The organism is Stenotrophomonas forensis (assembly GCF_028752115.1).
In the GTDB taxonomy this organism is placed as follows: Bacteria; Pseudomonadota; Gammaproteobacteria; order Xanthomonadales; family Xanthomonadaceae; genus Stenotrophomonas; species Stenotrophomonas forensis.
The window spans coordinates 4,311,776-4,367,565 of record NZ_CP082270.1 but is presented as its reverse complement, the minus strand read 5'-3'; the positions used below and the strand labels follow the sequence as shown (position 1 = coordinate 4,367,565).

Annotated in this window: 51 protein-coding genes and 1 pseudogene (2 of these 52 running past the window's edge); 29 read left to right on the top strand and 23 right to left on the bottom strand. The window is 68.1% G+C overall.

Translation table 11 applies throughout. From position 1 onward, the window contains the following. The 4 genes in view from K5L94_RS20010 to K5L94_RS19995 are tightly spaced (at most 13 nt apart) and all read left to right on the top strand, a layout consistent with a single transcriptional unit that may run on beyond the window. Nucleotides 1-1,313: the 3' portion of a phosphatase PAP2/dual specificity phosphatase family protein gene (locus tag K5L94_RS20010; RefSeq protein WP_274511229.1), read on the top strand. Its footprint begins 31 nt before the window's first position; the window shows 1,313 of its 1,344 coding nt (coding positions 32-1,344); the start codon falls outside the window, past its left edge; the stop codon is at nt 1,311-1,313. Then, nucleotides 1,310-1,747 carry a hypothetical protein gene (locus tag K5L94_RS20005; RefSeq protein WP_274511228.1) on the top strand — a complete coding sequence of 146 codons (438 nt, stop codon included), beginning with the start codon at nt 1,310-1,312 and terminating at the stop codon, nt 1,745-1,747. The genes K5L94_RS20010 and K5L94_RS20005 overlap by 4 nt, the downstream gene beginning before the upstream one ends. A gap of 13 nt (nt 1,748-1,760) precedes the next feature. Continuing rightward, a complete protein-coding gene (locus K5L94_RS20000; protein ID WP_164086849.1) occupies nt 1,761-2,390 on the top strand; it encodes a lysophospholipid acyltransferase family protein in 630 nt (209 codons plus the stop codon). Further along, a complete protein-coding gene (locus K5L94_RS19995; RefSeq protein WP_274511227.1) occupies nt 2,387-3,382 on the top strand; it encodes a phosphatidate cytidylyltransferase in 996 nt (331 codons plus the stop codon). The genes K5L94_RS20000 and K5L94_RS19995 overlap by 4 nt, the downstream gene beginning before the upstream one ends. 136 nt (nt 3,383-3,518) lie before the next feature. On the opposite strand, the gene fis is transcribed toward K5L94_RS19995, so the two are convergent. The 3 genes from fis to prmA form a co-directional block, all read right to left on the bottom strand. Further along, nucleotides 3,519-3,794 (bottom strand): DNA-binding transcriptional regulator Fis, encoded by a 276-nt coding sequence (gene fis / locus K5L94_RS19990; RefSeq protein ID WP_005419706.1) that lies wholly within the window; start codon nt 3,792-3,794, stop codon nt 3,519-3,521. Nucleotides 3,795-3,909: 115 nt separating this feature from the next. After that, a complete protein-coding gene (locus tag K5L94_RS19985; protein WP_164086847.1) occupies nt 3,910-4,683 on the bottom strand; it encodes a DUF3426 domain-containing protein in 774 nt (257 codons plus the stop codon). 42 nt (nt 4,684-4,725) lie between these two features. Then, the gene (gene prmA / locus K5L94_RS19980) at nt 4,726-5,646 is read right to left on the bottom strand and encodes a 50S ribosomal protein L11 methyltransferase (protein WP_164086871.1); all 921 of its coding nucleotides are present in this window, start codon (nt 5,644-5,646) and stop codon (nt 4,726-4,728) included. 151 nt (nt 5,647-5,797) lie between these two features. Between prmA and K5L94_RS19975 the strand changes: the two genes are divergently transcribed. Together K5L94_RS19975 and K5L94_RS19970 are read left to right on the top strand one after the other, a co-directional pair. Further along, on the top strand, nt 5,798-6,760 hold the full coding sequence (locus tag K5L94_RS19975; protein WP_274511226.1) for a hypothetical protein: 963 nt from the start codon (nt 5,798-5,800) through the stop codon (nt 6,758-6,760). Further along, a complete protein-coding gene (locus K5L94_RS19970; RefSeq protein ID WP_053450952.1) occupies nt 6,757-7,131 on the top strand; it encodes a hypothetical protein in 375 nt (124 codons plus the stop codon). Before K5L94_RS19975 ends, K5L94_RS19970 begins: the two co-directional genes overlap by 4 nt. A 97-nt stretch (nt 7,132-7,228) precedes the next feature. On the opposite strand, the gene accC is transcribed toward K5L94_RS19970, so the two are convergent. The 5 genes from accC to K5L94_RS19945 form a co-directional block, all read right to left on the bottom strand. Then, entirely contained in the window at nt 7,229-8,596 is a 1,368-nt protein-coding gene (gene accC / locus K5L94_RS19965) for an acetyl-CoA carboxylase biotin carboxylase subunit (RefSeq protein ID WP_006473295.1), read from the bottom strand. A 10-nt stretch (nt 8,597-8,606) separates the two neighbouring features. After that, on the bottom strand, nt 8,607-9,086 hold the full coding sequence (gene accB / locus K5L94_RS19960; RefSeq protein ID WP_008265096.1) for an acetyl-CoA carboxylase biotin carboxyl carrier protein: 480 nt from the start codon (nt 9,084-9,086) through the stop codon (nt 8,607-8,609). Between the two features lie 53 nt (nt 9,087-9,139). Beyond that, nucleotides 9,140-9,562 (bottom strand): lysozyme inhibitor LprI family protein, encoded by a 423-nt coding sequence (locus K5L94_RS19955; RefSeq protein ID WP_180879954.1) that lies wholly within the window; start codon nt 9,560-9,562, stop codon nt 9,140-9,142. Then, nucleotides 9,562-10,011: a type II 3-dehydroquinate dehydratase gene (gene aroQ / locus K5L94_RS19950; RefSeq protein WP_274511225.1), complete on the bottom strand. Its 450-nt coding sequence runs from the start codon at nt 10,009-10,011 to the stop codon at nt 9,562-9,564. Before aroQ ends, K5L94_RS19955 begins: the two co-directional genes overlap by 1 nt. Before the next feature lie 351 nt (nt 10,012-10,362). Further along, nucleotides 10,363-11,103, bottom strand: a complete 741-nt coding sequence (locus tag K5L94_RS19945) for a DOPA 4,5-dioxygenase family protein (protein WP_274511224.1) — start codon at nt 11,101-11,103, stop codon at nt 10,363-10,365. 162 nt (nt 11,104-11,265) lie between these two features. Between K5L94_RS19945 and K5L94_RS19940 the strand changes: the two genes are divergently transcribed. Beyond that, nucleotides 11,266-12,093 carry an isocitrate lyase/PEP mutase family protein gene (locus K5L94_RS19940; RefSeq protein ID WP_274511223.1) on the top strand — a complete coding sequence of 276 codons (828 nt, stop codon included), beginning with the start codon at nt 11,266-11,268 and terminating at the stop codon, nt 12,091-12,093. A gap of 75 nt (nt 12,094-12,168) precedes the next feature. Here the strand turns inward: K5L94_RS19940 and K5L94_RS19935 are convergent, their stop codons facing one another. Beyond that, nucleotides 12,169-12,702, bottom strand: coding sequence for a hypothetical protein (locus K5L94_RS19935; protein WP_053450948.1), 534 nt, complete (start codon nt 12,700-12,702; stop codon nt 12,169-12,171). Nucleotides 12,703-12,828: 126 nt separating this feature from the next. Between K5L94_RS19935 and K5L94_RS19930 the strand changes: the two genes are divergently transcribed. After that, nucleotides 12,829-13,425, top strand: coding sequence for an NAD(P)H-dependent oxidoreductase (locus K5L94_RS19930; protein WP_274511222.1), 597 nt, complete (start codon nt 12,829-12,831; stop codon nt 13,423-13,425). Between the two features lie 16 nt (nt 13,426-13,441). Then, on the top strand, nt 13,442-14,035 hold the full coding sequence (locus K5L94_RS19925) for a TetR/AcrR family transcriptional regulator (RefSeq protein ID WP_053450946.1): 594 nt from the start codon (nt 13,442-13,444) through the stop codon (nt 14,033-14,035). Nucleotides 14,036-14,048: 13 nt separating this feature from the next. On the opposite strand, the gene K5L94_RS19920 is transcribed toward K5L94_RS19925, so the two are convergent. Next, nucleotides 14,049-14,831 carry a D-alanyl-D-alanine carboxypeptidase family protein gene (locus tag K5L94_RS19920; protein WP_053451390.1) on the bottom strand — a complete coding sequence of 261 codons (783 nt, stop codon included), beginning with the start codon at nt 14,829-14,831 and terminating at the stop codon, nt 14,049-14,051. A 120-nt stretch (nt 14,832-14,951) separates the two neighbouring features. Between K5L94_RS19920 and K5L94_RS19915 the strand changes: the two genes are divergently transcribed. The 5 genes from K5L94_RS19915 (at nt 14,952) to K5L94_RS19895 (ending at nt 20,916) form a co-directional block, all read left to right on the top strand. After that, nucleotides 14,952-16,499 (top strand): alkaline phosphatase, encoded by a 1,548-nt coding sequence (locus tag K5L94_RS19915; protein WP_053450945.1) that lies wholly within the window; start codon nt 14,952-14,954, stop codon nt 16,497-16,499. Nucleotides 16,500-16,773: 274 nt separating this feature from the next. Further along, nucleotides 16,774-17,679, top strand: a complete 906-nt coding sequence (locus tag K5L94_RS19910) for a LysR substrate-binding domain-containing protein (protein WP_053450943.1) — start codon at nt 16,774-16,776, stop codon at nt 17,677-17,679. Between the two features lie 89 nt (nt 17,680-17,768). Beyond that, complete coding sequence (locus tag K5L94_RS19905; RefSeq protein WP_274511221.1) at nt 17,769-18,458, top strand: HAD-IA family hydrolase; 690 nt, start codon at nt 17,769-17,771, stop codon at nt 18,456-18,458. Beyond that, nucleotides 18,455-19,750: a DUF5690 family protein gene (locus K5L94_RS19900; RefSeq protein WP_274511220.1), complete on the top strand. Its 1,296-nt coding sequence runs from the start codon at nt 18,455-18,457 to the stop codon at nt 19,748-19,750. The genes K5L94_RS19905 and K5L94_RS19900 overlap by 4 nt, the downstream gene beginning before the upstream one ends. Before the next feature lie 11 nt (nt 19,751-19,761). Next, on the top strand, nt 19,762-20,916 hold the full coding sequence (locus K5L94_RS19895; RefSeq protein WP_274511219.1) for a TIGR03364 family FAD-dependent oxidoreductase: 1,155 nt from the start codon (nt 19,762-19,764) through the stop codon (nt 20,914-20,916). Between the two features lie 39 nt (nt 20,917-20,955). Here the strand turns inward: K5L94_RS19895 and phnF are convergent, their stop codons facing one another. Beyond that, a complete protein-coding gene (gene phnF, locus K5L94_RS19890; RefSeq protein ID WP_274511218.1) occupies nt 20,956-21,702 on the bottom strand; it encodes a phosphonate metabolism transcriptional regulator PhnF in 747 nt (248 codons plus the stop codon). A 100-nt stretch (nt 21,703-21,802) separates the two neighbouring features. Between phnF and K5L94_RS19885 the strand changes: the two genes are divergently transcribed. Both K5L94_RS19885 and K5L94_RS19880 read left to right on the top strand, forming a co-directional pair. Then, nucleotides 21,803-22,945, top strand: a complete 1,143-nt coding sequence (locus K5L94_RS19885; RefSeq protein ID WP_274511217.1) for an alpha-D-ribose 1-methylphosphonate 5-triphosphate diphosphatase — start codon at nt 21,803-21,805, stop codon at nt 22,943-22,945. A 136-nt stretch (nt 22,946-23,081) separates the two neighbouring features. Further along, nucleotides 23,082-25,694: a TonB-dependent receptor gene (locus tag K5L94_RS19880; protein WP_274511216.1), complete on the top strand. Its 2,613-nt coding sequence runs from the start codon at nt 23,082-23,084 to the stop codon at nt 25,692-25,694. A gap of 83 nt (nt 25,695-25,777) precedes the next feature. Here the strand turns inward: K5L94_RS19880 and K5L94_RS19875 are convergent, their stop codons facing one another. The 3 genes from K5L94_RS19875 to K5L94_RS19865 all read right to left on the bottom strand — a co-directional run bounded on the left by K5L94_RS19875 (nt 25,778) and on the right by K5L94_RS19865 (nt 28,528). Then, on the bottom strand, nt 25,778-26,494 hold the full coding sequence (locus K5L94_RS19875; RefSeq protein WP_274511215.1) for an ABC transporter substrate-binding protein: 717 nt from the start codon (nt 26,492-26,494) through the stop codon (nt 25,778-25,780). 61 nt (nt 26,495-26,555) lie between these two features. Next, nucleotides 26,556-28,079 (bottom strand): carotenoid oxygenase family protein, encoded by a 1,524-nt coding sequence (locus K5L94_RS19870; protein WP_180879941.1) that lies wholly within the window; start codon nt 28,077-28,079, stop codon nt 26,556-26,558. A 26-nt stretch (nt 28,080-28,105) separates the two neighbouring features. Next, a complete protein-coding gene (locus K5L94_RS19865; protein WP_274511214.1) occupies nt 28,106-28,528 on the bottom strand; it encodes a DUF2141 domain-containing protein in 423 nt (140 codons plus the stop codon). Nucleotides 28,529-28,689: 161 nt separating this feature from the next. Between K5L94_RS19865 and K5L94_RS19860 the strand changes: the two genes are divergently transcribed. The 3 genes from K5L94_RS19860 to K5L94_RS19850 are packed head-to-tail and all read left to right on the top strand — an operon-like array spanning nt 28,690 to nt 30,819. After that, nucleotides 28,690-29,790, top strand: a complete 1,101-nt coding sequence (locus K5L94_RS19860; protein WP_274511213.1) for a sensor histidine kinase — start codon at nt 28,690-28,692, stop codon at nt 29,788-29,790. Continuing rightward, nucleotides 29,787-30,425 (top strand): response regulator transcription factor, encoded by a 639-nt coding sequence (locus K5L94_RS19855; protein WP_274511212.1) that lies wholly within the window; start codon nt 29,787-29,789, stop codon nt 30,423-30,425. The genes K5L94_RS19860 and K5L94_RS19855 overlap by 4 nt, the downstream gene beginning before the upstream one ends. Before the next feature lie 22 nt (nt 30,426-30,447). After that, nucleotides 30,448-30,819, top strand: coding sequence for a VOC family protein (locus tag K5L94_RS19850; RefSeq protein ID WP_053450932.1), 372 nt, complete (start codon nt 30,448-30,450; stop codon nt 30,817-30,819). A 184-nt stretch (nt 30,820-31,003) separates the two neighbouring features. Here the strand turns inward: K5L94_RS19850 and K5L94_RS19845 are convergent, their stop codons facing one another. Further along, the gene (locus K5L94_RS19845; protein WP_053450931.1) at nt 31,004-31,843 is read right to left on the bottom strand and encodes an arylamine N-acetyltransferase family protein; all 840 of its coding nucleotides are present in this window, start codon (nt 31,841-31,843) and stop codon (nt 31,004-31,006) included. Between the two features lie 203 nt (nt 31,844-32,046). Here K5L94_RS19845 and K5L94_RS19840 point away from each other — a divergent pair, with 203 nt between their 5' ends. Next, on the top strand, nt 32,047-34,614 hold the full coding sequence (locus tag K5L94_RS19840; protein ID WP_274511211.1) for a methyl-accepting chemotaxis protein: 2,568 nt from the start codon (nt 32,047-32,049) through the stop codon (nt 34,612-34,614). Nucleotides 34,615-34,691: 77 nt separating this feature from the next. Here the strand turns inward: K5L94_RS19840 and K5L94_RS19835 are convergent, their stop codons facing one another. The 5 genes from K5L94_RS19835 to K5L94_RS19815 form a co-directional block, all read right to left on the bottom strand. Further along, entirely contained in the window at nt 34,692-37,217 is a 2,526-nt protein-coding gene (locus K5L94_RS19835) for a sulfite reductase flavoprotein subunit alpha (RefSeq protein ID WP_274511210.1), read from the bottom strand. A gap of 659 nt (nt 37,218-37,876) precedes the next feature. After that, nucleotides 37,877-38,428: a TlpA family protein disulfide reductase gene (locus tag K5L94_RS19830; RefSeq protein ID WP_053450928.1), complete on the bottom strand. Its 552-nt coding sequence runs from the start codon at nt 38,426-38,428 to the stop codon at nt 37,877-37,879. After that, nucleotides 38,425-40,809, bottom strand: a complete 2,385-nt coding sequence (locus K5L94_RS19825; RefSeq protein WP_274511209.1) for a protein-disulfide reductase DsbD domain-containing protein — start codon at nt 40,807-40,809, stop codon at nt 38,425-38,427. Before K5L94_RS19825 ends, K5L94_RS19830 begins: the two co-directional genes overlap by 4 nt. Then, nucleotides 40,806-41,144: a divalent-cation tolerance protein CutA gene (gene cutA, locus K5L94_RS19820; protein ID WP_197584133.1), complete on the bottom strand. Its 339-nt coding sequence runs from the start codon at nt 41,142-41,144 to the stop codon at nt 40,806-40,808. Before cutA ends, K5L94_RS19825 begins: the two co-directional genes overlap by 4 nt. A gap of 68 nt (nt 41,145-41,212) precedes the next feature. Further along, a complete protein-coding gene (locus K5L94_RS19815) occupies nt 41,213-43,003 on the bottom strand; it encodes an endonuclease (RefSeq protein WP_274511203.1) in 1,791 nt (596 codons plus the stop codon). 355 nt (nt 43,004-43,358) lie between these two features. On the opposite strand from K5L94_RS19815, the gene K5L94_RS19810 reads away from it, so the two are divergent. Together K5L94_RS19810 and groL are read left to right on the top strand one after the other, a co-directional pair. Then, nucleotides 43,359-43,646 (top strand): co-chaperone GroES, encoded by a 288-nt coding sequence (locus tag K5L94_RS19810; RefSeq protein WP_006396661.1) that lies wholly within the window; start codon nt 43,359-43,361, stop codon nt 43,644-43,646. Nucleotides 43,647-43,728: 82 nt separating this feature from the next. Further along, nucleotides 43,729-45,378 (top strand): chaperonin GroEL, encoded by a 1,650-nt coding sequence (gene groL, locus K5L94_RS19805; protein ID WP_006473018.1) that lies wholly within the window; start codon nt 43,729-43,731, stop codon nt 45,376-45,378. 74 nt (nt 45,379-45,452) lie between these two features. Here the strand turns inward: groL and K5L94_RS19800 are convergent. Further along, nucleotides 45,453-46,615 (bottom strand): annotated as a pseudogene (locus tag K5L94_RS19800) (serine hydrolase domain-containing protein). 67 nt (nt 46,616-46,682) lie between these two features. Next, complete coding sequence (locus tag K5L94_RS19795; RefSeq protein WP_053450924.1) at nt 46,683-47,612, bottom strand: pepsin/retropepsin-like aspartic protease family protein; 930 nt, start codon at nt 47,610-47,612, stop codon at nt 46,683-46,685. A gap of 107 nt (nt 47,613-47,719) precedes the next feature. Here K5L94_RS19795 and K5L94_RS19790 point away from each other — a divergent pair, with 107 nt between their 5' ends. The 7 genes from K5L94_RS19790 (at nt 47,720) to K5L94_RS19760 (ending at nt 53,368) form a co-directional block, all read left to right on the top strand. Next, nucleotides 47,720-48,427 carry a response regulator transcription factor gene (locus K5L94_RS19790; protein WP_274511201.1) on the top strand — a complete coding sequence of 236 codons (708 nt, stop codon included), beginning with the start codon at nt 47,720-47,722 and terminating at the stop codon, nt 48,425-48,427. A gap of 32 nt (nt 48,428-48,459) precedes the next feature. Next, nucleotides 48,460-49,758: a sensor histidine kinase gene (locus K5L94_RS19785; RefSeq protein WP_197613484.1), complete on the top strand. Its 1,299-nt coding sequence runs from the start codon at nt 48,460-48,462 to the stop codon at nt 49,756-49,758. A 71-nt stretch (nt 49,759-49,829) separates the two neighbouring features. Further along, the gene (locus tag K5L94_RS19780; protein WP_274511200.1) at nt 49,830-50,330 is read left to right on the top strand and encodes a MarR family winged helix-turn-helix transcriptional regulator; all 501 of its coding nucleotides are present in this window, start codon (nt 49,830-49,832) and stop codon (nt 50,328-50,330) included. Continuing rightward, nucleotides 50,327-51,064: a DNA alkylation repair protein gene (locus K5L94_RS19775; protein ID WP_274511199.1), complete on the top strand. Its 738-nt coding sequence runs from the start codon at nt 50,327-50,329 to the stop codon at nt 51,062-51,064. The genes K5L94_RS19780 and K5L94_RS19775 overlap by 4 nt, the downstream gene beginning before the upstream one ends. Before the next feature lie 113 nt (nt 51,065-51,177). Next, nucleotides 51,178-51,435: a hypothetical protein gene (locus K5L94_RS19770; protein ID WP_053450920.1), complete on the top strand. Its 258-nt coding sequence runs from the start codon at nt 51,178-51,180 to the stop codon at nt 51,433-51,435. Between the two features lie 295 nt (nt 51,436-51,730). Next, nucleotides 51,731-52,804 carry a 3-deoxy-7-phosphoheptulonate synthase gene (locus tag K5L94_RS19765; RefSeq protein WP_053509967.1) on the top strand — a complete coding sequence of 358 codons (1,074 nt, stop codon included), beginning with the start codon at nt 51,731-51,733 and terminating at the stop codon, nt 52,802-52,804. A gap of 252 nt (nt 52,805-53,056) precedes the next feature. Further along, entirely contained in the window at nt 53,057-53,368 is a 312-nt protein-coding gene (locus tag K5L94_RS19760; RefSeq protein ID WP_164086571.1) for a DUF5076 domain-containing protein, read from the top strand. A gap of 30 nt (nt 53,369-53,398) precedes the next feature. Here K5L94_RS19760 and K5L94_RS19755 read toward each other — a convergent pair whose 3' ends face one another. Then, nucleotides 53,399-55,790 carry the 3' portion of an efflux RND transporter permease subunit gene (locus K5L94_RS19755; protein ID WP_164086570.1) on the bottom strand. 674 nt of this gene lie beyond the right edge of the window, so 2,392 of the gene's 3,066 nt are visible here — the last part of the coding sequence; its start codon lies beyond the right edge, outside the window; its stop codon occupies nt 53,399-53,401.

Here is a 55,790-nt window from a genome sequence, read left to right as displayed (position 1 = left end):
CAGAGGGGCGCCCCTGGCGGCGCGCCCTGTTGTGGCTGGCCCTGTTGGGCCCGTTCTTCTTCGCCAGCTACGGCTTCGCCAACTGGATGGCCAGCCGCCATGCTGCGCTGCCGGTGATGGCGTTCGCCTGGGAGACACGCATCCCGTTCGTGCCGTGGACGATCGTGCCGTACTGGTCGATCGATCTGTTCTATGCGATCTCGTTCTTCCTGTGCCGGCAACGGCTGGAACTGGACCGGCACGCGCTGCGGCTGTTCAGCGCGCAGGTCATCGCGGTGGCGTGTTTCCTGCTGTGGCCGTTGCGTTTCAGCTTCGAACGGCCGGAGATCGGCGGTGTGTTCGGCTGGCTGTTCGATGTGCTGCTGGGCTTCGACAAGCCGTTCAACCAGGCGCCGTCGCTGCACATCGTGCTGCTGATCGTGCTGTGGGTGAAGTTCGCGCAGTACCTGCACGGCGCCTGGCGCTGGGTGCTGCATGGGTGGGCGCTGCTGATCGGCGTTTCGGTACTGACCACGTTCCAGCACCATTTCATCGACATCCCGACCGGCCTGCTGGCGGGATGGCTATGCGTCTGGCTGTGGCCGGAGCAGGGCACGCCACCGCTGCGCGCCTGGCGCACCGCACGCGACCCCAGGCGCTGGCGCATGGCGCTGTTCTATCTGCTGGGGGCGACGGCCCTGCTGGTACCAGTGGTGGTGGTGCGCGATGCAGCGCTGTGGCTGCTGTGGCTGCTGTGGCCGGTGGTGTCGCTGCTGCTGGTGGCACTGGCCTACGCCGGGCTGGGCACGGCGGTGTTCCAGAAGCGCGCCGATGGACGCCTGACGATGGCGGCACGCTGGCTGCTGGCGCCGTATCTGGGTGCGGCCTGGATCAACTCACGAGTGTGGACACGCCGTGCGCCACAGCCGGTGCCGGTGATGGACGGCGTGTGGTTGGGGCGCATTCCCAGCACCGCGTTGCTGCCGCCGCTGCGGGGCGTGGTGGACGTCTGTGCCGAATTGTCCTGCCGTGCGCCGGGCGCGGCGTATGCCCGCGTGCCGATGCTGGACCTGGTGGTACCCACGCCGGCGCAGTTGCGCGAGGCGGCCGAGGCGATCGAGCGGCTGCGTGCGCAGGGGCCGCTGCTCGTGTGCTGTGCGCTGGGCTATTCGCGTAGTGCCGCCAGCGTCGCGACCTGGCTGCTGTGCAGTGGTCGTGCCACCGATGCCGACGCTGCGGTGGCGATCGTGCGCAGCGCACGGCCGTCGATCGTCCTGCATGACAGTCATCTACAGGCCATCGCGGCCGCCGCCGCACCGGAGAGCCCTGCATGAGCAACGCTGTCGATCTGCCGATGATGCACCTGCTGCTGCGCCAGGGCCGCCTGCCAGCCGTGCTGTCACTGGGCCTGCTGCTGGTGGCGCTGCTGTTGCTGGGTAGTGAGCCGGGGCTGGCGATGATTGCCGCCGGCCTGCTGTTGCTGAGCGTGGCGATGGGCGTGGTGCAGGCGTACTACGCGGTGCGCGTGCAGCTTGATGCCAGCCTGCTGAAGCTGCTGCTGCGCGAACACCTGCAGGGGGATGCGGCCGCCGCACGGGTGGATGCCGCCCTCCACGCCGCTGGCCTGCGTCGCCGTGATGCGCAGGCGCCGATGCGTGGCTGGGACGCGCGCTGGATCGGCATGCGGCGCCTGCTGGTGCGCCAGTACGTGGCCACCCTGCTGCAGTTTTCGGTACTGCTGCTGGCGGTGCTGTGGCCGCAGACGTGAACGGGAGGAACCGATGTTCGCCAGACTGATTGCCCGCGCCTGCAGTGGCGCGATCCATGTGGTGACCGGCGCACGCGCGCTGTGGATCGGCTGTGCACCATCCAGCGAGCACCGCGTCTATTACGGCAACCATGCCAGCCACGGTGACTTCGTGCTGATCTGGTCGTCGATGCCACCGGCGCTGCGCCGCCAGGTGCGCCCGGTGGCGGCGGCCGAGTACTGGCAGGGCGATGCCCTGCGCCGCTACCTGATCGATGCGGTGTTCAACGGCGTGCTGGTCGAGCGCGAGGCCGGGCATCGCCAGCAGGATCCGTTGCAGGTGCTGCGCGAAGCGGTTGATGAAGGGTGTTCGTTGATCCTGTTCCCGGAGGGCACGCGCAATGTCGGCGACGAACCGCTGCTGCCGTTCAAGAGCGGCATTTACCACCTGGCGCGGCAGCGCCCGGAACTGGAGTTCGTACCGGTGTGGATCGACAACCTGAAACGGGTGATGCCCAAGGGCCGGTTCCTGCCGTTGCCGCTGCTGTGCACGGCCACCTTCGGTACGCCGCTGCGGCTGCAGGCCGATGAGGACAAGACCGCTTTCCTGGCGCGCAGCCGGCAGGCGCTGCTGGACCTGGCACCCAATGGAGGCCGTTCATGAGTTTCGTGCTGGATGTCTCCGGCGATCTGGCAACGCAGAGCGTAGGCCAGCAGACCGGCCTGCTGTTTGCCGGTGTCGGCGCGGTGCTGGTGCTGGCCACACTGGTGGCCGAGACCCTGCGCTGGCGCCGGCGCGGGCAGCCCAGCGCGGTGATCGCCAACCTGGTCTCGCGCATCCGCGCGTGGTGGGTGATGGCGATCGTGGTCGGGCTGGCGTTGTTCTTCGGCCGTGCCGGGGTGATCGTGCTGTTCACGATCATCTCGCTGTTCGCGCTGCGCGAGTTCATCACCCTGGCGCCGACCCGCTCGGGCGACTACTACGCGCTGCTGGCAGCGTTCTACATCGTGCTGCCCTGGCAGTACTACCTGGTGTGGATCGACTGGTACGGCATGTACACGCTGCTGATTCCGGTCTACGCGTTCCTGTTCCTGCCGATCCTGTCGACCATCGGCGGTGATACCACCCACTATCTGGAGCGCACGGCGAAGGTGCAGTGGGGGTTGATGATCTGCGTGTTCTGCATCTCGCACGTCCCGCTGCTGCTGAACCTGCACGTGCCGGGGCATGACCCGTCGCGCAACGTGCTGTTGTTTGCCTTCCTGGTGATCGTGGTGCAGTCCTCGGACGTGCTGCAGTACATCTGGGGCAAGCTGCTGGGCAGGCACCTGATCGCACCGAAGCTGTCGCCGTCGAAGACGGTGGAGGGCTTCGTGGGGGGCGTGCTGAGTGCCAGCGCGCTGGGCGCGGCGCTGTGGTGGATCACGCCATTCACGCCACTGCAGGCCTTCGGCCTGTCGCTGCTGATCAACCTGATGGGGTTCTGGGGCGGCCTGGTGATGTCGGCGATCAAGCGCGACCGCGGCATCAAGGACTGGGGCCACATGATCGAGGGCCACGGGGGCATGCTCGACCGGCTGGATTCGGTGTGCTTCGCCGCACCGGTGTTCTTCCATGTGGTGCGCTACTACTGGAAGGCGGGCGGCGGCGGTTGATTCCGGGAGGGCGCCATCCACGCATGGCGTGGCGAGCCGCTCTTGTAGAGTCGAGCCATGCTCGACTGCTTTTCACGGGTTGCCTGGCGCAGAAGCAGTCGAGCATGGCTCGACTCTACAAAGGCGGTATCGGCGCTTACGCGCTGATGCCGTATTCCTTCAGCTTCTTGCGCAGGGTGGCACGGTGGATGCCCAGCATCGCTGCGGCGCGGCTCTGGTTGCCTTCGCAGTGGTTGAGCACTTCCACGAACAACGGGATCTCCATCTCGCGCAGCACGATCTCGTAGACATCGTCCGCGTCGCAGCCATCGAGATCACGCAGGTAGCGGCGCACGGACTGGGCGACGTGTTCACGCAGCGGTGGCCGGGGAGCGCCACGACTGTTGTCAGGACGAGAAAGGACAGCGTTCAAGGGGGTTCCCGATTCGGTTGGCCCGTGCGCGCGGAGCGCGCGGCCGGACGAGGTGGTGGCGGTCAGTCTAGCGCGAGCGTGCTCGACCTGCCACGGCTGGGCGTCTTCAGCCTGGTCAGAGGAAGTCGAAGGTGAATGCGACAGTGGATGCGGCGGGCTCCTGTACACGGAACGCAATGCGTGCGCTCTGGCCCGGTTCCAGCTGCGCGGTGCCGGGAGGCTCGCCCAGGTACTGCGCAGGGGGGAACACACCGCTACCGATCACCCGGCCATCGGCATCGGACAGCGACAGGCGGAGGTCCGGCCAGGCCTGCGCCCAGCGCGCATCGTTGCGGATACTGGCCTGTACCTGCAGCACGCCGGCCTGCCCGGGCAGTGGGCGGATCTCGCGGCTGGTCATGGTGAACGCGGCCGGTTCATGCCAGGGCGGCAGGCTGCAATGGAGAACGCCGCACAGGGGGGCCAGCCATGCACGGTTGCCGGCGTCGGCGGCCAGGCGCGCGCGGTCGGCCAGCACGCTCTGCAGTACCAGCAGCAGTGCCAGACCTGCCACCAGCAGCCAGTGCCAGCGCGGTGCCGGCAGCGTGCGCGCTCGCGCGCTGCCGAGGAAACTGGGAGCATCACTGGCAGCAGCCACCGCTGCCGGCACCGCGACCGGCGCCGGTTCGAGGGGCGCGACGTCCTCCACGATGAAAGTGTCATCATCGTGTCGTCTTTCTGCCGCCGGCGGTTGCATTGGCTCGATGGGATCGGCCGCAGGTTCCACCGTGGGCGCTGCGGGTGCGGCGTCGTCCTGCATGCGCGCATCGGTCGCGGGCGCGGCTTCACCCGCCGGCGCAGTGCGCAGGAAGGTAGCCAGGGGGCGGCGCGGCGGGTTCGGCTCGGACATGCTCAGGGCGCGGGCTCGGATCCAGCAGTCATTCAACCACGATCAGGCGCGGCGCACGCCGGTGATGCGCATCCAGTCGCCGTCCTGCGTGGCCTGCAGTTCGTCGAACCACGCCGCGTAGCGTTGCAGCAGCTCACCTTCCTGGCCATGCAGGATGCCGGACAGGGCGATGCGGCCGCCCGTCGCGACGCGCGCGGCCAGCAGTTCGGCCAGCGCATCCAGTGCCGAGGCGAGGATGTTGGCGACTACGATCGGATAGGTCGCAACCGGCTCGTCCTGCGGCAGGTACACCTGCATGCGCGCCTGCTCGCCGTTGCGCTCGGCATTGTCGGCGGTGGCAACCAGTGCCTGCGGATCGTTGTCCACGCCGATGGCCTCAGCGGCGCCCAGCTTCAGCGCGGCCAGGGCGAGGATGCCCGAGCCGCAACCGAAGTCGAGTACGCGCTGGCCTTGCAGCTGGCCATCCACGGCCAGCTGGTCCAGCCAGCGCAGGCACAGCGCGGTGGTCGGGTGGGTGCCCGAGCCGAACGCCAGGCCCGGGTCCAGCCGCACCACGGCGGCGTCGGCGGCCTGTGCGGCGTCCGGCAGCTCATGGTTCCACGGCACGATCCAGGTACGGCTGCCGAAATCCATCGGCTGGAACTGGTCCAGCCAGGCGCGTTCCCAGTCCTGATCCTCGACCGCGCGGAAGCTGCCACTGCTCCAGTCCAGCTCCGGATCGAAGGCCTCCAGCGCAGCCAGCAGCAACAGCGCGTTGCTGTCGGCGGGGAACAGCGCGCTTAGTACCAGCGTGTCCCACAGCGGGGTCTCGCCCACGCCCGGCTCAAGGATGGCCTGCTCGTTGCTGGTATCGGCCTCGGCATCGAGCAGGGTGACAGCCAGTGCGCCCACATCTTCAAGCGCGTTTTCATAGCGGGGCTGTGTGGCTTCGGTGCAACGCAGGGTCAGTTCCAGGAACGGCATGGCGGTGGGGGCAATCGCGGGAAAGGGGGCCATGCTAGACCATCAGGGCGTCTCCGTATGCCTTGAGATGAACGAAGCCGGTTCAGACAGGGCTGCCGGGCCTTGCTAAACTGTGTGCTTTCCTGTGCGTCCTGACGCCTGACTGCCGCCGATGGCCTTCGCTCCGACCCTGAAAACCTGGTTGCTCGTGCTGCCGGCGGTGGCCGTGCTGGGCGTGGTCGGGTATCGGGCCAGCGGCCACGTGTCGGCGGTGCCGGTACCGTCGGAGCTGACGTCGGCGCTGTCGGCGGACACCACGAGCACGCCGATGCCGGTGGTGCCCGAAGCACTGGCACGCCGCCTGTCGGCTGTCGAGCGAGGCAACGCGCTGCCGTCGGGGCTGCCGCTGGATCTGCGCGCCGACTTCGAGGAGGCCACCGATCTGTACGCCTACGCGCAGCGTCTGCGCGTGCAGGCCGATGACGGCAATCATGAAGCGCGTTGGATGCTGAGCCGGGTCTATGACTACTGCGCGCAGTACGCGCTTGATCCGGGTGGCTATCGCCTGGACAACAACGTGCTGGCCGGACTGGGGCTGACCGCTGCGCCGGCGATGGTGCAGGCACGCGAACGTGTCGCGCAGCGCTGCGGTGGTTTCGTGCCGGGCGACAAGCTGGGCGCCGCGCGGGTGCTGGCCGAGCGGCGCAAGGCGGCCGCACAGGGCAACCTGGCGGCAGAGGCATCGTTGTTCGCCGAAGGGGAGCCGCTGCATGACAGCCCCGAATACCGCCGTGATCTGGTCGAGCGGGTGCGTGCGTCGCGCGACCCGGAAGCCTTCATGGCCATTGCGCCGGGAATGGGCGCACGGGCAGCGGGCGATCGTGCGCTGACCGGGCAGGTGGCCGGTGAGCCGCTCAGCGAACTTGCATGGCGGGTTGCGGCCTGTGAACTCGGTCTACCTTGTGGTGCGGACAGCGTACTGGTGAACGGTTTTTGTGCGAACGGAGGGATCTGTTCGCAGGATGGAGCACAGGATTTCCGGGATTTCGTGTATGACGCTGCGGTTTCGCGGCAAGGTTCGGGGAAGATGAAGCAGTGGATCAAGCGATTGGTTGGCAAGAGAGGCGGGCAATGAACTACCGTCGATTCCTGCATGGGGCCAAATTCTGGTTCTGGGTGGCGTTGTTCGTGGCTTACTCGGCGGGTGCGGTCGGTCTGTTGATGATCGATACCTACGAGGATCGCTACCGGCATCTGTCAAAAGTGGAACTGACCACGGTGAAGGCGCAGGAAGATGTCCGCCGCGCCGGTGCCAGCCAGGTTGCGGCGGTCTATCGCGCGCAGAGCGGCATGCCGTTCGCCTCACTGCCGGCCGGCAGCACCTTCCAGGTGGTCTGGCCCGATGGTTCCACCGAAACCATGGTGATCGTCGACCCGAGTTCACCCAATGGCGTTCGCCCACTGGCGAATTCGCAGATTCCGGCCGAAGTGGCGGACAAGCGCTGAACCTGTTTGCGTAGCGCCGAGCCCATGCTCGGCGCTACAGACAACGAAAAAGGGCGGGGAAATCCCCGCCCTTTCCGTATCCAGCCTGTGGCACCGATCAGGTCAACGCGATCGGCTTGTTCTTGCGCTCGGCCAGGCGCTTTTCCAGGTAGTGGATGTTCTGGCCACCGGCCTGGAAGCCCTTGTCACGCATGATCCGCTGCTGCAGCGCGATGTTGGTCTTGATGCCGTCGACCACCATCTCGCTCAGCGCCACGCGCATGCGGGCGATGGCGGTTTCGCGGTCCGGGCCGTGCACGATCAGCTTGCCGATCATCGAGTCGTAGTTCGACGGCACGCGGTAGCCACTGTAGATGTGGGTGTCCACGCGCACGCCAGGGCCGCCCGGCGGATGGAAGCCGGTGATGGTGCCCGGGCTCGGCACGAATGTTTCGGCGTCTTCGGCATTGATGCGGCACTCGATGGCGTGGCCGGTGAGCACCACGTCGCTCTGCTTGATCGACAGCTTCTGGCCGGCGGCGATCTTCAGCTGCTCGGCCACCAGGTCGATGCCGGTGACCATTTCGGTGACCGGATGCTCCACCTGGATGCGGGTGTTCATTTCGATGAAGTAGAAGCGGCCGTCCTCGTACAGGAACTCGAACGTGCCGGCGCCGCGGTAGCCGATGCGCACGCAGGCTTCGGTACACACCTTGCCGATCTGCTCGCGCTGTTCGGCGCTGATGCCCGGTGCCGGTGCTTCTTCCACCACCTTCTGGTGGCGGCGCTGCATCGAGCAGTCGCGCTCACCCAGGTGGATGGCGTTGCCCTGGCCGTCGGCCAGCACCTGGATCTCCACGTGGCGCGGGTTCTCCAGGAACTTCTCCATGTAGACCTCGCCATTGCCGAACGCGGCCTTGGCCTCGCTCTTGGTGGTTTCGATGGAGGTCTTCAGCGAGGCTTCGGCGTGCACCACGCGCATGCCGCGGCCACCGCCGCCACCGGCCGCCTTGATGATGACCGGATAGCCGATCTCACGGGCGATCTTGGTGTTGGCGACGATGTCTTCGCCCAGCGGGCCGCCCGAGCCGGGCACGCACGGCACGCCGGCCGACTTCATCGCGCGGATGGCTTCAACCTTATCGCCCATCATGCGGATGGTGTCGGCCTTGGGGCCGATGAAGATGAAGCCGGACTCCTCCACGCGCTCGGCGAAGTCGGCGTTCTCCGACAGGAAGCCGTAGCCCGGGTGGATGGCCTGGGCGTCGGTGACTTCAGCGGCGGCGATCAGCGCCGGGATGTTGAGGTAGCTCTGCGGCGACGGCGCCGGGCCGATGCAGACCGACTCGTCGGCCATGGCCACGTGCTTGAGGTTGCGGTCGACCGTGGAATGCACGGCCACCGTGCGGATGCCCAGGGTATGGCACGCGCGCAGGATGCGCAGCGCGATCTCCCCTCGGTTGGCAATGACGACTTTGTCGAGCATGGCGTGCCCCTCAGCCGATCACGAACAGCGGCTGGTCGAACTCCACCGGCTGGCCGTTTTCGCCGAGGATGGCGACGATGGTGCCGGACTTGTCGGCTTCGATCGGGTTGAACATCTTCATCGCTTCGATGATGGCCAGGGTCTCGCCTTCCTTGACCTGCTGGCCGACGCTGACGAAGGCCGGCTTGTCCGGGGCGGACGAGGCGTAGAAGGTGCCGACCATCGGCGAGCGCAGCACGTGGCCTTCCGGCAGCGCCGGGCCCGGCTTGGCAGTGCCGCCGGTGGACGCTTCGGTCGGCGACTGCATCGGCATCGCCTGCGCGGCCGGGGCAGCCGGGGCGGCATACACCGGTGCCGGCATCGGCGCGGCGTAGCCGGCCACCGGGGCGCGCGACAGGCGCACCGACTCTTCGCCTTCCTTGATTTCGATTTCAGCCAGGTTCGACTCTTCCAGCAGGTCGATCAGCTTCTTGATTTTGCGGAGATCCATGGTGGCCTCTTTGCTCTTGATGTCAGTGTGGTGGGGAGCGCGTCGCGCTCGGGTCAAAGCAATTCGTAGAACTCGCGCAGCTGCCGCGTACGGTCGCGCGCGAGGGTGATCAGGCAGCGCATCTGTGCGCCGTTGCGTGCCGTGCCATCGGAATTGAGGGCATAGACCGCGTTGCAGTCATGGTCGCGCAGCTGCATCCAGGCGCGTTGGGCCAGCACCAGCTGCTGCTCGGCATCGCCGCAGTAGCTGCAACTACCGCCTTTGGCCGGTGTGCGCAGCTGTTGGCGCGCCAGGGCATAGGCGGAATTGAGTTCGGCGTCGGCAGCAGCGGCCACGTCCGAAGCGCACAGGTCGCTCTCCATCGTGGTGGCGGGATGCGCGCAGTCGATGCCTTCGGCGCTGCGGTCGCCCGCATGGGCAACGCCGCACAGGCTGGCGCACAGCGCGAGGCTGGCAAGCACGCGCGGCAGCATCATCACGCGCCCGCCGCCTGCACGCGCAGCAGCGCCGCGTCCATCGCGTAGCGGTAGCTGTCGGCACCGAAGCCGCACACCACGCCCACCGCCTTGTCACTGAAGTAGCTGTGCTGGCGGAACGGTTCGCGGGTATGCGGGTTGGACAGGTGGATCTCGATGAACGGCACGGCCACCGCCGCCAGCGCATCGCGCAGGGCAACCGAGGTGTGGGTGAAGGCGGCCGGGTTGATCAGGATGAAAGCGGTTCCGTCGTTGCGCGCGGCCTGCACGCGGTCCACCAGAACATGCTCGGCATTGGACTGCAGGCTTTCCACGGCGTGCCCGGCGGCGGACGCCTGCGCGGCCAGCGCCTGGTCGATATCGGCCAGCGTGGTGTGGCCGTAGATCTCCGGCTCGCGGGTGCCGAGCAGGTTGAGGTTGGGGCCGTGCAGGACCAGCAGCTTCGCCATGGGATCCGGAAGACGGGAAAGGGCGGCAGTCTGGCGGAAGCGGCGGATGCTGTCCAGTTCGGCGAAGTTTGCCGTGTTTCAATCGATTGTTTGAAATTCGCCGGAGTGCTTGCGGCTGTACGGCGGGAGCCGGATCAAGGCGCGCTGAACGTGGTGCTGGCCGGGGATGCTGGCACGTAGGCCGACGATGCCGGCAAGGCCGGGCGATGACCGACGCCGCAACGGGCCGTGATGCGGTAGAGCCACGCCATGCGTGGATGAAGGAAGTTCGGTGCGCAGCAAGCTACGTACCCACCGAGGGGCAGCCCAAGGTGCGCTGCACGCCACCCACCGCCCCCGCCACGCACCCGCTCAGGTCTCCAGCGGCACCGTCGGCACCACGTTCGGGAAGACTTCCTCCAGCGGCTCCCGTTCGCCGGGCTTCGGTGCCGGCCAGTTGTAGGCATTCACCGGCTGCGCGCGGTTCACCCACAGCGCGTAATGCAGATGGTCGGCGCGGCCGTCGCCGGTATTGGGGTGGATCAGGATGGTCAGGCCCAGGCTGTTGAGCTGCAGCCAGGGCACCAGCACCGGCAGCAGGTCGTTGGTGAAGCCGAAATAGAACGAAGGCGTGACGTGCGGCCCGCGCGGTTCCAGGTTCCAGTTGCCCAGCTCCACCGGGAAGCGTTCGGCGGCCCAGCGCCGCAGCAGGGCCGCCTTGGCGAAGCTGTCCTCATCGAAGTAGATGTGCGCGTGATAGCTCTTGATGTCGGTGTACGCGCGTGGGGTGGCGGGCAGCGTGGCCTCGCCGGGGCGCACGCTGGCCGGGCGCGGGGTGGGTTCGCGGGCGGTGGCCTGGCCCCACGGGCTGCTGCCCTTCGCCGCCGGTGGGACGATGGCGCGGAAGCCGGGCTGCCCCGGCTCGGTGGTGTTCACGGCATGGTCGTCGCGCGTGGCTGCCGCTGCCGTCGACGCGCTGGCCAGGCCGCCGGCGGCCAGCCCGGCCGAAGCGATCAGGCGCCGGCGGGCGGGCGACAGCAGGTCGGCCCACTGCGCGTCATCTTCGCTTGCGTCGATGTAGGTGTCAGCGGGGGAATCCAGGTCCGGGTGCATGAACGGCTCCGTGGCAGCATGAGGGGCAGGCAAGCACGCTCCGGCACTGCCCTCGGCCGCGTCCAATAAGCAGGCGGCATCACCTCATGCGCCTGCGCATGCCGCCATTGAGCGCAGGCGATGGCCGGGCTAGGGTGCCGCTGTACCGTACCGGAGCCCGCCATGACCTCGATCGACGCCGACTTCCCGCGCAGGCGCGCGGCCTTCCGCCAGCTGCATGCGCAGGGCTGCTTCGTGCTGCCCAATCCGTGGGACGTGGGCAGTGCGCGCTACCTGCAGCGGCAGGGATTCCTGGCCCTGGCGACCACCAGTGCCGGCTGCGCCTGGAGCGAGGGGCGGCCGGATGGTGCGGTTTCGCTGCAGGCCACGCTGGAGCATCTGCGCCTGATGGTGGGGGCGACGCCACTGCCGGTGAACGCCGACTTCGGTGATGGCTTCGGTGCCACGCCAACGGCGGTGGGAGAGGCGGTGGCCGCGGCGATCGATACCGGCGTCGCGGCATTGTCGATCGAGGATGCCAGCGGTGTGGCCGATGCACCGCTGCGCCCGATCGAACAGGCGGTCGAGCGCCTGCGCGCGGCCCGTGCGGCGATCGACCATGCCGGCGGCGATGTGCTGCTGGTAGGCCGTGCAGAGAACTTCTTCGTGGGGGTGCCGGACCTGCAGGACACCCTGCAGCGCCTGCGCGCCTATGCCGAGGCCGGTGCCGACGTACTGTACGCGCCGGGCATCAGCACGCCTGAGCAGATCAGCGCGGTGGTGGCCGCGGCAGGAGCGAAGCCGGTGAACCTGCTGGTGGGTGGACCGACGCCCATGCGCCTGCAGGACATCGCCGCACTCGGCGTGCGCCGGGTCAGCCTCGGTGGCGCACTGGCCCGCGCGGCGTGGGGTGGCTTGATGCAGGCGACCCAACCGATCGTGCAGGACGGGTGCTTCGATGGCCTGCAGCAGGCGACCCCGGGCGCGGCGTTGAACGCGCTGTTCCGTTGACGGAAATCCGGTGTGGGCCCGGTTCTGCAGGGCGGTCCGTGGATCCACACCGTGCCTGGAGGGATGCGCCAGCGACTACAGCGCTTCCATCCCGCCCTTCGGCACTACCACCCCCGGTTCCAGGGCCGGCAGCAGCTGCCGCAGCAGCGCGGGGTTGTCCAGCAGCGCGGCACCGTCCAGATAGCTCCACTGCGTCGTGCCCACCCGGCGTACGGCGACCATGAACGAGGTGCTGCGCATCGGCGCGTCGCGCACGCGCAGCAGTGACTGGCGTGGCACGAAGCAGACTTCCTCGTCACCGGCGGCGTAGGTGCGCCCAGGCACGCCCGCCTCGTCGCTGACGATGGTGACGCCCGCCTTGTGCAGTTGCTTCACGGTGTCGCGCGTCATCCGCGCATAGGCCTCATCGCCACCGGCAGCCAGCTTCAGGCTGGGATGGGTGCGCGCGATGATCAGGTCGGTATCGCCGCGGGCGAAGGCGTCCATCATCGCCTGCACCTCCCTGCGCAGGGCGGCGGAATCTTCCGGACCGAGTTCACCGGCCACGGCGGATGGAACGGCCATCGTCATCACCAGGGCCAGCAGCGGGGCAAGCAGGTGTCGGTGCATCGGCGGGCATCTCACGGGCGAGCGCCGCACTATACGGGGGATGCGGAAACAGCATCCCATCGATGGGGCTGGTGCGCCGGATTTCATTACTTACCATTGGTAGTTAGTGAATCCCGGAGCTCTCCCATGCACAGCCTCATCGTCATCGCCCATCCTGATCCTTCCTCGTTGACCCACGCCATCGCCGGGCGCATCGGTGAGGCCATCGGCGCGGCTGGTGCCGGCAACAGCGTGGCCCACGCCGATCTGATGGCCGAGGGCTTCGACCCGCGTTTCAACCTGCAGGACCAGGCGCTGTTCCGCGGCACCGGCGCTGTACCGGCCGATGTCGCCGCCGAGCAGGCGCGGCTGGATGCGGCCGACACGCTGGTGCTGGTCTACCCGCTGTACTGGTGGTCGTTCCCGGCGCTGCTGAAGGGTTGGATCGACCGTGTGTTCACCCAGGGCTGGGCCTACCAGGAGGGCGCCGACGGCAAGGTGCAGAAGAAGCTGCAACGGCTGTGCGTGCACCTGGTCGGGGTGGGCGGGGCCGGCGCGGAGATGATCGAGCGGCGCGGCTATGGGGCGGCGATGAAGACCCAGATCGACATGGGCATCTTCGACTACTGCGGTGCGCGCGTGCTGTCATCCGAACTGCTGCTGGACGCCGATTCCGGCGCCGCCGGGGCACATCTGCAGTCGGCAGCGGAGATCGGCCGTAAAATCGGTACTCCGATGCGCTGACCGCCGTGCCCTGCCGATGCCTGCCACGCCCGCTCCCACACGCCGCCGACTGACCCGCGAGCAACGCGCCCGCCAGTTGCTGGACGTGGCCTGGGCGCTGGTCGGCGAGGAAGGCACCGATGCACTGACGCTGGGACGCCTGGCCGAGGCGGCGGGCGTGACCAAGCCGGTGGCCTACGATCACTTCGTGACCCGCAATGGACTGCTGGCGGCGCTCTACGACGACTATGACGGGCGGCAGACCGTGGTCTTCCACGAGCGCATCGGCCGCGCCAGGGCGCAGCTGGCCGATCGCGCGGCGGCCATCGCCTCCGGCTACATCGACTGCATCCTCAGCCAGGGCAGTGAAGTGCAGGGCATCCTCGCGGCGCTGGTTGGTGCGCCCGAACTGCGCGAGGTGCGGCGGCGCTACCAGCAGGACTTCATCGACAACTGCCAGGTCTGGCTGGGCCCGTTCGCCGCCGAGGGGGCCGTGCCCCTGGCGGGGCGATGGGCCATCCTCGGCGCGGCTGAGACCCTTTCAGAGGGCGTGGTTGCCGGCGCTCTGGACAAGGCCGGGGCCGAGGCAGAACTGCAGCGCGTGATCGTGGCGACGGTCAAGCGGCGCTGAGCCGCATGGCCGGTCAGCTGTTGGCCAGTGCGGCGAATCCTGCCGACAACTGATCGCGCACCAGTGCGTCGCGCGCGTCGCGGCTTTCAGAACCCAGCACCACGGTGATCAGCCGCACCGGCTGCGCCCGGCCGGGCACTGCGCGGCACGCGGTGGCGGCCAGGCAGAAGCCTGCGGCCCGGGTGTAGCCGGTCTTCAATCCATCCACGCCGTGCTCGCCAAGCAGGGCATTCTGGTTGCTGCGGCTGAAGCGGCCATGCGCGAACGCGCGCTGCGCGGTGATTGCCAGTATCTGCGGATGATCGTTCAGCAGGCAGGCGGCCAGCACTGCCATGTCGCGCGCGCTGGACGCATGGTGCGGGGTGGTGATGCCGGAGACGCTGGCAAACCAGGTGCTGCGCAGGCCAAGCTGGCGCGCATGCCGGTTCATGCGATCGAGGAATGCGGTCTGCGATCCGTCCAGGTGGCGCGCGATCGCCAATGCAGCGTCATTGCCGGAGACGATCATCAAGCCTTCCAGCAGGCGTGCCAGAGTAATTGTTTCGCCAGGCACCAGGCCCATGCGCGTTTCATCATCGGCCACCGCATGCACATCGTCGCTGGCAATGGTGACCGTTTCGTCCCATGCGCGCCCGCGCTCCTCGACGCATGCATACGCAGCGTAGGCGGTCATCAACTTGGTCAGCGACGCCGGTTGCCGCGCGGTTTCCGCGTTGTGCTGGTGGATCACCGCGAAGGTGGCCGCATCCAGGGTGATCGACGACAGCGGCGCGCGCTCTGGAACGGGGAGGGACATGGATGATGCGGTGACAATGGAGAGCCGCAGGATAGTGCGCGGCAGCTGCATGAAGCTGCAACATTGAAACGATATAACGTATCGTCATTGTGGGCCGCCTCTGGCCCGATGGGATATCCGATGACTGCACGCGCGCCACGCCGCTGGCTCCATTCCTCGTTGCTGATCGCGCTGGCAGCGCTGGGGGGCTGCCAGCCGAATCTGCGCACCGATGCTGTTCCCACCGCCGAAGCGCGCCCGCACAACGTGATCGTGATGATCAACGACGGGGCCGGTTGGGGCACCTGGGATGCTGCCGCCTACTGGCAATACGGCAGCCGCGAAGGTGCCCCCTATGCGGATTTCCCGCAGCGCCTGGCGGTAACCACCTTCCCGTTGAACGCCAGCAGCCAGCCGACCCGCGACAACGCGCAGACCCTGGGCTACGACGCGGGCAAGGCCTGGGACAGCGAACCGGTGCCGGCGCAGGACCTGCCGTTCGTCGGCTACCAGTACCTGGCTGCAGTCGCGACCGACAGTGCTGCGGCCGGTACGGCGTTGTCCTCGGGCATCAAGACCTACAACAACGCCATCAATTACAACAACGATGGCAATCCGGCCGAGTTCAATACGCTGCGCGCCAAGCGCCTGGGCATGGCGACCGGTGTGGTGACCTCGGTGCCGTTCGCGCACGCCACGCCGGCAGCGTTCGCGGCGCAGAACGAGTCGCGCAACAACTATCACGCCATTGCGCACCAGATGCTGGCGCAGGGCCACATGGACCTGGTGATGGGCACCGGCGGTCCCGGCTACAGCGTTGATGGCCTGGCCTGTGGGCCGACCACGGATGCCGCTAGGGCCGAAGGCTGCGCGACTCCGTGGGAATGGGTGTCGCAGCAGGATTGGCAGCAGCTGGAAGCGGGCCGCACCATTGGCGGGAACCCGTTGGGGCCGTGGCGCCTGATCCGCGGGAAGGAGGAATTCGCCGCGCTGGCGCAGGGCCAGCTGCCGGCCGACCGGCCGCTGATCGGCGTGCCACGCGTGGCCAACACGCTGCAGCAGGCTCGCCAGCTGCAGGTGCTGGGCAAGGATGCGGCCACGCCCTCGGGCGTAAGGAAGATCGACAGCGTGCCGGATCTTGCGACCATGACCCGCGGTGCACTGCGGTTCCTGCAGCAGCGATCTTCGGAGGGCCTGTTCCTGATGGTGGAAGGCGGCGCCACCGACTGGGCCGCGCATACCAGTGCCTGCGGCACCGAATGGCACTACGGCCAGTGCAGCGACCAGCCGCAGTACGGCCGCCTGATCGAGGAGACCGTGGAGTTCAACGATGCGGTGGCGGCGGTGGTGGACTGGATTGAACGCAATGGTGGTTGGGAGCGCAACCTGCTGATCGTCACCACCGACCACGACAACAGCATGCCGATGGGCCCCGATGCACAGAACGTCGCCTTCCAGCCGGTGCGCAACAACGGCCGCGGACGCATGCCGGGGATGAGCTTCCGCCCCACCGGCAACCACTCCAATGCGCTGGTGCCGCTGTGGGCCAAGGGCGCGGGCGCGGAGCTGCTTGCAAAGCGCGTGCGTGGCGTTGATGCCGGCTACCGCCAGCACGTGGGCTGGAACGACGGCCGCTACATCGACAACACCGATGTGGCGGCCGCGGTGCAGGAGGCGCTGCAGCGTTAGGGACGTGCCGGGCAGCGGCCGGCAGCCGCGGGCTGCCCGGTTGGCGAGGTTACCGGCCAGCGGCCAGCACTACCGTGAGTGCTGCTGGGCGGCGGAACCGGGCTGGCCAGTTGCCGGGCCAGCTCGGCGCTGGCCACATGGCCGTGCAGGAACAACAAGCCGCTGAAGATGTTCATGAGCGTGCCTCCACTTGAGTGGATTGCACGATACGGGCAGCATGGACGTGCAAAAAGCGACATTTCCGCAAGCACGCCTTGAGAGGAATTCAAGCCTGATGTCCCGTCCGCCCCTCCATGCCCTGCAGGGTTTCGTGGCTGCCGCCCGGCTCGGCAACCTGTCGCGTGCGGCGGCGTCGATGAACCTGACGGTCAGCGCACTCAGCCATCAGATGCGCCAGCTGGAAGAGCGCCTCGGCCAGCCGCTGCTGATCCGGCAGCCGCGTGGCGTCACCCTTACGCTGGAAGGGCAGCGCCTGCTGGAGCAGGTCGGCCCGCATCTGGACGCGATCAACGAGGCCTTCCAGCCCTATGCGGCGCGCGCCGAGCACGTGCTGACGATCAGCGCGGTGCCATCGATGGCCTCGGCGTGGCTGGTGCCACGCCTGGGCCACTTCGTGGCTGCGCACCCGCAGATCGAGATCAACCTGCAGTCGAGTGAACGGCTGGTCGACTTCGAGCGGCAGCGGCAGTTCGACGCCGCGCTGCGGCTGGGCACCGGGCACTGGCCGGGGCTGGTGGTGGAACCGCTGTTCGACGAGTGGCTGCTGCCGATGGCCAGCCCGGCGCTGATCGAGCGCATGGGCGGCATCGACCGTGTTCCGCTGACCCGGTGGCCGCTGCTCGGTGATCCCGACGGCGCGTGGGGCGCGTGGTTCGCGTTGAGCGGGCAAAGCCCGCCGCCGCGCTTCGTGGCGGTACTGGATGATTCGGAGGCCCACCACCGTGCGGCGCTGGACGGGGTGGGCGTGGCGCTGGGACGGGTGACGCGGGCGCGCCTGTTGCTGGAATCCGGCCAGCTGGTGGCGCTGTCCAGCCAGCGCCTGAAGACGGCGTGGCCGCATTGGCTGGTGTACCCGCAACGCTCGGCCAGCCATCGCGGCTTCCTCGCCTTCCGCGACTGGCTGCACGCGCAGGCCGCCGAACACGTGCGGCACATGGCCACGCAGGGGTCGCCCGGCTAGACAGGTGCATCGGCCTGTCCGGGCGCTGTCATCAGGGCGTGGCCGGCGGCGACGAAGCTGGGCACCTCCGCCCAACGCCGCCTGCCGCCATGCGCTACCGCCTCGCCGTTCTTGATATTGCCGGTACCACCGTTGCCGACCCGGGCCTGGTGGCCCATGCCTTCGCCGAAGCGATGGCCGTCGCCGGCCACGCCATCGAGGTGGAGGATGTGCGCCCGCTGATGGGCTACCCCAAGCCGCAGGCGATCGCACGGCTGCTGGGCGCCACGGTGGACTACCCGCGCGTGGCCCCGATCCATGCCGACTTCGTGGCGCGCATGCTTGAGTTCTATCGCCATGCACCGGGCATTGCACCGCTGCCGGGCGCCGAGGCGCTGTTCGACACATTGCGCGCGCACGGCATCCGTATCGGCCTGGACACCGGCTTCTCGCGCGACATCGCCGAAGTGATCATCGACCGGCTGGGCTGGCACGACCGCATCGACGCGCTGGTAGCCAGCGACGAGGTGCCGGCGGGCCGCCCGGCGCCGTACATGATCCAGGCGCTGATGCAGCGTACCGGGGTGGACGATGCCGCCGCCGTGGTGAAGGTGGGCGACACCGAGGTCGACATCAACGAAGGCCGCAACGCCGGTGTCGGCCTGAATGTTGCGGTCACCACCGGCGCGTTCACCCGCGCCGAACTGCTGCCGCACGGTCCGGACCACATCATCGACCACCTCGACCGCCTGCCGTCGCTGCTGGGCCTGGCACCTTCCGGCACGGTCGCCGCCGCATGAACCGGCCCTCGTTGCGGGAACGGCTGCAGGGGCACCCGCTGGCGCTGACCGTGTTTGCCGGCAGTGCGGCGCTGTCCACCTATGCCTGCATGTATGCCTTCCGCAAGCCCTTCGCCGCTGCATCGTTCGATGGCCAGCACCTGTTTGGCGCCGACTACAAGGTGTGGCTGGTGGTGGCGCAGGTGCTGGGTTACATGTGCAGCAAGTTCATCGGCGTGCGGGTGATCGGCGAGCTGCGCGCCGAGCGCCGCGCCAGCCTGCTGCTGGGCCTGATCGGCATCTCCTGGTTGGCGCTGCTTGGCTTCGCACTGGTGCCGGCGCCCTGGAACATCCCGTTCCTGTTCCTCAATGGCCTGCCGTTGGGCATGGTCTGGGGCCTGGTGTTCAGCTATCTGGAAGGGCGCCGGACCACCGAAGCGATGGGTGCGATCCTGGCCTCCAGCTTCATCATGGCCTCCGGCGTGGTGAAGTCGGTGGGCAAGTGGCTGCTGCTGCAGGGGGTGAGCGAGTTCTGGATGCCGTTCCTGTGCGGGCTGCTGTTCCTGCCGCTGCTGCTGGTGTCGGTGCGCATGCTCGAACGCATTCCCGCACCGGATGCCGACGACCTGCGCGAGCGTTCGCCGCGCCTGCCGATGGATCGCACGCAGCGCCGCGCCTTCGTGCGCCGCTTCCTGCCGGGGCTGGCGCTGATGATCCTGTGCTACGTGTGCCTGACCGTGGTCCGCGATTTCCGCGACAGCTTCGAGGCCGAGCTGTTCCGCGAGCTGGGTTATGGCGGCAGCGCCGGCGTGTTCGCCGCCATCGAAACGCCCGTGGCATTCGCCGTGCTGGCGCTGACCGCCGGGCTGACCTGGTTCCGCAACAACCTCAACGGCCTGATGGCCCTGCACGTGCTGATGTTCATCGGCCTGGCCACCGCCGGCCTGAGCACGCTGGCGTTCCGCGAGGGCATGCTGCATCCGCTGGCGTGGCTGGGCCTGGTGGGCTTCGGCCTGTACCTGGCCTACGTGCCGTTCAACTGCGTGTTCTTCGAACGCCTGATCGCCACCTTCAAGGTCGCCGGCAACGTCGGCTTCGTGATGTACCTGGCCGATGCGTTCGGCTATCTCGGCAGTGTGCTGGTCCTGCTCGGCCATGAGTTCTCCGGCCTGCAGCTGTCGTGGGTGCGCTTCTTCTCCAGCGCCGTGATCCATCTGTCGCTGCTGGGCGGTGCCTGCCTGTTGTTGTCGCTGCTGTACTTCCACCACAAGGCCCTGCGCCTGGCCCGCATGCCGGCGCTCGCCTCCGTCTGAGTCCATCCCCCATGAAGAACACAACCGCCCTCGTGGTCGGTGCCGGCATCGTCGGCCTGGCCGTGGCCCGCGCGCTGGCCGTGCGTGGCTGCAAGGTCACCGTGCTGGAGCGCCATGAACGCGCTGTCGGCGCCTCCATCCGCAACTTCGGCATGGTCTGGCCGATCGGCGTGCCCAATGGACCGCTGTATGAGCGCGCGCTGCGCTCGCGGCAGATCTGGCAGGAGCTGATCGACGTGGCCGGCCTCTGGCATGACCCCAGTGGCTCGATGCACGTTGCCCACGCCGACGACGAATGGGCCGTGCTGCAGCAGTACGCGGCCGCCAATGCGCAGATGCGCCCATGCCGGTTGCTGGACCGGGATGCGGCATTGGCGAAGTCGCCGGCGCTGGTCGCACGCGAACTGCGTGGCGCGCTGTTCAATGCCGATGAGCTGGTGGTCGATCCGCGCCAGGCGATCCGCGCGTTGCCGGATGTGCTGCGCGAGCGCCACGGCGTGCAGTTCCAGTGGCGCACGCCGGTGACGGCGGTGGAAAGCGGCCGGGTGTGGTCCGGCAGCCGCCTGTTCGAGGCCGACAAGGTGTTCGTCTGCAGCGGCCCGGAGTTCGAACAGCTGTATCCGGAGCTGTATGCCGCCGCGCCGCTGACCCGCTGCAAGCTGCAGATGCTGCGCCTGGCCGCGCAGCCGTCCGGATTCCGCCTGGGTGCTGCCCTGTGTGGTGGCCTGTCACTGGTGCACTACGCCGGCTTCCGCGAGGCCGCCGACGTTGCCCCGCTGCAGGCGCGCTACCAGGCCGAGCATGCCGACCTGATCGAGCTGGGCATCCACGTGATGGCGGCACAGAACGGCCTTGGTGAAATCACCATCGGTGATTCGCATGCCTATGCCCATACGCATGACCCGTTCGACGAGCACGCCATCAACCAGAAAGTGCTCGATTACCTGTCCCGTTTCATGCAGGTACCGGACGCGCGCATCGCGCAGACCTGGCACGGCATCTATCCCAAGCTGCTGGACGGCAGCAGCGAGTTCGTCGCCGAGCCCACCCCGGGTGTGACCCTCGTCAACGCCATCGGTGGCGGTGGCCTGGGCATGACGCTCAGCTTCGGCCTGGCCGAGGAACTGGTGGACGGTCGCTACGCGGCATTGCGCTGCGCGGCATGAAGCCTGCGCGCGGCGGGTGCAACGCTCGCCGCGCTTTTCCTAGAGGTCGCTGCTGACCATCAGCTGCACCCAGTCACCGGCGAAGCTGGTGATGCCGAACTGCACCGGTTGTCCCTGCGGATCGACGTTGAGTGAGTGCACGCACAGTACTGGCCGCCGCGTTGATTGCCCGAGTACGCGCGCGACCTCGGCCTCGGGCAGGCGTGCCATCACCGTGGTGTGCCGGCGCAGGTAGTCGGTGACCCCGAACGCGGCCAGGGTGCGGGTCACCGAGGGCGTACGTGCGAACACCTCTCCCAGTCCCGGGAATCGGGTGGCGGGAAAATACGCTTCGCTGTGGTCCACGGTGCGCCCTTCCACCTGGCTGGAGTACACCACCCGATGCACGCGTTCGCCGGCAATCAGGCCGAGCGCACGCGCCACCTGGCGGCTCGGCACCTGCACGCGGGCATCGAGCAGGGTGTAGCGGCTTTCCACGTTCAGGTCATGCATGGCCCGGCCGAAGCGCGTGCGCCGGCTGATCGGGTAGTGGTACGGATGCTCCTGCACGAAACTGCCGCGACCGGTCTCGGTGCGCACGTAGCCACGCTCTTCCAGCGCCTCGATCGCGCGCCGCACGGTGTGGCGGTTGACCGCGAAGCGCTTGGCCAGCACCTGCGCCGAGGGCAGTGCATCGCCTTCCACCAGCTGGCGTTCGCGGATCTGCCGCAGCAGCGCCTGTTCGATCTGCTGCCACAGTGGCAGCGCCGAATCGCGTGGGGTCACGGCCGGGTCGGGCATGGTCATCAAACCTCCATCTGCGGCTGCTGGACTAGACAGGTGCACTGCATGTGCAGGCATATCAACGCGCTGCGATTGCAATGGCATGACACGGGCTACGGAAACCATGGGCGAACACATCCTCGACAACCTGAAACTGGTGCTGGCCGACGAGATCGTGCACGGCCATGTGGTGCTGGACGGGCCACGCATCCACGCCGTGGGGCAGGGGCGCGTGCGGCGGCCGGGCGCCGAGGACTGCGGCGGCGACTGGATGTTGCCGGGGTTTGTCGAGCTGCATACCGACAATCTGGAGAAGCACCTGGTACCACGCCCGGGCGTGGCCTTCCCAGCGGCCGCGGCCGTGCAGGCGCACGATGCACAGCTGCTGGCTGCAGGCATCACTACGGCCTGCGATGCGCTGGCCGTGGGCGACGTGGAGGCCGACAGCGTACGCGTACGCAGCCTGCAGGCCGCGCATGCGGCGCTGGCCGAGGCGCGCCGTGGCGGTGGCCTGCGCAGCGACCACTACCTGCACCTGCGCGCCGAGCTGCCCTATCCCGGGTTGCTGCCATTGCTGGAGCCGCTGCTGGATGATCCGGCGGTGCGCCTGCTGTCGCTGACCGATCACACCCCGGGGCAGCGCCAGTTCCGCAACCTGCAACGCTATGCTGCCTATTACGGTCTGCCGGCCGACGCACCGGCCCCCTATCTGGACGACCTGCTGCAGGCACGCCGGGCACAGCAGGCGCGCTATCGCCCCGCACACCTGCAGCAGGTGCTGCAGTGGGTGCGGGAACGCGGCCTGTGCCTGGCCAGCCACGACGATACCGTGCCTGCGGATGTGGACGAGGCCGTGGCCAGTGGTGCGCGCATCTGCGAGTTCCCGACCACGCTCGAGGCGGCCGTTGCGGCGCGTGTGGCCGGCCTGACGATCGTTGCCGGCGCCCCCAACCTGGTGCTGGGTGGCTCGCATTCGGGCAATGTGGCGGCGCTGGAACTGGCCCGCGCTGACTGCCTCGACGTGCTGTCCTCCGACTACGTGCCGGCCAGCCTGCTGCCGGCGCTGGGCGTGCTGTGCGCACAGCTGGGCTGGAGCCTGCCGCGCGCGGTGGGCACGGTCAGCCATGCACCGGCACAGGCGCTGGGCCTGCGTGACCGGGGCCGCATCGGTGAAGGCCTGCGCGCCGATCTTGTGCGGGTTCGTGGAACCCTGCCGGACTACGTGGCCGAGGTCTGGGTGGGTGGCCGCCGCCTGCTGGCCCAGTAGCCACCCTCGCGATCACCTAGACAGCTGCCCCGACCTGCCTAGTGGATGCCGCCTGCGCTTCACCGCGCTGATTGAAAGTGGCCGCCATCACCGCTCCCGCTGGAGCGGTCCACTTTCCCTTGCCGCCGCCATCGCCATGTCCACTCTGCCTACGCGCCATCCGCTTACCCTGGGCCTGCTCGCCCTGCTGCATGCCCCGCTGGCCGTCCAGGCCGCGTCCCCGGTCGCGACTGATGCCGCACCCACTCCCTCTGCCGTCGATCTGGATACCGTCACCGTGGTCGGCAGCATCGTCAGCGGCGAGAAGCAGGCACTGGACGCCCAGCGCGAAGCCAGCAACCTGATGAACGTGGTCAGCGCCGATGGCATCGGCAAGATGCCCGACCACAACGCCGCTGAAGCCGTGCAGCGGGTACCGGGCGTGTCGATCGAACGCGACCAGGGCGAAGGCCGCTTCGTCGCCGTGCGTGGCCTGCCCGCACAGTGGAACTCGACCACCCTCAACGGTGACCGGCTGCCGACCGCCGAAGAGGAAACCACCAGCCGCGCCACCGCGTTCGATTTCTTCCCGACCGAGCTGATCGAGCGCATTGAAGTGAGCAAGACGCTGACGCCGGACCGTGAAGGCGACGCCATCGGTGGCCAGGTGAACTTCGTTACCCGCACCGCGCCTGCGCGCCGCACCTTCGCCGCCAGCGTGGCCGGCAACTACAACGACAAGGCCGTCGATACCGGTACCAGCGCCAATGTGCTGTATGGCGACCGCAGCGCCGATGGCCGCTTCGGGTTCCTGATCAACGGCACCTACTGGAAGCGCCCGTGGGCGACCGACAACTTCGAGCCGCGGCGCAGTGCCGATGGCCTTGGCATCTACCGCCTGGAGCTGCGTGACTACACCGGCGAGCGCACCACCCGCGGTGTCAATGGCGGCATGGAATTCCTGCCGGCCGATGGCCACCGGCTGTACGTGCGCGGCCAGTATGGCGAACTGAGCGACGATGAGACGCACTACAAGCACCGCTACCGTTTCGACAAGGATCGCGTCGAGCTGCAGAACATCCACAACGAGCTGATCACCGAGTTCAGGACCTTCGAGTTTGGTGGCCAGCACACCCTCGGCCGCGGCCAGGTGGACTGGAAGCTGGCCAGCGCCGAGAACGACTTCCGCTACGGCTGCATTCCCACCTGTGCCGACAACGCCTACTTCGTGGTCCAGTTCAACCAGGGCAAGGTCGGCTACCAGGGCCTGCAGGATCGCGGTGCAGGGCGCAACTCGTACAACACCATCGATGGCGGCAACGTCGCCGCCGATACCCCGCAGACCCATCTGCCGCCGGGCTTTTCGATGGACCCACGGAAGATGTCGCTGAGCGCCGTGGAGCTGTACCGGGTGGCGGTCAATGAGAAGGACAGGGCCGTCGCGCAGCTGGACTTCACCTTCGACGCCAGCGACACGCTGACCTGGAAGACCGGTGCCAAGTACCGTGACAAGCAGCGTCGCGCGCGCTTCTCCGACGAGTTCTATGCCTGGAACACCGCAACCGGCGGCCCGGTGCCGACCCTGGCCGACTTCCCGTTGATGGACCAGCCCGGCCGCAGCGGCTATGACATCGGCAACGGCCGCGACTACGCCCGTGACTTCTCGCAGGTGGTGCCGATGCAGGCCCTGGCCGAGTGGTACCGGCAGAACAAGCAGCATCTGGTGCTGGTGCCGGGCGACTCGGCGCTGGTGGCCAATGGCGCGGCGCTCGGCCGCAACTTCGACGTGGCCGAGAAGCAGTACGCGGCCTATGCAATGGGCACCTGGACGCCGGACGAGCGCTGGGACGTGGTCGGCGGCGTGCGCCTGGAACGCACCGCCACCGACGTGCGCGGGCAGGTGCTGGAGCGCGATGCCGATGGCAGCAGCGCGCTGGTGCCCAACCTGGGACGCAAGCGCTACACCTCGGTGCTGCCGCAGCTCAACGTGCGCTTTTCGCCGCGCAGTGACCTGAACCTGCGGCTGGGCCTGACCCGCAGTTTTGCCCGCCCGAATTTCGGTGACATCAATCCGGGTGGCTCGTTCATGGAAGCCGATGGCACCTTCACTTCCGGAAACGCCGATCTTGACCCGACCTATTCGGACAACCTGGACCTGATGGCCGAGTGGTATGCCGGACCGCTGGGCCTGCTGTCCGGCGGCGTGTTCTACAAGAACATCAGCAACCCGGTGTTCCAGAGCAGCAGCACCGGCAATTTCAACGGCAACACCAATGTCACCTTCTACCGGCCCGAGAACGGCGATGACGCCAAGCTATGGGGTGCTGAGTTCGCCTTCGTGCGTCGCTTCGATTTCCTGCCGGGCCTGTGGAGCAATTTCGGCATCAACGCCAACCTGACCCTGATGGATTCGCGCATGCGCATTCCGGGCCGCAGTGGCAACGTGCCGATCACCGGCCAGGCCGACCGCCTGTACAACGTCACCGTGTACTACGACGATGGTGCCTTCGCCGCCCGGCTGGCGACCAACCACAAGGGCGCCTACATCGAATCGCATGGCGACAGCAGCACCACCGATGCCTGGTACGGTGCCAACACCTCGGTCGACTTCAGCGCGTCCTACACGTTTGATCGCTGGACCGTGTTCGCCGAACTGAGCAACCTGACCAACGAACCGCTGAAGTACTACCAGGGCAGCCCGCAGCGGCCGCTGCAGGTGGAGTATTACGGCCGCCGCGCGCAGATCGGCCTGAAGTACCTGTTCCAGTAGGCCGCACGCGCTCTGCAGCGTCGAGCCATGCTCGACCAGGCCTCTGTAGCGTCGAGCCATGCTCGACTGCGTGTGCGCTGCAATCACCGCACCAGCGTGACCTCCTGCCCGGCCCGGGCGAAGGCCTGGCCCAGCAATGGGCCTGCCTTGATCGCCTGCACTTCCTCGAACAGTGCCTGCAACGCATCGGCCGAGCGCGAGGCTGGCGCCGCCACCGCCTGCTGGATCACGGTGAAGCGATCGGCCAGCACGCGGTGGCCAGGATGCGACCGCGCCCAGGCTTCCAGTGGCTGGCGCACGCCGGCGGCAGCATCCAGGTGCTGCTGGTCGAACAGGTCAATGGCGGCCGCGGAGGTGTCGGCGCGTTCGATCCTGGCGTGGCGCAGCTCGCGGCTGAGGAACAGGTCGTAGGCCGCGCCGCGGCCGACCGCGATGCGCAGGCCATCGTGGTCCAGGTCGGCCACCTGCTGCGCCGGGCTGTCCGCACGCACCAGGTAGGTGCCTTCGATCTCCACATACGGCGCGCTGAAGGCGATGCGGCCCGCCCGCGCCGGATCGATCGCCAGGAAGGCCAGGTCCCATTCGTCCTGGTTGGCCGCAGCAACCACCGAGGCTGCTGCGTCGTGACAGGTGAAGCGGGCCTGCACCCCCATCCGTTGCGCCAATGCGGTGGCCAGTTCCAGCGTGGGGCCACGCGGCGAACGCGCGTCTCCCTGTGCCAGCACCGGATTGCCCAGGTTGATCGCCACGCGCAGGAATCCCTGCGGTGCCAGCGCGTTTCGATGGTCTGCCAGGGACATGCCGGGCTCCGCAGGAAGGGGAACCCCAGCATGCCAGCGCCGGTGTCCGTGCGGCGTGCACTCAGCCGCGCGCGGCGAACGTGCCGTGGAAGCCCAGCGGCACCGCGTAGGGCAGCCAGGCCTGTGCGATCGGGCCATCGTCCAGGTGACGCGCATCGAGTACGGCCAGGCCACTGCGCGTGTTCACCGGATCGAGCAGGGTGCCGATCAGCCAGCCGTCGTCGGCGTTGCGGCTGCCCGGACGCGGTACGAATACGTGTTCCTCGGCCATGATGTCCGGCCCGTAGTGCCACAACTGGCGGCGGCCCCGCTCGATGTCGAATGCAGCCACGGCGTTGAAGTAGGGCGCGTTGGCCGGACCATCGATGGTGGGCGCGTAAAGCCGCGCACCACGGGTGTTGGCCGAGCGCGGATCGAACAGCGGAAACTCCACCGCGCTGATGCCCAGCGACTCCCAGCGCGCCTGGCCACGGCGCAGGTCCAGGTGCAGCTCGACCAGGCTGGCACCACTATTGGCCGCATGTGCCCCATCGCCGGCCATTGCTTCCTTCATCGGTGAGCGCGCTTCGTTGATGTCGTCGTGGCGCACCGCGCGCAGCACGATGCCGCCGTCGCGGGTGAACGCATCGCCGAAGTGGTAGATCGCTGCGAATGGCGCCTCGAACCATTGCGCCTTGTCCGGCGCATCCTTGGCGACCACCGCGATGCGCGCCGCGCGCTGCGGTGCGAACTGCATGCGTTCGAAGAAGCTGCCGCCGGTGCCGGTGAAGTCGAACGGCATCAGCACGAAAACGAGATGCTGTCCGGTCATCGCGAAGGCATGCAGATAGCCATGCTCGGGCGTTTCGATCACGTTGGCGCTGCGCAGCTGACCGTCCTTGCCGATGTGCCAGACCAGCAGACCGTGGCCCCCCATCAGGCTGATCGAGCCGAAGTTCCATACGCTGCCATCGCGGTCGGGCAGGGGATGCGCGGAGAATGGCAGCGCGGCCAGGTCCGGGCGCCAGGTGACCGGGCCGAGAGTCTGCAGCGAATCGGGATCCACCTCGAACGCCGAGCCGGATTCGCACAGCGCGAACAGGCGGCCGTTGATCATCGTCACCGAGGTGTTGGCGACGTTGGCATCGTCATTGTTGCGCACCGCCAGTGCACCGGGGACGCTGGTGCCCGCCGCCGGGTACTGGAAGCGGCCGGCCTTCTGTTCACGGCTGAACTTCGGTGTGGCCACCATGCGCCCGTGGTGGGTCAGGCTGCCATCGCCGTTGAAGCGCCAGCCATGCACCATGCCGTCGCCGTCGAACCAGTGGTCATAGCGGAAGCCATCGCGCTCGGTCCAGGCCGGGCCGTTGCGGTATAGCGTACCGGCCAGCCCGGCCGGCAGCCGGCCCTGCAGCTGCACGGTGGCCGGGCCGAGGCTTTCGCTGCTGACGCTGCGCCAGCCGAGCAGCCACGGGTGCTCCTGCAGGCCCTGCGCGAAGTGCGCAGGGTCGCCGGCGAAGGCGGGTGCGCTGCGCAGGGCGGTGGCGCCAAGCGCCAGGCAGGCACTGCTGCTGAGCAGGGTACGAAGGAAGCGGCGACGGTCCATGATGGCCTCGGGTCTGGATGCAGGAATCAGCGCAGGGTGATGTCGATGGCGGCGCCGGCGGCCGGCACGTTGACGCGCGCTTCGTCGAAGGTCGGCTTGCGCATCACCTGCGGGTTGTTGCTGAAGCCATAGCCTTCCACCGGCATGCCGACCAGGTTGGTGTCGAGTTTGCCGTTGTCGTTCTCGTCGTGGGTGAGCAGCACCGCGTAGCTGCCTGCGGGCACGTTCTTGAATACGAAGTGGGCACTGTCGCCACTGGGCCTGGCCTGCTGCGCCTCCACGGGCGCAGCCTTGCCGTCCCAGGCGGTGGCGTTGTCGACCAGGGCAACGCGCAGCGTACCGGTCTGCACGCGGACATCGTGTACGGTCACGGCCAGATCGGCGGCGTGGGCGCCGCCGGCCAGGGCCAGGGCGGTCAGGACGGTGCTGAGCAGGGCGGTACGGATCATGGCAGTGGCTCCGGAAGTGGGCGGTGTGCTGCGGTGTGGGGCCAGTCTGCGCGGGGCGTGGGGCCGGTTTCAGGGCCAGTGGTCATCGATTCGACGTGCCAGAAGTCACTTTCTGCGCTGGACCCATTGCCGACGGCAGGCGCGGCCGTCAGCATCTGGCCATGCCCAGCCTGCTCCGCCACTTGTTGCGTCCGCTCAGCCTTGCCGGTCTGGTGACCGTGCTGGTGGTCGGCCTGTCATTCGCGGTGCAGCGCGGCGAGGCCGCCCCCAGCCTGCTGTTGCTTGCTGGGTTCCTGTTGCTGTTCGTGCTGCATGGCTGGGCGTCGATGCCGTCGCGTGTGCGCGCGGTCGCTGCCGTGTTGCAGGCGCTGCTGGCGATTGCCCTGGTCGCGTTGCAGCCGCGCACCGGCACCGCCCCTGTGCTGCTGGTGGTGCTGGTCGCACAGCTGGCCGAGCACTGGCCGACGCGCTTCGTGCTGGGTGTCGCATTGCTGGCCAACCTGGCGATGTATGCGGTGCTGCGCCACAGTGGCTTCAGCCAGCCGCTGCTGGTGGTGCTGCTGTACGGCGGCTTCCAGGCGTTCGCCGCACTGACCGCACACTACGCACGCAGCACGGCCCTGGCCCGCGATGACCTGGCCCGGGTCAACGCGGATCTTCTGGCCACGCGCGCATTGCTGGCCGACAGCGCCCGCGATGCCGAGCGCCTGCGCCTGGCGCGCGAACTGCACGATGTAGCGGGCCACAAGCTCACCGCGATGCGGTTGAACCTGCGTGCGCTGGCGGCTGATCCTGCGCTGGCCGGGCGCGACGGCCTGGTGCTGGCCGAGCAGCTGTCGGGCGAACTGCTGGCTGACATCCGCCAGGTGGTGCAATCGATGCGCGATGATCGCGGCCTCGATCTGGCCACCGCACTGCACGCGCTGGCCGCACCCTTCCCACGGCCGAAGCTGCAACTGCGGATCGGCGAGGGCGTGCGCGTGACCGATCCGCTGATGGCCGAGACTGTGCTGCGGCTGGTGCAGGAAGCGCTGACCAATGCGGCCCGGCATGGCAACGCAGGCACCGTATGGCTGACGATCAACGAAGAGGATTCCCGGTTGCGCATCGATATCCATGATGACGGCCAGCGTGCCGAACGCATCCGCGAAGGCAACGGCATTGCCGGCATGCGTGAGCGCCTGGCCACGGTGCATGGCCGGCTGGAACTCGCGCGCACCGCACAGGGCGGCATGCACCTGACCGCATGGTTGCCGGCATGAGCGGCGCCGCGATCCGTGTTGCCCTGGCCGACGACCAGGCGCTGGTCCGCGCCGGCCTGCGTGCGCTGCTGCAGGGGCTGGGGGTGGAGGTGGTGCTGGAGGCCGAGGACGGCCAGGCACTACTCGATGCGCTGCTCACGCAGCCGGTGGACGTGGTGCTCAGTGATGTCCGCATGCCGGGCCTGGATGGCATCGAAGCGCTTCGCCAGCTGCGCGCACGTGGCGATGCCACGCCGCTGCTGCTGTTGACCACCTTCGATGAGAGCGACCTGCTGCTGCGTGCCAGCGAGGCTGGTGCACAGGGCTTCCTGCTGAAGGACGCCGCGCCTGCCGACCTGCGCGAGGCGATCGAGCGCGTCGCCGCGGGCGAGACGCTGCTGATGCCGGTCAGCACCGAGCCGGTACGCGCCCGCTACCGCTTTCACGACGAAGCGCCTCCCAGCGATACCTTCGGCGAACGCGAAGTGGCGATCCTGCGCCTGCTGGCTGGCGGCTACAGCAACAAGGAGATCGCGCGCAGCCTGTTCCTGGCCGAAGGCACGGTGAAGAACTATGTTTCCGCCATTCTCGACAAGCTTGGTACCCGCGATCGTACCCGTGCGGTACTGAAGGCGATTACCCTGCGCATCATCTGACTGCGCCGCGCGAGGAAAACCCGTGAACCCGATCCTGCATGTCGAGATCCCCGCCAGTGACCTGGCTCGTGCCATCGCCTTCTATCAGCAATGGCTGCAGGTGGTGGTGGACGAGCCGATCCTGCTGCATGACTGCCACATGGCCTACCTGCCGTTCTCGGATGACGCGACGGGTGCCAGCCTGTCGCTGGTGCAGGGGGCGGACTACCAGCCCTCCGAACAGGGCGCGCGCCTCTATATCGGTGTCGATGATCTTGAGGCCAGCCTCGACCGTGCGCTGCAGGCCGGCGCCGAACTGCGCTTCGGCCCGGCCGACGCCGGCGACTGGCGCGTGGCCGAGATCCGCGACAGCGAAGGCAACCGCATCGCGCTGCAGGCGCGCGCGATTCTGTAGCGTCGAGCTTGCTCGACTGCTGTTGACGGCGCTAGCAACGCCTCCGTCGAGCAAGCTCGACGCTACGCGCTCATATGCCGTCGGCATCATTCCGGCCAACACCGCCGCTCTCGCTTCTGTAGAGTCAAGCTTGCTCGACTGCTGTTGACGGCGCTACCAACGCCTCCGTCGAGCAAGCTCGACGCTACGGTGTTGCGGCGCGCGAGCGCTGCAGCCAGTCATTGATCGCCGGGTCCAGCCGCGGGTCATCCGGCAGCTGCAGGCCGAAGTGCTGCTGCAGCACCTCGCGCACGTCACCGACATCGTGCAGCGGGCGTTTGTCCGGCGCTTGCCCCGGGCGGTACTCGGTGTAGTTGCCGCTGCCGATGGTGCGGCGCCAGTCCGGCCCGGTCAGCGACGCGCGCAGCTGGCCCGGGAAGCTGGAGTCGGGGTGGGTGCACACGTACCAGTTGCCCACCACGTTGTCGATCGGCGCAGGCGCCTGCAGGTCGAAGCGGTACATCGCGCGCCAGCCATCGCTGGATTCGGCTGACAGCACGAAATCGCCGTCATCGCCCAGCCGCTGCAGCAGGTAGCGCTCGTGCGGCGTGGCCTGCGGTGCGGTGTCGTGCAGGCGCAGCGGCACGGTGGGGGTCAGGCTGCCGAAGCCGGCATCGACCAGCCAGTCCTCGCCTTCCACATGCACGCGCAGCAGCAGATGGGTCCGTGCGGTCAGCTCGCCATCCTGTGCCGCCAGCAGCACGCGTGCGCTCAGCGGCTGGGCATCGAAGCCCAGCGCCTGCAGCAGCGCCAGCAGGCCGCCATTGAGTTCGAAGCAGTAACCGCCCCGGCGCTCGTCGAGCAGCTTGCGCTGCACGCTGTCCAGGTCGATCGGTACCGCGTCACGCAGCAGGCAGCTGAGCGTCTCGAACGGCAGCAGCGCGTTATGGCGTTGCTGCAGCAGTGACAGGCCGGCCAGGGTCAGCGGGGGTGGTGCATCCAGCTGCAGGCGCTGCAGGTAGCGGGGGATATCGAGCGTCGTCATGCGGACACCGGGCAGGGGAGGGACGTCCACTGTGCGCCCCCAACCGGGGTTGAGGTCAAGCGCAGCGCCGGTGTCATGCCCCCGTCGCCTGTGCCCGGTACAAAGGCCGCGTCCGCCCGCGAGCGTCGCAGTGGCACGAAAACGGGCCTAAAGTTGCCGGGAATCCAGCCGATACAGGTGCGTCCTTCCGCCTGGAGTCTGTCATGTCGGCCGTCGTTCCCCACCTCCGGTCCCTGCGCACGCATCTGGCCCGCCTGCGCGCGGCGTCGCCCGGCGTGCTGTCGTCGAGCGTGCTGTCGTCGAACCTGCTGCTGTGGCTGCAGCCGCACCGGCTCAGCGTAGCCAACAAGCTCAAGGCAACCCTCTGGGTCTGTGGCCTGGGCCTGGTGGCAATCGCCGCAGTCTACGCCTGGACCGGCCACGCCAGCGCACAGGCCGCACGCAATCAGGCCCGTTACCAGCGCGGCAGCGACCTGGCCGCCAGCCTGGCCACGCGCGTGGCCGAAGCCCGGCGCCTGCAGACCCAGTATGCCCGCAGTTTCGATGATGCTGACCGCAACCAGTTGCTGGCCACACAGAAGGCACTGCAGGCCGACCTGCAGGCGCTGCGCGCGATACCGATGGATGCCGGGCGGCGCAAGGCACTACAGGTGCTGACCGAAGCCGCGGACGCATTCTCTCAGGGCGTCGCGGCCCTGTTCGAACGGGTCGACGAGATGGGCCGGGGTGATGCCGGCCTTGCCGCGCAGCTGCAGCAGGCCGCCGACACCCTGCAGGCGCAGGTCGATGCGCTGCAGCGCCCCTTGCTGGCGCTGTCCCTGCAGAAGATGCGCCGGCAGGAAGCATTGCTGCTGCTCGACGGTGACTCTGCCCATGCCGACCGTGCCAGCGAAGAGAAGCTGCCGTTCGACCTCGCGCTGGCCGGCCTGTCCACCGATGTGCAGGACGCCCTGCGCAGCGGCATGGAGGCCTATCAGGTCGCCTTGCTGGGTTACACCGCCGCCCGCGTCGGCCTGGATGTGGAGGCGCAGTCGCTGCTGGATACCGCCGCCGGCGTGGCGCCGGCACTGGCCGCCTTCCAGCAGGCCCAGGTGGCGGCGCTGGCCGAGGCACAGGCGCGCCAGCAGGCCGGCACGCGCGCCATGAGCGTACTGTTCGCGCTGACCCTGCTGCTGGTTGCCGGCGTGCTGATCACCAGCCTGGTGCTGGTCCTGCGCGCGGTGCGCCAGCCGATCCAGGACACCCTGCGCTTCGCCAGCGATATCGCGGACGACCGCCTGGACACCACCTTGCGCGTGTACAACGCCAATGATGAGATCGGCCAGCTCGCCCAGCGCCTGGTCGACATGCAGCAGCGCCTGCGTGCGCGCATCGAGACCGAGCGCGCGGTGGCGCGCGGCAATACCCGCGTGCGCCAGGCGCTGGACAGCGCACAGACCGGCCTGATGGTGATCGATGCCGAAGGGCTGGTGGCTTATGCCAACCCGGCGCTGCTGCAGCAGCTGGACCTGCAGGCTGACGCGCTCGTGGCCAGCGAAGCGGTGCGCCTGCATCCGGCGCTGGCCAGCCTGGCCGGCGTACGCCAGCGCGAAGAACGCGAGATCGGCCAAGACGGCGTCCGCTACCAGCTGATCGCCAATCCCATCACCGACGAAGGACAGTTCCTCGGTGTGGCGGTGGAATGGCGCAGCCGCGCACTGGAAACCCTGCTCGAAACCGAAGTGGCTGCACTGGTCGACGCCGCCGCGCACGGTGACCTGCACGGTCGCATCGTGCTGGACGCCAAGCAGGGCTTCGTGCGCACGCTATCGACCAGCATCAACCGCCTGCTGGCGACCTTTGAAACCAATCTCGGCGACCTGCAGGCGCTGCTGGCCGCGCTGGCACGCGGCGACCTCAGCGTGCGCATGGATGGCGACCTGCAGGGCGTGTTCGCGCGCATGCGCGACGATGCCAACGCCACCGTCGCGCAGCTGGGCCGCATCGTCACCCGCATCCAGCAGGCCACCTCCAGCCTGGATACCGGCGTTGGTGAGATCGTCGCTGGCCACCACGACCTGTCGCAGCGTACCGAGCAGCAGGCGGCCAACCTGGAGGAAACCGCGGCGTCGATGCATGAGCTGACCGACACCGTGGGCCGCAATGCCGACGCGGCCGGTCGCGCCGATGCGCTGGTCAAGGGTGCGGCAGCGGTGGCCCAGCGCGGCGGTGACGCCGTGGGCCAGGTGGTGGCGACCATGCACGGCATCAGCGAAGCCTCACGGCGGATCGGTGACATCACCCAGCTGATCGATGGCATCGCCTTCCAGACCAACATCCTTGCACTGAACGCAGCGGTGGAAGCGGCGCGTGCCGGCGAACAGGGCCGCAGCTTTGCCGTGGTGGCCGCGGAAGTGCGCCTGCTGGCCCAGCGCAGTGCCGAGGCGGCCAAGCAGATCAAGGGATTGATCGAGGATTCGGTGGCGCGTGTCGGTCAGGGCAACCAGCAGGCCGAGCAGGCCGGCACCACGATGGGCGAGATCGTCGGCAGCGTGCAGCAGCTGGCGGACCTGCTGGCCGGCATCCGCAGCGCATCGCAGGACCAGCATGCCGGCATCGCACAGGTGAACCAGACCATCGTGCAGATGGAAGCCAGTACCCAGCGCAATGCCAGCCTGGTGGAAGAGGCCGGTGCCTCGACTGCGCAGATGCAGGCGCAGGTGCATGCCCTGGCCGAAGCGGTGGGAGCGTTCCGCCTGCAGCCGGCGCGGCAGGCCCGCGCCGCGGCCTGATCCTGCCCCGGTAGTGCCGGCCGCTGGCCGGCACGTCCATGATCATGCCGGCCAGCGGCCGGCACTCCGCTTGTGACTCAGTACACGTCGCGGCGGTAGCGCCCGTTCTCCAGCAGCGTTTCCACCGCATCATCGCCCAGCGCAGTGCGCAGCACCTGGTCCACGCCTTCGGCCATGCCCTGCAGCGAGCCACAGACGTGGATTACCGCGCCGCGCTGCATCCAGTCGCGCAGCACATCGGCGGCGGCGTGCAGGCGATCCTGCACATAGCCCCCTCCGCCATCGCGCGAGAACGCCAGGTCCACCCGCGCTAGATGGCCCTGCGCCTGCCAGGCCTCGATCTCGTCGGCAAACAGCAGGTCGTGCGCGCGCTGGCGCTCGCCAAACAGCAGCCAGTGCCCGTGCTCGCCTGCATGCGCGGACTCGCGCAGCAGGCTGCGCAGGCCGGCGATGCCGGTGCCGTTGCCGACCAGCACCATCGGCGCGGCAGGCACCCGATGGAAACCTGGATTGTGATGCACGCGGGCCACGACGCTGGCGCCGATCGGCGCATGCAGCGACAACCAGCCCGAACCCAGCCCGGCACGACCGACGGCGTCCTGCACCAGCCTGACCACCAGCTCCACCTCGCCGTCGTGCGCGGCGGAGGCGATCGAGTACTCGCGGCCGGGCAGCATCGGCAGCCCGGACAACCACAGGCAGGCATCCTGCACGGGCAACGCGGCATCGGCGTCCGGCAGCTCGCGTTCGCTGGCCAGCGCCAGCAGCGTGCGCGGCGCGCCGTCAACCAGCAGCGGTTGCAGCGGATCCAGTCCATGCGCCTTCAGCACGGCACCCGCATGCCGCGCGCTGTGGCGGGGCGCGATATGCAGGATGTCACCGGCCTGCCACTGCACATCGGCCGGGGCGGCAAGACGGATACGCCAGATCGCGCCGCCGACGCTGCCCGGGTTGAGGCGGTCGCGGCCGAGCAGGCGCCAGTCGTGCATCCGCGTTGCGGGCGGCAGCACACTGTCATCGGTGGCGATGCCGGTCAGTGCGCCCAGTTGCAGCTGCCACTGGCGCAGGGCCGGCACCGAGGCGGCATCGACATCGATGCGCGCGAACAGCGCACGTGCACCGTTGCCGGTCAGCCAGCCATCGACCTGGCGGCCGAAGCCGCAGTAGTGCGGATACTGGCGATCCCCCAGCGCGAGCAGGCCGAACTGCAGCCCCGACAGGTCCGGTGCCTGCGCGAGCAACAGGCGTGCCGCGCGTCGGGCCGCATCCGGCGGTTCACCGTCGCCGAAGGTGCTCAACACGAGCAGCGCCTGCGATGTGGCCTGCAGCTTCGCGGCATCGATGCGCGACAACGGCAGCACCTGCACCGCGCTACCGGCCGCCTGCAGCTGCGCGGCCGCACGCCATGCGAGCTGTTCGGCCAGGCCGCTCTGGCTGGCATGCACCACCAGCCACGGCGCGCCATGGCCATCGGTGGCGGCTGGCATCGGCAGCGACTGGCGCAGCCCGCGTGCCGCGCGTTGGCTGCGGCGGCGATCCAGGTACAACATCCAGCCGGTGATGAAGAACAGGCTCATGCCCAGGCTGCTGAGCATCACCACCACGCGCCCGGGCAGGCCGAAGTAGCTGCCCGAGTGCAGCGCGAACACGCTGGTGGCCAGCTGGCCGCCCGCGCCCTGGCGATCGTAGGGGCGGGAATCGAGCACCGCGCCGCTGGCCGGGTCCAGCTGCAGCAGATCATGCGCGCGATCATGGTGCCCTCCGCGCTGCGACGGATCACCGGCCATCACCCGCACGTTGAGCGCCTGGCCCGGTTTTTCCGGCAAGCGCAGGTCGATGAAGCCGGTGCGCACGCCGGGCAAGGCATACAGCGTGGCTTCGACGCGTTGCAGGTCCAGCGGGGCATCGATGGCCACCGTATGCTTGGCCGCCGGCGCGACGCCCAACACGCTGTTGGCGGCGCTGCGGTACCAGTCGAACGACCACCACAGGCCGGTCAATGCGCTCATCAGGTAGATCAACAGCACCCAGGTGCCGACCACCGAATGCAGGCTCCACAGGAAACCGCGGCCACTGCGTTTCCACTCCACCGCCAGCCAGCTGCGCCAGTGCCACCAGCGCCGTGGCCAGCGCAGGTAGAGCCCGGACAGGGTGAAGAACAGCAGCGCGATCGCACAGCTGCCGGTGATCCACTTGCCGCGTTCGCCGGCCGCGAGATGACGATGCAGGTCTTCGACGAAATCGAAGAACGCCTGGCCGCGCAGGGCACTGAAGCGCTCGCCGCTGTACGGGTCGAAATACACCCAATGCTCTTTGCCGCCGGCAAAGCGCGCGACCGACGGCCGCTGCCCGGTGGCGTCGACGCGCAGGCGTTGCAGCGGGCGTTCGCTGCCGGCCTGCAGCCGCGGCACCAGCTCGCTGAGCGTGAGCGGAAGCTGGCTGTCGGCGTGGTGTTCGGCGATGGCCGCAAAGCCGGGGTTGGCCGCACGCAGCAGTTCGTCCTCGAAGGACAGCACGGCACCACTGAGGCCCATCACGGCCAGGATGGCACCGGCGGTGATGCCCAGCAGCCAGTGCACTTGGAACAGGATGTTCTTGAACATCGAAGGAGGAGGGCCTGGAAGGCTGCCGCCCGCATCCTGCGCAACAGCAAATGAGAATTAGTCGCGGAATTTTCCGTGGCCCCCTGGCTGCGGTCAAGCGGGGGGTATCGGCCGGGCTGCGCCCGGCACCCGCCGAGGCAACGTCAACGTCAACGTCAAAAGCGGGCTATCCGTGGGATGGCGGGGGGGGGCCGGTTGCGGGGGACGCCGTAAACCCCCCTCCGGGGTCCGGCCCAGCCGCTGGCGGCTGTGCGTTCGGGCGCTTGCGAAGCAGTGCTTCGCAAGCAAAGCGCCCTCACCCTTGGGGGCTTGGCCGCGGCATCCATGCCGCGGACACCCCCGCAACCGGACCCACCCCGCCTTCGACAGATTCCCGCGACCTGCCGTAGATCCACGCCATGCGTGGATGCTTTTCGTTCAATTGTCGAAATATTCGATTTCGATGGAGATTCATCCCCAACGCAGCAGGAATCTGTCGGAGGTGGGGCGGTGTGGCTGTGCAGGACCGTTGGCGCCATGGATGGCGCCATCGAGCCCCCATGGACGGGTTTACGGCGTGTCCTGCACAGCCACACCGCCCCGCCATCCCACAGAAAGCCGCTTTGGCTCTGGCTGTTGCGGTGGCCTCTGCAGGTGCAGGGTGCAACCCTGCCGAACCCTCACTTCACCCAGCCGTCGATCTCGCCGTGGGCGAACGGCCCCAGCTTCGCCTTGACCATCCGCCCCTGCGCATCGAACAGCACGCTGTAGGGCAGCAGGCCCTGCGTATTGCCCAGCTGTACGCTGGCATCGCGCGGGCCCGGGGTCTCGATCACGATCGGGTAGTCCACCGGAACCCGCTGCAGGAAACCACGCACGTCGTCCGGGGTGTCCAGCGCCAGGCCCAGCACCTGCACGCCGTCGCTGCTCTGGAGGTGGGCGAAACGAGCCAGTTCGGGCATTTCTTCCACGCAGGGCGCGCACCAGCTGGCCCACACGTTGATCAACAGCGGGCGGCCGGCGAAGTGCCGGCGCAGATCCAGTGCGCGTCCTTCAAGGTCGGGCAGCGACAGCGCGGGCATCGGATCGCCCGCCTGCAGCGAAAGCTTGGCGGGAGCGGCCGGTGATGTAGCCGATGCCACCGGCGCCGGCGTCAGTCGATGCCCGGCCCACAGGCCCAGGCCGGCGGCCAGCACCGCTGTCCACAGCAGCGCTGGCCGTTGCCACTTCATCGTGCGGTGCGCAGCAGCGCTTCCTCGACCACCGCCTGGGTCAGCAGGGTCGGCAGCACGGTCGGCGGTGCGCCGGGGCCGTACACCACATACAGCGGCACGCCCACCGCCTTGTGCTCTTCCAGGAACGAGGTGATCTGCGGGTCCACGTTGGTGTAGTCGCCGCGCATGTACACCGCGTTGGTGCGCTTGAGCAGGTCCTTGAACTCCGGTCGCGACAGCACCGCGCGCTCATTGGCCTTGCAGCTCACGCACCAGTCGGCGGTCATGTTGACGAACACCACGCGGTTGTCGGCGCGCAGGCGGTCCAGCAGCTGCGGCGAATACTCGACCACGTTCTCGCTGGCCGCCTGTGCGGCACGCGTCGGCGCTGCCAGCTGGGTTACGCCCCAGGCAGGCACCAGTGCGCCGATGGCCAGCAGCACGCCCAGCAGCGTCACCGCGCGCGAGCCGGTCCAGCGGTTGCGCTCGAACAGCCACAGGCCGAAGGCGAGCAGCAGCAGGCCGCCCAGCACCAGCGCCATGCCATCCACGCCACGCTGCTTGCCCAGCACCCACAGCAACCACAGCGCGGTGGCATACATCGGGAAGGCCAGCACGTGCTTGAGCGTTTCCATCCATGGGCCCGGCTTGGGCAGGCGGCGCGCCAGCGCCGGCACGAAGCCGATCAGCAGGAACGGCAGGGCCAGGCCCAGGCCGAGGAACAGGAACACGGTCATCGCCTTCAACGGCGGGGCAATGAAGGCGTAGGCAATGGCACCGCCCATGAACGGGCCGACACAGGCACTGCCGACCACGCAGGCCAGCGCACCGGTGAAGAAATCACCGGCCGGGCCGCTGCGGCTGGCCAGCGACTGGCCGAGGTTGCCGATGCCGCCGCCCAGGGTGAACACGCCGGACAGGCTCAGGCCCACCGCGAACATGATGTAGGCCAGCGTCGCCACCACGCCCGGATGCTGCAGCTGGAAGCCGATGCCGACCGCGTTGCCGATCGCGCGCAGGCCCACCATCAGCGCGCCGATCACCGCGAACGCGACCAGCACGCCCAGCGTGTACCAGAGCGCATGGCTGCGCGCGCGCTGCGGGCTTTCGCCACTCTGCGCCAGGCTCAGCACCTTCAGCGACAGGATCGGCAGCACGCACGGCATCAGGTTCAGCACCAGGCCGCCGGCCAGCGCCAGCAACAGTACCCAGACGAATGAACGGTCCGGGTTCGGGGTGGTCGCCGGCGGGCGCGTGCGCAGCGCGTTGTCACCCTGCGCATCGGTGGCGAATTCATTGCCTGCGCCCTCAGCGCCTGCGGCGGCCGGGCGGGCAGCTCCGTCGTTGGGCACGGTCGGCAGCAGGCGCAGCGGAGCGCCGTTGGCCGCTTCGCGCGGGGCGCCACTGCCAGCGGCCAGCGGGCTGATCACCTCGTTGCGCGGCGGTGCCTGGTCGGCGCTGGCGTTGGCCTTGCCGGCCGGAATCGACAGCTTCACCCGGCGCGTCATCGGCGGGTAGCAGATGCCATCGGTCTGGCAGCCCTGGAAGGTCACCACCAGGGTGCTGTCGACCGCCTCGCTGACGGTGCGGCGCAGCGGCAGCGGCACTTCCACCTGGTTGAAGTACACCGAGACATCGCCGAAATGTTCATCGCGATGCGACTGCGCGGCCGGCCAACGCGGCTTGTCAGCCAGCACGCCGGCGCTGCCTTCCAGCTTCAGCGAAGTGCGGTCGCGATACAGGTAGTAGCCCGGGGCCGGGCTGAAACGCAGCAGCAGGGTGTTGCCGTCGCTGGCGATGGCATCGAAGCCGAAGGCCTGTTCCGACGGCAGCGGCAGCGCCTGGCTGTTGCTGGCCGCACCCGGCAGGCGCAGGCCGCCCGTGCTGCCGGCACCGGCCAGCGGATTGTTGAACGGGTTGCCGGCACTGGTACGCGCCGCGGGTGCCGCAGCCGGCGTACCGCCGCCCGGCAGGGTGACCTGCACCACGCGCTTCTGCGGCGGGTAGCAGACACCGGCATCGGCGCAACCCTGGTAGCGCACTTCCACGCTGATGGTGCCGGCCGCATCGGTGGGTGTGCCGGGCAGGGTGGCCTGCAGGCGCTCGCGATAGGTTTCAACCTCGCCGAAGAAATCGTCGTGGTGCCTGTCGCCCTTGGGCATCTGCAGCGTGCCGGCGTTGAATGCGGGGTCCGCCTTGACGCTGGTGCGGTGGCGATACAGGTAATAGCCCGGTGCGATCTTGAACTGCAGCTGCACCTGGCCACGTTCGGGGGCGGTGGCGGTCAGCGCGAACGCCTGGTCCACCGGCAGCAGGTCCTTCTCATCCAGCGCGAAGGCCGGCAACGAGAGCCACAACAGGGCGCACAAGGCGGCGCCACGCGCAAACAGAGTCTTCAATCAGTGTCCTCCCGGGTCTGTGCCCGGATCCAGTCCAGATACGCCGGCAGGCCGGCCCGGGTTTCGACCGCGATGCACTCCGGGAGTTCATACGGATGCAGTTCGACGATCCGGGCAATCGCGTCATCGACGCGGCTCGCGGTGGTTTTCACCAGCAGCTGCAGCTCGCTGTCGGTGGTCACCTCGCCCTGCCAGCGGTAGGTCGACTGCGCGCCATCGAGTCGGGTCACGCACGCAGCCAGGCGCTCGCCGACCAGCGCGTGCGCGATGCGCTCGGCACTGGCCCGGTCCGGGCAGGTGGTCAACAGCAGCAGGACGGGATCGAGGGTCGACATGACCGTCGAGTATAGGGCCGCCGCCGGGCCAGGGCCCGGCGGCAGCAGTGCACCGCTGCGTTGCGCGGTCAGTTGGCCAGCTGGCAGGTGGCCGGCTTGGCCGAGGTGAACAGGGCCGGGGTGGCCCACTCGGGGTGGTCGATGAACGGGTTGCGGTTGCCCTGGAACGAGTAGATCACGTCATTGCGCGAGCGCTCGGCGTCATCCGGCGGGTCGGACAGGTGCCAATCGATCAGCGTCGAAAGCAGGCCCATGTAGGCCGGCGAGCTGCTGGTCTTGACGATCTTGCTGCGGTCGTCGGTCAGCTCCAGGTCCGGCTCGGACTGGCCGGTGGCCGCATCCTTGCCGCCTTCGTAGCGGATCGCCATGTACATCACCGCACGCGCCATGTCGCCCTTGCGCTTGCCCCACACCTCGAAGGTGCCGGCGTTGCCGTCCGGCGTGCGCACCCAGTTGGAATTGCCGGGGTAGCCGCCGCTGCCACCGCCCTGGCCGTTGTTGGCTTCGGTGGCGCGCTCGCCGCAGTTGGCGTCGCACTTGGCGAACGGCTTGTTGCCACGGTCGGCGTTCCACTGCGCGTCGGTCAGGTACAGCATGTGGGTGTCGGTGTAGGGCGCATACGGCAGGCCCTTGTCACCGGTGGTGCTGGCAAAGCCCAGCGAGTTCGGCCAGGTGTGCTCGCGGTTGTACTTCAGGCCACTGCCGCTGCCGGCGCGATCGGTCACCTTGGCGTAGCTGCGGTTGCGGTACGCATCCAGGATCCTGCCGCTGTTGTTCGGATCCTCGTCGGCAATCTCCAGGATGGTCCAGGTGCTGGTGCCCGAGCCGCTGTACGGGTACGCGGTATGGCCCTTGATGGTGGCATGCAGCGAGCAGCGCAGCTGGCTGGGGCTGGAGGTGTTCACCTTCGCGTAGTAGCCGGCCGGCACGCCCGGGTTGCCCGGGTCGGGATTGCCGCCGGTGCTGGCCACGGTGAAGGCGATGCGGCTGTCGGCGGCCGGATGCGCGCCCTGCAGGTCGGTGATGCGCCCGGCGCGGATGTCGAAGCGGCAGGCCTCGCCGGCCACCAGCGCGGTGTTGGTGGACAGCTTCACGCTGCGTCCGCTGGCCGGGAAGGTCAGCGGCACGCTGCCGGAGGTGCCACAGCTCAGCGCGAAGGCACCGCTGGCCAGGTTCACCGTCTCGCTGAACACCACTTCCAGATCGGCGGCGGCCGGGAAGGTGGTGCTGCCCTGCGCCGGGGTGGTGGTGGACACCGACGGCGGCGTGTTCGGGCCCGGGGTGCCACCGCCGCTGAAGGTCTGGCCGTTGTTGCAGCTGCCGAATGTCTGTCTGGCCGACTCGGCCCAGGTGAAGTGCGCGTACTGGCTGCCGCTGCCGGTCAGCTGCAGCGAGGTGCCCGGCGCCGTGCTGTTGGTCTCGGCCACCGGAATGTTCTGGCTGGTCATCCCGGCAGCGGGGCCACCGGAAGCGGTGATGGCGCCCTCATAGCTGAGGAACTGGACCACCTTGCCGCTGGCATCGACCAGGGCGATGCCGTCGTTCGGGCCGTTCTGGAGGCCGTTGGTCGGGTAGTTGACCACCGCGATGGTGGCGCTGCCGCAGCCGGCGGCGGTGCCGGCCGGCACCGGGTTGTTGGCGTAGACCACCGCGGCCGAGGCGTTGGCGCCGTTGTACAGGTACAGGCGGTAGCCGGACAGGTCCTCGCCGGCCGTGGCCACGACCTCGATCGCTTCGCCGACGTCACCGGCCGGGGTGCTGTCGTCGTAGTGCAGTTCGTTGATGAAGACCTCGGCCTGGGCCGGCGCGGCGGCCAGCGCCAGCAGGCAGGCGGCGGCAAGCGGGGACAGCAATCGCATCGACTACTCCTTGTGATTGGGAATGCGCGGCCGAGCCTAAGGCCGATCCAGTGACACTTTGTCGTAAATGAACGTCAGATATCTGACAGTGCGACGCGGATCACCAAATGTCGAGGATTCCCCTGTGGGGATGCCGCACCGCACGCGACGCGCAGTCTTCACGCGGACGTGGGTGTCCGGCTCCGGCACGATGAAATTTTTTCCGGCGGCGGCCTTGAAAGGCCCTGGGGCAGCTCCATCTCTGTCCTGCTCCCGATTCGTCGGGCTTTTTCGCGAGCAATGCTGGCAGTCACCTGGGGTGAGTGCTAACATCGCCAGACTTTTTCAGACCAATCAATAACTTAAGAGGTCTCTCATGAGCATCAAGCCGCTGCACGACCGCGTTGTGGTCAAGCCGATCGAAGCCGACGAAATCTCCGCCGGTGGCATCGTCATTCCGGATTCGGCCAAGGAAAAGTCCACCAAGGGTGAAGTCGTGGCCGTCGGCCCGGGCAAGCCGCTGGACAACGGCAGCGTGCGCGCGCCGTCGCTGAAGGTTGGCGACAAGGTCATCTACGGCCAGTACGCCGGCAGCTCGTACAAGAGCGAAGGCGTCGAGTACAAGGTCCTGCGCGAAGACGACGTGCTCGCCGTCATCGGCTGAGCCTCGGCGCGACCTGCTTTCCTGTAAGACATCCCCTTTCGTCGCCGGGCCCGGCCCGGCGCAAACTATCGAGGTAATCGCAATGGCTGCCAAGGATATTCGTTTCGGTGAAGACGCCCGTTCGCGCATGGTGCGCGGCGTCAACGTTCTCGCCAATGCCGTCAAGGCCACCCTGGGCCCGAAGGGCCGCAACGTCGTGCTGGAAAAGAGCTTCGGCGCTCCGACCATCACCAAGGACGGCGTCTCCGTCGCCAAGGAAATCGAACTGGCTGACAAGTTCGAGAACATGGGCGCGCAGATGGTGAAGGAAGTTGCTTCGCGCACCAACGACGACGCCGGCGACGGCACCACCACCGCCACCGTGCTGGCCCAGGCCCTGATCCGCGAAGGTGCCAAGGCTGTTGCCGCCGGCATGAACCCGATGGACCTCAAGCGTGGTATCGACAAGGCCGTCGTGGCCGCCGTTGCCGAGCTGAAGAACATCTCCAAGCCGACCGCCGACGACAAGGCCATTGCCCAGGTCGGTACCATCTCGGCCAACTCGGACGAGTCGATCGGCCAGATCATCGCTGACGCGATGAAGGAAGTCGGCAAGGAAGGCGTGATCACCGTTGAAGAAGGCTCGGGACTGGACAACGAGCTGGACGTGGTCAAGGGCATGCAGTTCGACCGCGGCTACCTGTCCCCGTACTTCATCAACAACCAGCAGTCGCAGACCGCTGACCTGGATGACCCGTTCATCCTGCTGCACGACAAGAAGATCTCCAACGTCCGTGACCTGCTGCCGGTGCTGGAAGGCGTCGCCAAGGCCGGCAAGCCGCTGCTGATCGTTGCCGAAGAAGTCGAAGGCGAAGCGCTGGCGACCCTGGTGGTCAACACCATCCGTGGCATCGTCAAGGTCGTGGCCGTCAAGGCTCCGGGCTTCGGCGACCGTCGCAAGGCGATGCTGGAAGACATGGCCGTGCTGACCGGCGGCACCGTGATCTCCGAAGAAGTGGGCCTGTCGCTGGAAAAGGCCACCATCAAGGACCTCGGCCGCGCCAAGAAGGTGCAGGTTTCCAAGGAAAACACCACCATCATCGATGGCGTGGGTGACAAGGCTGCCGTCGACGCACGCGTCGGCCAGATCAAGACCCAGATCCAGGACACCTCCTCCGATTACGACCGCGAGAAGCTGCAGGAACGCGTGGCCAAGCTGGCCGGCGGCGTTGCCGTGATCAAGGTCGGCGCCTCGACCGAAATCGAAATGAAGGAAAAGAAGGACCGCGTCGACGACGCCCTGCACGCCACCCGTGCAGCCGTTGAAGAAGGCGTGGTCCCGGGCGGCGGCGTTGCCCTGGTCCGTGCGGTCACCTCGCTGGCTGGCCTGAAGGGCGCCAACGAAGACCAGAACCACGGCATCCAGATCGCCCTGCGTGCGATGGAAGCCCCGCTGCGCGAAATCGTGGCCAACGCCGGTGAAGAACCGTCGGTCATCATCAACAAGGTCAAGGAAGGCACCGGCAGCTTCGGCTACAACGCCGCCACCGGCGAGTTCGGCGACATGCTGCAGTTCGGCATCCTGGACCCGACCAAGGTGACCCGTTCGGCGCTGCAGAACGCTGCCTCGATCGCTGGCCTGATGATCACCACCGAAGCCATGGTTGCCGAAGCTCCGAAGAAGGACGAGCCGGCCATGGGTGGCGCGGGCGGCATGGGCGGCATGGGTGGCATGGGCGGCATGGACTTCTAAGTCCACGCCTTCCCGACGTAATGAAAACCCCGCCGGAAGGCGGGGTTTTTTTGTGGGCGTGGTGGGCGATGCAGTCAACGCACGAACGGCTTCTTCGCCCCGTACTCCCATTCCCAGGGCGCGCCGGTTTCACCCAGCACGAAGCGCACCAACGCCGGGAACGCCGCCTCGGCACGTACATCGTTGCCCAGGATCACCACGCAGCGCTGGCCCTGTTCGATGCACACCAGCGTATTACCCACCGCATCATCGTGGCCGCCCTTGTAGAAGCCGGCACCCTGCGGGCCCTGGAAGGTCACCACGCCCAGCCCCGCCGCCAGGTCCCGGTGCCGTTGTGCAGGCGGCAGCTCCGGCTGCAGGGTGGGGAACTGGCTGGCAGTGGTGATCGGCAGCTGCGGCCGCACCAGCTCCCTGCGCATCGATGCAGACAGCCCGTCGCCACGCACATAGCCGGCGGCGAAGCGGGCCATGTCGCCGATGGTGGTATCCATCGAGCCGGCCGCGCGCACGCGGCTGCGCTCATCGTGCGGCTCGGCGGCGCCCTGCGCGGTCCAGCCATCGGCCAGATTGCCGGCGAAATCCTCGCGCCACATCATGCTGGTGCGGGTCATGCCGAAGCGGTCGAACACCCGCTGCTGCATCAACGCGCCCACATCCTCGCCCAGCCGCCCGCGTTCGATCACGAACTGCAGCAGGATCAACCCTTCGCCGGAATAGCCATAGCGGCTGCCCGGATCGAAGTGGAACTTCAGCCGGCCGTCCGGTTCGAGGAACCCGAAGTTGGCAAAGCCACTGGCGTGGTTGAGCAGCAGGCGCGGGGTGAGCTGGCGCCAGCGCGGGTCATCGGCCAGCACGCTGTAGTCGGCGTACTTCTTTGGCTCGGGCGGGTAGTCCGGCAGGGGCTTGTCCAGTGCTGTGGCGATGCTGGCGTCCAGCCCGATCCGCGCATCCTGTGCCAGCTGTGCGACCAGATGACCGAACGCCATCTTGGTCAGCGAGGCGGCGTACATCACGGTGTCGGTGCGCAGCGGCTCGCCTGCGGCATTGCGTTCGCCATAGGCGGCCACGTGCACCACCTTGCCGCCATCGATCACCGCCAGCGCCATGCCACGCGCCTGTGCGGCCCGCATCAGGCGCTGCGCTTCGGCATCGATGCGGGCCGGCGAGGGTACCGGGGGGGGGCGGCCAGTACGGCCAGCGGCAACAGCGTCAGCAACAACAGGGCAGCACGGCGCATGCGTGGACCTCCTGGCAGGACGTGGCGCGATGCTACGCCAGCCCGCCGCCGGCGTCATGGTCTGGCCTCAGCTGGCGGTCGGGCGGCGCAGGCAGATCCGCGCCGCGCCTGTGCTGATGTCGACCTGGCCACCGCGCATGGCATCGGCGCCCAGGATCAGCGCGGGGCGCTTGTCCAATCCGATGGCCTTGAACACCGGCAGCTCACTGATCCTGACCTCCATGGCCGGGTGCTGCCAACCGTCGCTGCGCAGGCCGGGCAGGGTATACAGCCAGGTCGGGTGCGGCTTTCCGCCCAGGCCTTCGGTGCCCTTGCTGCGTACGCGCACGCGCGGATCGCTGCCATCGGTGCGCAATCCCAGGGCGCGCGCGGCGGCATCGTTGAGTACGGTCTGCGCAGCGCCGGTATCGACCACGGCAACGGCAGCGATGTTCGTTCCGCCGAAGGTGAGGGTGATGAATCCGAAATCGCGCAGGCCCTCGGCGCGGTCCGGCAGTGCATTGGCCTGGCAGCTGTCATCGTCGAAGTGGAGGGTGCCGGTTCTCGACAGCGACAGCTCACCTCGAACGAAGTCCCAACGGGTGTCCCAGCGTGCGGTCAGGTCATTGCCGACCAAGCCGTCGATGGCGGGGTCGTCGCCCTTGGTCAGCGACGCCAGATCGGCCTGCAGTGCGCTGGCCTGCAGCTGCCAGCTGCCGAGCTGCCAGGTGGTGGTGCGCGTGCGCCGCAGCTGCGCGCCCGAGGTACTGGCGCCTTGGGCGATCGAAACCTCGGCCGTGCCATCGACCAGGCCGTAACGGCGTACCACGCGCCCATCGACCAGCGTGGCGCCGGCCGCACTGTCGACCACGAAGCGCAGCGGTTCGGCCCGGCCGTCCAGCGAAAGCGCCACCGTCGGGTGCCCGCCCTGCATCCACATCGGCAGCACATGTTCGGGGGTGTCGGCGGCCAGCGTGGGGAAGGCGGCGGCAAGCAGGGGCAACAGGGCGAGGCGCACGGGAAGTCTCCTGGGTTGAATGGGGAGGCCCATTGGCGCGCATCGGCGTATCGCGGGAATATCGGCGTTGATACCGTCCTGATACACACCTGCACGATACTGGCCGCATGAACACTCCCGCCCGGGTCATCGTTGTCGATGACGATGCCAGCATCCGTGATGCCATTGCCGACTGCCTGATGCTGCACGGCTACCAGGTGCGTGTGGCCGCCGACGCCGCGGCGTTGGATGTGCTGCTGCAGAGCGAGCGGCCGGACGCGATCATCCTGGACTGGATGATGCCGGGCGAGGATGGCCTGTCGGTGTGCCGCCGGCTGCAGGCACGCGCCATCCCGATCCTGATGCTGTCGGCGATGGGCACCGCACCGGATCGCGTGATCGGTCTGGAAATGGGGGCCGATGACTATCTGGCCAAACCTTTCGATCCGCGCGAACTGCTGGCGCGGGTGCGGGCACTGCTGCGCCGGCAGGACAAGCTGCGCATCCAGGTGGCCAGCGAGCTGCGTTTCTGCGGCTGGCGATTGTTTCCCGAGCAACGCCGCCTGCTTGCGCCCGATGGCAACGAGCTGGCGCTCAGCCGCGGCGAATTTGCCCTGTTGTTGGCGCTCGCCGAGCGCGCAGGGCGGGTGCTGGGACGCGAGCAGCTGCTGTCGTTGACCCGGGGCGAGGACAGCGAGAGCGTCGACCGTGCTGTCGACCTGGCGATCAGCCGCCTGCGCCGCAGGCTGGGCCAGGCGGCACCCGGCGCAGAGGCATTGGTGCAGACGCTGCGCGGCGAAGGCTATCGCTTCGACGCCGAGGTGGAGGTGCTGTGAGGGCGCGCTGGTCCACCGCGCGCTGGGTCGGGATGCTGGCCCTGGCCAGCCTGCTGCTGGCCACCCTGGTCAGCGTGGCGGTGGTGGGCTGGATGCCGCGACCGCCGCCGCCGCCGATGCGGCTGGACCAGGCCATGCAGGTGTTGCGGGGTGAACGCTCCGCCGCGATGTTGGGCCTGCACCTGGAAACCCGCATGTCTCCACCCGAGGGCCTCAGCAATGACTGGCTCACCCAGCTGGTGGCCACGCAGCTGGGCCAGCCGCTGGAGCACGTAAAGCTGGTCTGGAGCAGCCGCGGCAAGGCCCCGGAGGTGCAGGTCATCGAAGGCGGCGCCGTGCTCGACGCCAAAGCGCGTGCGGACGCATTGCAGGCGCAGGTCGCGGTGCTGACCGCAATGCAGTGGACGCCGTTCGAACTGGCCGTGCGCCGGGCTGATGGTCGATGGCAGGTGGTAGGCAGCGACCACAGCGATCTGGCAGCGTGGCGCCGGCAGGTCGTGCTGGCGCTGGTGACGGGAACCGTGCTGCTGGCACCGCTGGCTGCATGGGCCGCGATCCGCCTTGGCCGGCCCCTGCGGCGGCTGGCCGAGGCCAGCGCCAACGTGGACCTGCAGGCCAGCACACCGCTTCCGGACGACGGCCCACGCGAGGTGCAGGTACTGGCCCGCGCGATCAGCGCCGGGCGCGAGCGGTTGCACGAACAGGCGCAGGAGATGACCCGCATGCTCGCCGCCGTCGCGCACGATCTGCGCACACCGTTGACCGGCCTGCGCCTGCGTGCGGAGTTCGCGCCACCACAACAGGCGGCGCGGATGGTGGCCGACATCGAGCGCATGGACACGATGATCGAGCAGGTCCTCGACTATGCGCGTGGCGAGCTGCAGCCATTGCAGATGCGCCCACTCGACCTGGCCGCGCTGCTGGAGGAATGCGTGCAGAGCGCGCTGCTGCGCGGCGTCGATATCTCCCTCGACGGACCGGATGCGCTGTCGTGGCAGGGGGACGCGCTGTTGCTGCGGCGGGCGATCGACAATCTCATCGACAACGCTGATCGCTACGCGGGGGCGGTACAGCTGCAGGCCGCCCTGTCCGGCAACGTGGTGCAGCTGGACGTGATGGATCGCGGCCCCGGCGTCGACCAGGCCGACCGCGCGCGCCTGCTGCTGCCCTTCCAGCGCAGCGAGGGCTCACGCAGCCGCACTACCGGTGGGACCGGGCTGGGCCTGGCGGTCGCTGCCAACGTCGCGCGACGGCATGGTGGCGAGCTGCTGCTGCTGCCCCGCGAAGGCGGCGGACTGATCGCCCGGCTGCTGCTGGCAAAGCACTCCTGACATCAACACTTGATCGACCCTGACGTTATTTTCATATTATGATTAGCTGACTAATCATAATCATGCGGCCGATGATCGAAGCCAAGCACCATGCCCTGCTGGAGGAAGCGCAGCGACGTGGCCACAGCAATGTCGCCCTGCTGCGGCTGTGCTTCCAGTTGCTGTCGTTGTCTTCGGCGATCGATCACGACTGCGCCAGCCGGCTGGCGCCACATGGGCTCAGCGAAGGCCGCTTCATCGTGCTGTTCCTGCTGCACGGTGCCGGTGGCACGCTGCCGCCGCATGCGCTGGCAGAGCGCGCGGGCGTCACCCGCGCCACCATCAGCGGCCTGCTTGATGGCCTGCAGCGCGAAGGCCTGCTGCAGCGTCGCAGTGATGCCGAGGATGGCCGCCGCCTGCAGATCGTACTGACCGCGAAGGGCACGCGCCTGGCGGAAACACTATTCGAACGGCATACGCTGTGGATCGGTGGCCTGTTCGATGGCCTGGATGCGTCCGAGCAGCAGCAGCTTTCGCAGCTGCTGCACAAGGTCTGGCTGCACACCGACGCCGGGCGCGGGAGCGGGGCATGAGTGCGGTGACCACGCAACGCCAGCACGCGCTCAACAGCGGCCGCGTTGCGACGACCCATCTGGCCGAGTGCCTGGCGGTGGACTTCGGTGAGTTGCTGCGGTGCGTGGCGCCGTCGCTTGAACCGGCAGCGCTGCAGCGCATGCGGGACGCCTCAGGCAAGGGCATCACCCAGCGCATGGCCCTGGCCGCGCAACTGCTGCGTGAAGCGGGGCAGGGCGCGCCTGCGCTCTGGCAGCATCACAACTCCGATACCGTGCGCGGCTGGGCCTGCTACCTGATCGGCAGTGATTCCCGCGCAACCCTGGCAGAGAAGCTGCAGCAGATGCGCACGCTGGCCGATGACCCGCACTTCGGTGTGCGCGAATGGGCGTGGCTGGCGCTGCGCGCGGACATTGTTACCGCGCCGCTGCAGGCGCTTGAGCACCTGCAACCGTGGACACAGGAAACATCACCCTACCTGCGCCGGTTCGCCTGCGAAGCACTGCGTCCGCGCGGCGTGTGGGCCACGCACATCGCGCCGTTCAAGCAGCATCCGCAACAGGCATTGCCGTTGCTGGAAGCACTGGCCGACGACCCTGAACGCTATGTGCAGGACTCGGTCGGCAATTGGCTCAACGATGCCGGCAAGACGCAGCCGCAGTGGCTGCGTGACCTGTGCGTGCGCTGGCAGCACGAGCACCCCGGTGCCGCCAACGCCTACATCCGCAAGCGCGCACTGCGTTCGCTGCGGTAGTGCCGGCCGCTGACCGGCTAGCCCCGGCCATTCAAGCGGGCATGGCACATGCGCCTGTCACCCAGACACGGTAAACAGTGCATTGCCCATGTCCGTCCGCAGGGAAGTTGATCATGCAGAGCACGCTCCAGGTCACGCTGTTCGGCCCTCTGGGTGAAACCCCGGCGTTGCAGTTGCCGGAACAGGAGGGGCCGTCGGTGGCCATTCCCGAAGCGGTCCTGCGGCGGCTGGTCTCCGATCTCTACACCGCGCGCTCGTTGCTCAACCCCGAGCAGCTGGACGAGGCCCGGCAGGAGCTGGGCCGCGTGCTGGAGCGCTGGGCCGACATCCATGAAGGCCTGCTGCTGGATGTGGAAGTGCATGGCAGATGAGCGACTTCGCGTGGTTGCCGCCGCATGGGTCGCGCCGGCGCGCACCTCGCTGAACCGTGTCCCCAGTTGCGGATGAAACATTTTGCACTGCGCAAAAGCTGTGCTATCAATACATCCCATGAACGCAGCCGCTACCCGCTTTTACTGGTATTACTTTCCGAAGCCTCTGGCGGAGGAAGGACTGCGCTCACCCTGAAGAAAGCTTCAGACGCATTCCCGAAAGCCGCCAGCGAACCTGGCGGCTTTTTTCATGCCGCCACGCTGGGGACCCCCAACGTTCCGGAGACCCCCCGCAATGCCCCCGCACACCGACGACCTGCGTATCCGCACCATCGAACCGCTGACACCGCCTGCCCAGCTGCTGGCGATGCTGCCGTGTGACGATGAAGCCTCCGACACCGTCAGCGCCTCGCGCGCGGCCCTGCACCAGATCCTGCACGGCCGTGATGACCGCCTGGCGGTGGTGGTCGGCCCGTGCTCGATCCACGATCCGCATGCGGCCATCGAGTACGCCCAGCGCCTGAAGCCACTGCGCGATGCGCTGGCCGGCGAACTGGAAATCGTCATGCGCGTGTACTTCGAGAAGCCGCGCACCACGGTGGGCTGGAAGGGCCTGATCAACGACCCCGACCTGGACGGCAGCTTCAGGATCGACAAGGGCCTGCGCATCGCCCGCGGCCTGCTGCGCGACATCAACAAGCTTGGCCTGCCGGCCGGTGTCGAATTCCTCGATGTGATCTCGCCGCAGTACATCGCCGACCTGGTGGCCTGGGGCGCGATTGGTGCGCGCACCACCGAAAGCCAGGTGCACCGCGAACTGGCCTCGGGGCTGTCGTGCCCGGTCGGCTTCAAGAACGGCACCGATGGCAACGTCAAGATCGCTGCTGACGCGGTGGGGGCTGCCTCCAATCCGCATCATTTCCTGTCGGTCACCAAGCAGGGCGGCACCGCCATCGTCTCGACCACCGGCAATCCGGACTGCCATGTGATCCTGCGCGGCGGCAAGCAGCCGAACTACGACGCAGGCAGTGTTGCCGAGGCCTGCCAGGCGCTGGCCAAGGCCAAGCTGCCGACCCGCCTGATGATCGACGCCAGCCACGCCAACAGCCTGAAGAACCCGGACAACCAGCCGAAGGTGATCGAGGACATCGCCGTTCAGTTGGAAGACGGCGAACAGCGCATCGTTGGTGTGATGATCGAGAGCCATCTGGTCGGTGGCCGCCAGGAACTGGTGGAGGGCCAGCCGCTGGTCTACGGGCAGAGCATCACCGATGGCTGCATCGACTGGGACACCACCGTGACGGTGCTGGAGCGACTGGCTGCGGCCGTGCGCGCCCGTCGTGAAGTAAAGGTGTCTGAAGCCGCTTGATTGCGGCACGTGTGTGGATGGCGGCCAGCGCCTGCGGGGGTGCGGCCGCGATCAGGGTCGGTCGGAGTTGGAGGCCGACCCGTCCGCACCGGCGATGCGCCTGGCGCTGCGTAAGTGCGACAGCGCCAGGTACATCGCCGGGGTGGTGATATCGGTTTTTGTAGAGTCGAGCCACGCTCGACTGACGCAGTAGATCCACGCCACGCGTGGATGTGCGCCACAATGCGGCATCCTGTCCTTGCGGCTGCCGCCATGAACGAATTGATCATCCCTGACGCTGCACAGCGCGACGAATCGTCCGTCGAGATGATCCGTGTGTGGATCGCCGAGCGTGGGCTGCACACATCACTGAAGGTGGGTATGTATGATGATCGCCCCGGTATCCGCGAGGAACGTGCCTGGGGGCGCATTCTGGCCGATGTTGCCCAGCACGTAGCCGACGCGCTGGCGACCAGCCACGGCATGGACCGTGACGTGGCGATCGAGGCCATCAAGGCCGCCTTCAACGAGGAGTTGCAGGCGCCCTCCAGCGGTCGGTCCGGCGGGTTCGTCGTGCGCCACTGACGGCCGATCCCGGTCGAGCATGGCTCGACTCTACATGGCCTTCTTTTTCCGCACCCTCGCCAACGCCAGGTACATCGCCGGCGTCGTGTACAGCGTCAGCCACTGGCTGACCAGCAACCCGCCCACGATCGCGATGCCCAGCGGCTGCCGCAGCTCCCAGCCCTCGCCATTGGCCAGCATCAGCGGCAGGGTGCCCAGCAGCGCCGCCAGCGAGGTCATCAGGATCGGCCGCAGGCGCAATCGTGCCGCGTCCATCACCGCATCCTGCGCACTCAAGCCACGTCGCTCACCGGCCAGGGCGAAATCGACCAGCAGGATGGTGTTCTTCATCACCACGCCCACCAGCAGGAACAACCCCAGCAACGCGATCAGGTTCAGTTCGTTGCCGAACACCCACAGCGCCAGCAGCGCGCCGATGCCGGCCGAGGGCAGGGTGGACAGAATCACCAGCGGCTGCAGGAAGCTCTCATAGAGAATCCCCAGCACCAGGTAGACCGCCAGGGTGGCGCCCAGCACCAGCCACAACTGCCGCGCGCGCAGGCTGTCCAGGCCACCGGCTTCACCGGACAGCTTGGCCTGCACCGTACGAGGCAGCATCAGTTTCGCCATCGCGGCATTGATCGCCTGCGTGGCCTGTTCCAGGCCCACGCCCGGCGCCAGCGAGAACTGGATCCAGATCGAGGCGAACTGCTCGCTGTGGTAGATGCGGTCCGGCGCCATGCCGTAGCGCCAGCTGGCGATGGTCGACAGCGGAATGCGCTGGCCACTGCCATCGATCACCTGCAGGCGCGCCAGGGTGCCTGGGTCCTGGGTGTGCTTCGGGTCCAGCTCCATCACCACGCGGTACTGGTTGAGGCTGTCGTACAGGGTGGCGACCTGGCGCTGGCTGAAGGAGTTGTTGAGCATGTTGGCCACGGTCTTCAGGTCCACGCCATGGCGCGCGGCGGCCTCGCGGTCGATGTCCAGCACCACCTGGCGCATGCCGGCCTCGCCCTGTGCTTCCACGTCCACCAGCTCGGGCAGGGCGCGCAGCGCGGCGCCGACCTTCGGCGCCCACTCGCGCAGCGGCGCCATGTCCGCCGACAGCAGCTGGAACTCGTACTGGCCGCTGCTGCCGCCGCCTTCCAAGCGGATGTCCTGGTCCACCCACAGGTACAGGTTGCCGCCGGGCAGTTTGGGCAGGCGCGCGCGCAGGCGGTCGATCACCTCCTGGCTGGACACCTTGCGCTCGGCCAGCGGCTTCATCTTGATCATGATGAAGGCGTTGTTGACCCCGTTGCTGCCACCGATGTAGCCGATGATGTCCTCGATGGCCGGGTCGGACAGCAGCAGCGTGCGGTAGGCATCGATCTTCGGCTGCATGGCTTGGAACGAGAGGCCATCGTCGCCACGGGCGAAGCCACGCAGCTGCGCGGTGTCCTGCTTGGGCACCACGCCCTTGGGCACCTGCTGGAACAGCCAGGCGTTGAGCGCGATGACCGCCACGAAGGCCAGCAGCGGCCAGCGCAGCCGGCGCAGGCAGGCCTGCAGCGTGCGCAGGTAGGCCTCACGCACGCGCTCGAACAGCGCGTTGCTGCCACGCTGCCAGCGTGAGGCGTGCTGCGCGTCATCGACGAACAGGCGCGCGCACAGCATCGGCACCAGACTGAGCGCAACGACCACCGACACGCTCATCGCCGCCACCAGGGTCAGCGAGAATTCGCGGAACAGGCGCTCGACGAAATCATCCAGGAACAGGATGGAGACGAACACCACCGCCAGCGCCACGTTCATCGACAGCAGGGTGGCGCCCACTTCGGACGCGCCACGCACCGCGGCCTGCCAGCGGTCGGCGCCCAATTCGCGGTGACGCGCGATGTTTTCCAGCACCACGATGGCATCGTCCACCACCAGCACCGCGGCTACGATCAGTGCCATCAGCGAAAGCGTGTTGAGCGAGAAGCCCATCAACGCCACCAGCGCCAGCGTGCCGAACAGCACCACCGGGATGGCCACGCTGGGCACCAGCGCCGCGCGCCAGTGGCCGAGGAAGCCAAGCACCACCAGCACCACCAGGGCGATGGCCAGCACCAGGGTCAGTTCGGCCTCGTGCAGGGTGGCGCGGATGACCGGCGAGCGGTCCATCACCAGCCGCATGTCGACGTTGGCCGGCAGCAGCGCGTGCAGCTGCGGCAGCTGCGCCTGGATGGCATCGACGGTGGCGATGATGTTGGCGCCGGGCTGGCGGCTGACGATCAGCAGCACGGCGGGGCGTTCATTGTGGAAGCCGCTGGCGTAACGGTCTTCCACCCCGTCGGCAACGGCGGCGACATCGCCCAGCCGCAGCGTGCGGTCGTCGCTGAACTTCAACGCCAGTTCGCGGTACTGCGCGGCCTGGCGTAGCTGCAGCGGCGCTTCCAGCTGCCACAGCTGGCGCTCGTCC

Bases quoted from the DNA above. Each gene is read 5' to 3' on its own strand.
- K5L94_RS19765 (WP_053509967.1), top strand. From the start codon at position 51,731: ATGCCCCCGCACACCGACGACCTGCGTATCCGCACCATCGAACCGCTG.
- K5L94_RS19780 (WP_274511200.1), top strand. From the start codon at position 49,830: ATGATCGAAGCCAAGCACCATGCCCTGCTGGAGGAAGCGCAGCGACGT.
- K5L94_RS19810 (WP_006396661.1), top strand. From the start codon at position 43,359: ATGAGCATCAAGCCGCTGCACGACCGCGTTGTGGTCAAGCCGATCGAA.
- aroQ (WP_274511225.1), bottom strand. From the start codon at position 10,011: ATGGCGAAGCTGCTGGTCCTGCACGGCCCCAACCTCAACCTGCTCGGC.
- K5L94_RS19845 (WP_053450931.1), bottom strand. From the start codon at position 31,843: ATGACGACGCTCGATATCCCCCGCTACCTGCAGCGCCTGCAGCTGGAT.
- K5L94_RS19930 (WP_274511222.1), top strand. From the start codon at position 12,829: ATGCACAGCCTCATCGTCATCGCCCATCCTGATCCTTCCTCGTTGACC.
- K5L94_RS19870 (WP_180879941.1), bottom strand. From the start codon at position 28,079: ATGGACCGTCGCCGCTTCCTTCGTACCCTGCTCAGCAGCAGTGCCTGC.
- K5L94_RS19905 (WP_274511221.1), top strand. From the start codon at position 17,769: ATGCGCTACCGCCTCGCCGTTCTTGATATTGCCGGTACCACCGTTGCC.
- K5L94_RS19775 (WP_274511199.1), top strand. From the start codon at position 50,327: ATGAGTGCGGTGACCACGCAACGCCAGCACGCGCTCAACAGCGGCCGC.
- K5L94_RS19785 (WP_197613484.1), top strand. From the start codon at position 48,460: ATGCTGGCCCTGGCCAGCCTGCTGCTGGCCACCCTGGTCAGCGTGGCG.
- K5L94_RS19770 (WP_053450920.1), top strand. From the start codon at position 51,178: ATGCAGAGCACGCTCCAGGTCACGCTGTTCGGCCCTCTGGGTGAAACC.
- K5L94_RS19880 (WP_274511216.1), top strand. From the start codon at position 23,082: ATGTCCACTCTGCCTACGCGCCATCCGCTTACCCTGGGCCTGCTCGCC.
- K5L94_RS19815 (WP_274511203.1), bottom strand. From the start codon at position 43,003: ATGCGATTGCTGTCCCCGCTTGCCGCCGCCTGCCTGCTGGCGCTGGCC.
- K5L94_RS19760 (WP_164086571.1), top strand. From the start codon at position 53,057: ATGAACGAATTGATCATCCCTGACGCTGCACAGCGCGACGAATCGTCC.
- K5L94_RS19840 (WP_274511211.1), top strand. From the start codon at position 32,047: ATGTCGGCCGTCGTTCCCCACCTCCGGTCCCTGCGCACGCATCTGGCC.
- cutA (WP_197584133.1), bottom strand. From the start codon at position 41,144: ATGTCGACCCTCGATCCCGTCCTGCTGCTGTTGACCACCTGCCCGGAC.
- K5L94_RS19875 (WP_274511215.1), bottom strand. From the start codon at position 26,494: ATGTCCCTGGCAGACCATCGAAACGCGCTGGCACCGCAGGGATTCCTG.
- phnF (WP_274511218.1), bottom strand. From the start codon at position 21,702: ATGACCATGCCCGACCCGGCCGTGACCCCACGCGATTCGGCGCTGCCA.
- K5L94_RS19855 (WP_274511212.1), top strand. From the start codon at position 29,787: ATGAGCGGCGCCGCGATCCGTGTTGCCCTGGCCGACGACCAGGCGCTG.
- K5L94_RS19885 (WP_274511217.1), top strand. From the start codon at position 21,803: ATGGGCGAACACATCCTCGACAACCTGAAACTGGTGCTGGCCGACGAG.
- K5L94_RS19975 (WP_274511226.1), top strand. From the start codon at position 5,798: ATGGCCTTCGCTCCGACCCTGAAAACCTGGTTGCTCGTGCTGCCGGCG.
- accB (WP_008265096.1), bottom strand. From the start codon at position 9,086: ATGGATCTCCGCAAAATCAAGAAGCTGATCGACCTGCTGGAAGAGTCG.
- K5L94_RS19860 (WP_274511213.1), top strand. From the start codon at position 28,690: ATGCCCAGCCTGCTCCGCCACTTGTTGCGTCCGCTCAGCCTTGCCGGT.
- K5L94_RS19970 (WP_053450952.1), top strand. From the start codon at position 6,757: ATGAACTACCGTCGATTCCTGCATGGGGCCAAATTCTGGTTCTGGGTG.
- K5L94_RS19865 (WP_274511214.1), bottom strand. From the start codon at position 28,528: ATGATCCGTACCGCCCTGCTCAGCACCGTCCTGACCGCCCTGGCCCTG.
- K5L94_RS19935 (WP_053450948.1), bottom strand. From the start codon at position 12,702: ATGCACCGACACCTGCTTGCCCCGCTGCTGGCCCTGGTGATGACGATG.
- accC (WP_006473295.1), bottom strand. From the start codon at position 8,596: ATGCTCGACAAAGTCGTCATTGCCAACCGAGGGGAGATCGCGCTGCGC.
- groL (WP_006473018.1), top strand. From the start codon at position 43,729: ATGGCTGCCAAGGATATTCGTTTCGGTGAAGACGCCCGTTCGCGCATG.
- K5L94_RS19910 (WP_053450943.1), top strand. From the start codon at position 16,774: ATGTCCCGTCCGCCCCTCCATGCCCTGCAGGGTTTCGTGGCTGCCGCC.
- K5L94_RS19915 (WP_053450945.1), top strand. From the start codon at position 14,952: ATGACTGCACGCGCGCCACGCCGCTGGCTCCATTCCTCGTTGCTGATC.
- K5L94_RS19995 (WP_274511227.1), top strand. From the start codon at position 2,387: ATGAGTTTCGTGCTGGATGTCTCCGGCGATCTGGCAACGCAGAGCGTA.
- K5L94_RS20000 (WP_164086849.1), top strand. From the start codon at position 1,761: ATGTTCGCCAGACTGATTGCCCGCGCCTGCAGTGGCGCGATCCATGTG.
- prmA (WP_164086871.1), bottom strand. From the start codon at position 5,646: ATGCCGTTCCTGGAACTGACCCTGCGTTGCACCGAAGCCACACAGCCC.
- K5L94_RS19920 (WP_053451390.1), bottom strand. From the start codon at position 14,831: ATGTCCCTCCCCGTTCCAGAGCGCGCGCCGCTGTCGTCGATCACCCTG.
- K5L94_RS19985 (WP_164086847.1), bottom strand. From the start codon at position 4,683: ATGTCCGAGCCGAACCCGCCGCGCCGCCCCCTGGCTACCTTCCTGCGC.
- K5L94_RS19955 (WP_180879954.1), bottom strand. From the start codon at position 9,562: ATGATGCTGCCGCGCGTGCTTGCCAGCCTCGCGCTGTGCGCCAGCCTG.
- K5L94_RS19940 (WP_274511223.1), top strand. From the start codon at position 11,266: ATGACCTCGATCGACGCCGACTTCCCGCGCAGGCGCGCGGCCTTCCGC.
- K5L94_RS19835 (WP_274511210.1), bottom strand. From the start codon at position 37,217: ATGTTCAAGAACATCCTGTTCCAAGTGCACTGGCTGCTGGGCATCACC.
- K5L94_RS19900 (WP_274511220.1), top strand. From the start codon at position 18,455: ATGAACCGGCCCTCGTTGCGGGAACGGCTGCAGGGGCACCCGCTGGCG.
- K5L94_RS20005 (WP_274511228.1), top strand. From the start codon at position 1,310: ATGAGCAACGCTGTCGATCTGCCGATGATGCACCTGCTGCTGCGCCAG.
- K5L94_RS19945 (WP_274511224.1), bottom strand. From the start codon at position 11,103: ATGCACCCGGACCTGGATTCCCCCGCTGACACCTACATCGACGCAAGC.
- K5L94_RS19790 (WP_274511201.1), top strand. From the start codon at position 47,720: ATGAACACTCCCGCCCGGGTCATCGTTGTCGATGACGATGCCAGCATC.
- K5L94_RS19830 (WP_053450928.1), bottom strand. From the start codon at position 38,428: ATGAAGTGGCAACGGCCAGCGCTGCTGTGGACAGCGGTGCTGGCCGCC.
- K5L94_RS19895 (WP_274511219.1), top strand. From the start codon at position 19,762: ATGAAGAACACAACCGCCCTCGTGGTCGGTGCCGGCATCGTCGGCCTG.
- K5L94_RS19925 (WP_053450946.1), top strand. From the start codon at position 13,442: ATGCCTGCCACGCCCGCTCCCACACGCCGCCGACTGACCCGCGAGCAA.